This window comes from Acrocarpospora corrugata (assembly GCF_009687845.1).
GTDB lineage: Bacteria > Actinomycetota > Actinomycetes > Streptosporangiales > Streptosporangiaceae > Acrocarpospora > Acrocarpospora corrugata.
Genome location: NZ_BLAD01000094.1, coordinates 1 through 50,403, shown reverse-complemented (window position 1 = coordinate 50,403; position 50,403 = coordinate 1). Strand labels below are relative to the sequence as shown.

The 50,403-nt window shown below is 68.0% G+C and carries 55 protein-coding genes, 1 tRNA gene, 1 pseudogene and 1 riboswitch; of the genes and pseudogenes, 27 read left to right on the top strand and 30 right to left on the bottom strand.

Annotated features, from left to right (window positions below; translation table 11 throughout):
- Both Acor_RS35825 and Acor_RS35820 read right to left on the bottom strand, forming a co-directional pair.
- Positions 1-857: CNNM domain-containing protein (locus Acor_RS35825; protein WP_155341211.1), on the bottom strand; the 857-nt coding region annotated here is incomplete at its 3' end.
- 94 nt (positions 858-951) lie between these two features.
- Positions 952-2,370: a hemolysin family protein gene (locus tag Acor_RS35820; protein ID WP_174876241.1), complete on the bottom strand. Its 1,419-nt coding sequence runs from the start codon at positions 2,368-2,370 to the stop codon at positions 952-954.
- A gap of 289 nt (positions 2,371-2,659) precedes the next feature.
- Here Acor_RS35820 and Acor_RS35815 point away from each other — a divergent pair, with 289 nt between their 5' ends.
- Entirely contained in the window at positions 2,660-3,817 is a 1,158-nt protein-coding gene (locus tag Acor_RS35815; protein ID WP_246239580.1) for an LCP family protein, read from the top strand.
- Between the two features lie 69 nt (positions 3,818-3,886).
- Here Acor_RS35815 and Acor_RS45055 read toward each other — a convergent pair.
- Positions 3,887-4,045 (bottom strand): annotated as a pseudogene (locus Acor_RS45055) (GPP34 family phosphoprotein); the annotation flags it as partial.
- A gap of 150 nt (positions 4,046-4,195) precedes the next feature.
- Positions 4,196-4,798 carry a TenA family protein gene (locus tag Acor_RS35805; protein WP_155341210.1) on the bottom strand — a complete coding sequence of 201 codons (603 nt, stop codon included), beginning with the start codon at positions 4,796-4,798 and terminating at the stop codon, positions 4,196-4,198.
- A gap of 65 nt (positions 4,799-4,863) precedes the next feature.
- Between Acor_RS35805 and Acor_RS35800 the strand changes: the two genes are divergently transcribed.
- Positions 4,864-5,745, top strand: a complete 882-nt coding sequence (locus Acor_RS35800) for an Fpg/Nei family DNA glycosylase (protein WP_155341209.1) — start codon at positions 4,864-4,866, stop codon at positions 5,743-5,745.
- On the opposite strand, the gene Acor_RS35795 is transcribed toward Acor_RS35800, so the two are convergent.
- Entirely contained in the window at positions 5,746-6,120 is a 375-nt protein-coding gene (locus Acor_RS35795; protein ID WP_155341208.1) for a cupin domain-containing protein, read from the bottom strand. It abuts the gene before it with no gap.
- A 105-nt stretch (positions 6,121-6,225) separates the two neighbouring features.
- Here Acor_RS35795 and Acor_RS35790 point away from each other — a divergent pair, with 105 nt between their 5' ends.
- The 4 genes from Acor_RS35790 to Acor_RS35775 all read left to right on the top strand — a co-directional run bounded on the left by Acor_RS35790 (position 6,226) and on the right by Acor_RS35775 (position 8,389).
- The gene (locus Acor_RS35790; RefSeq protein ID WP_155341207.1) at positions 6,226-6,645 is read left to right on the top strand and encodes a MarR family winged helix-turn-helix transcriptional regulator; all 420 of its coding nucleotides are present in this window, start codon (positions 6,226-6,228) and stop codon (positions 6,643-6,645) included.
- 49 nt (positions 6,646-6,694) lie between these two features.
- A complete protein-coding gene (locus tag Acor_RS35785; RefSeq protein WP_155341206.1) occupies positions 6,695-7,018 on the top strand; it encodes a rhodanese-like domain-containing protein in 324 nt (107 codons plus the stop codon).
- A 178-nt stretch (positions 7,019-7,196) separates the two neighbouring features.
- Positions 7,197-7,682: a SigE family RNA polymerase sigma factor gene (locus Acor_RS35780; protein ID WP_218034687.1), complete on the top strand. Its 486-nt coding sequence runs from the start codon at positions 7,197-7,199 to the stop codon at positions 7,680-7,682.
- Positions 7,679-8,389, top strand: a complete 711-nt coding sequence (locus tag Acor_RS35775; RefSeq protein WP_155341204.1) for a hypothetical protein — start codon at positions 7,679-7,681, stop codon at positions 8,387-8,389. The genes Acor_RS35780 and Acor_RS35775 overlap by 4 nt, the downstream gene beginning before the upstream one ends.
- 218 nt (positions 8,390-8,607) lie before the next feature.
- On the opposite strand, the gene Acor_RS35770 is transcribed toward Acor_RS35775, so the two are convergent.
- Positions 8,608-8,769: a hypothetical protein gene (locus tag Acor_RS35770; protein WP_155341203.1), complete on the bottom strand. Its 162-nt coding sequence runs from the start codon at positions 8,767-8,769 to the stop codon at positions 8,608-8,610.
- 432 nt (positions 8,770-9,201) lie between these two features.
- A complete protein-coding gene (locus Acor_RS35765) occupies positions 9,202-10,062 on the bottom strand; it encodes a pentapeptide repeat-containing protein (protein ID WP_170317243.1) in 861 nt (286 codons plus the stop codon).
- Between the two features lie 661 nt (positions 10,063-10,723).
- Positions 10,724-10,834, top strand: a riboswitch (TPP riboswitch).
- Here Acor_RS35765 and Acor_RS35760 point away from each other — a divergent pair.
- A complete protein-coding gene (locus tag Acor_RS35760) occupies positions 10,825-12,249 on the top strand; it encodes a purine-cytosine permease family protein (RefSeq protein WP_155341201.1) in 1,425 nt (474 codons plus the stop codon). It overlaps the preceding riboswitch by 10 nt.
- Positions 12,250-12,298: 49 nt before the next feature.
- Positions 12,299-12,493 (top strand): hypothetical protein, encoded by a 195-nt coding sequence (locus Acor_RS35755; protein WP_155341200.1) that lies wholly within the window; start codon positions 12,299-12,301, stop codon positions 12,491-12,493.
- A gap of 282 nt (positions 12,494-12,775) precedes the next feature.
- On the opposite strand, the gene Acor_RS35750 is transcribed toward Acor_RS35755, so the two are convergent.
- Positions 12,776-13,543, bottom strand: a complete 768-nt coding sequence (locus tag Acor_RS35750; protein WP_155341199.1) for a bestrophin-like domain — start codon at positions 13,541-13,543, stop codon at positions 12,776-12,778.
- A gap of 83 nt (positions 13,544-13,626) precedes the next feature.
- Positions 13,627-14,202, bottom strand: coding sequence for a methylated-DNA--[protein]-cysteine S-methyltransferase (locus tag Acor_RS35745; RefSeq protein ID WP_246239578.1), 576 nt, complete (start codon positions 14,200-14,202; stop codon positions 13,627-13,629).
- A gap of 88 nt (positions 14,203-14,290) precedes the next feature.
- On the opposite strand from Acor_RS35745, the gene Acor_RS35740 reads away from it, so the two are divergent.
- Together Acor_RS35740 and Acor_RS35735 are read left to right on the top strand one after the other, a co-directional pair.
- A complete protein-coding gene (locus Acor_RS35740; RefSeq protein ID WP_155341198.1) occupies positions 14,291-16,201 on the top strand; it encodes a PAS domain S-box protein in 1,911 nt (636 codons plus the stop codon).
- 126 nt (positions 16,202-16,327) lie between these two features.
- The gene (locus Acor_RS35735) at positions 16,328-16,780 is read left to right on the top strand and encodes an ATP-binding protein (RefSeq protein ID WP_246239576.1); all 453 of its coding nucleotides are present in this window, start codon (positions 16,328-16,330) and stop codon (positions 16,778-16,780) included.
- On the opposite strand, the gene yidC is transcribed toward Acor_RS35735, so the two are convergent.
- From yidC to Acor_RS42505, 3 genes are read right to left on the bottom strand one after another with little or no spacing between them, the layout of a single operon-like run.
- On the bottom strand, positions 16,777-17,436 hold the full coding sequence (gene yidC, locus Acor_RS35730) for a membrane protein insertase YidC (protein ID WP_155341197.1): 660 nt from the start codon (positions 17,434-17,436) through the stop codon (positions 16,777-16,779). The two genes, Acor_RS35735 and yidC, sit on opposite strands and share 4 nt — an antisense overlap.
- 42 nt (positions 17,437-17,478) lie before the next feature.
- Entirely contained in the window at positions 17,479-17,712 is a 234-nt protein-coding gene (locus Acor_RS35725; protein ID WP_155341196.1) for a DUF6412 domain-containing protein, read from the bottom strand.
- Positions 17,709-17,876 carry a hypothetical protein gene (locus Acor_RS42505; protein ID WP_170317242.1) on the bottom strand — a complete coding sequence of 56 codons (168 nt, stop codon included), beginning with the start codon at positions 17,874-17,876 and terminating at the stop codon, positions 17,709-17,711. The genes Acor_RS35725 and Acor_RS42505 overlap by 4 nt, the downstream gene beginning before the upstream one ends.
- A gap of 118 nt (positions 17,877-17,994) precedes the next feature.
- Here Acor_RS42505 and Acor_RS35720 point away from each other — a divergent pair, with 118 nt between their 5' ends.
- Positions 17,995-18,696: a response regulator transcription factor gene (locus tag Acor_RS35720; protein WP_246239574.1), complete on the top strand. Its 702-nt coding sequence runs from the start codon at positions 17,995-17,997 to the stop codon at positions 18,694-18,696.
- A complete protein-coding gene (locus Acor_RS35715; RefSeq protein ID WP_155341194.1) occupies positions 18,693-19,802 on the top strand; it encodes a sensor histidine kinase in 1,110 nt (369 codons plus the stop codon). Before Acor_RS35720 ends, Acor_RS35715 begins: the two co-directional genes overlap by 4 nt.
- On the opposite strand, the gene Acor_RS35710 is transcribed toward Acor_RS35715, so the two are convergent.
- Positions 19,803-20,168 (bottom strand): hypothetical protein, encoded by a 366-nt coding sequence (locus Acor_RS35710; RefSeq protein ID WP_155341193.1) that lies wholly within the window; start codon positions 20,166-20,168, stop codon positions 19,803-19,805. It lies immediately after the preceding gene.
- A gap of 183 nt (positions 20,169-20,351) precedes the next feature.
- Here Acor_RS35710 and Acor_RS35705 point away from each other — a divergent pair, with 183 nt between their 5' ends.
- From Acor_RS35705 to serS, 8 genes are all read left to right on the top strand, one after another.
- Complete coding sequence (locus Acor_RS35705) at positions 20,352-20,699, top strand: STAS domain-containing protein (protein ID WP_155341192.1); 348 nt, start codon at positions 20,352-20,354, stop codon at positions 20,697-20,699.
- Positions 20,696-21,457, top strand: coding sequence for a glycosyltransferase family 2 protein (locus Acor_RS35700; RefSeq protein WP_155341191.1), 762 nt, complete (start codon positions 20,696-20,698; stop codon positions 21,455-21,457). The genes Acor_RS35705 and Acor_RS35700 overlap by 4 nt, the downstream gene beginning before the upstream one ends.
- Positions 21,454-22,875, top strand: coding sequence for an MptA/MptB family glycosyltransferase (locus Acor_RS35695; RefSeq protein WP_246239571.1), 1,422 nt, complete (start codon positions 21,454-21,456; stop codon positions 22,873-22,875). Before Acor_RS35700 ends, Acor_RS35695 begins: the two co-directional genes overlap by 4 nt.
- A gap of 2,333 nt (positions 22,876-25,208) precedes the next feature.
- Positions 25,209-26,417: a glycosyltransferase 87 family protein gene (locus tag Acor_RS35690; protein ID WP_155341190.1), complete on the top strand. Its 1,209-nt coding sequence runs from the start codon at positions 25,209-25,211 to the stop codon at positions 26,415-26,417.
- Between the two features lie 22 nt (positions 26,418-26,439).
- On the top strand, positions 26,440-26,886 hold the full coding sequence (locus Acor_RS35685) for a DUF4446 family protein (protein ID WP_246239565.1): 447 nt from the start codon (positions 26,440-26,442) through the stop codon (positions 26,884-26,886).
- Between the two features lie 42 nt (positions 26,887-26,928).
- Entirely contained in the window at positions 26,929-27,849 is a 921-nt protein-coding gene (pheA, locus tag Acor_RS35680) for a prephenate dehydratase (protein WP_155341189.1), read from the top strand.
- 164 nt (positions 27,850-28,013) lie between these two features.
- Entirely contained in the window at positions 28,014-29,618 is a 1,605-nt protein-coding gene (locus Acor_RS35675; RefSeq protein ID WP_155341188.1) for a peroxidase family protein, read from the top strand.
- Positions 29,619-29,800: 182 nt separating this feature from the next.
- Positions 29,801-31,063, top strand: a complete 1,263-nt coding sequence (gene serS, locus Acor_RS35670) for a serine--tRNA ligase (protein ID WP_155341187.1) — start codon at positions 29,801-29,803, stop codon at positions 31,061-31,063.
- A gap of 167 nt (positions 31,064-31,230) precedes the next feature.
- Here serS and Acor_RS35665 read toward each other — a convergent pair whose 3' ends face one another.
- Positions 31,231-31,434, bottom strand: coding sequence for a cold-shock protein (locus Acor_RS35665; RefSeq protein WP_155341186.1), 204 nt, complete (start codon positions 31,432-31,434; stop codon positions 31,231-31,233).
- A gap of 241 nt (positions 31,435-31,675) precedes the next feature.
- Between Acor_RS35665 and Acor_RS35660 the strand changes: the two genes are divergently transcribed.
- On the top strand, positions 31,676-32,506 hold the full coding sequence (locus Acor_RS35660) for an HAD family hydrolase (protein WP_155341185.1): 831 nt from the start codon (positions 31,676-31,678) through the stop codon (positions 32,504-32,506).
- Between the two features lie 32 nt (positions 32,507-32,538).
- On the opposite strand, the gene Acor_RS35655 is transcribed toward Acor_RS35660, so the two are convergent.
- Positions 32,539-33,060 carry a bacterial proteasome activator family protein gene (locus Acor_RS35655; RefSeq protein WP_155341184.1) on the bottom strand — a complete coding sequence of 174 codons (522 nt, stop codon included), beginning with the start codon at positions 33,058-33,060 and terminating at the stop codon, positions 32,539-32,541.
- A 5-nt stretch (positions 33,061-33,065) separates the two neighbouring features.
- Positions 33,066-34,013 (bottom strand): NAD(P)H-quinone oxidoreductase, encoded by a 948-nt coding sequence (locus tag Acor_RS35650; RefSeq protein WP_155341183.1) that lies wholly within the window; start codon positions 34,011-34,013, stop codon positions 33,066-33,068.
- Between the two features lie 115 nt (positions 34,014-34,128).
- On the opposite strand from Acor_RS35650, the gene Acor_RS43655 reads away from it, so the two are divergent.
- A complete protein-coding gene (locus Acor_RS43655; protein ID WP_246239563.1) occupies positions 34,129-36,816 on the top strand; it encodes a MinD/ParA family ATP-binding protein in 2,688 nt (895 codons plus the stop codon).
- A gap of 106 nt (positions 36,817-36,922) precedes the next feature.
- Positions 36,923-37,011: transfer RNA gene (locus Acor_RS35640), tRNA-Ser, on the top strand.
- A 528-nt stretch (positions 37,012-37,539) separates the two neighbouring features.
- On the opposite strand, the gene Acor_RS35635 is transcribed toward Acor_RS35640, so the two are convergent.
- The 9 genes from Acor_RS35635 to Acor_RS35595 all read right to left on the bottom strand — a co-directional run bounded on the left by Acor_RS35635 (position 37,540) and on the right by Acor_RS35595 (position 44,651).
- A complete protein-coding gene (locus Acor_RS35635) occupies positions 37,540-38,394 on the bottom strand; it encodes a hypothetical protein (RefSeq protein ID WP_155341182.1) in 855 nt (284 codons plus the stop codon).
- A gap of 516 nt (positions 38,395-38,910) precedes the next feature.
- Entirely contained in the window at positions 38,911-40,281 is a 1,371-nt protein-coding gene (locus Acor_RS35630) for a tyrosine-type recombinase/integrase (RefSeq protein ID WP_155341181.1), read from the bottom strand.
- On the bottom strand, positions 40,278-40,469 hold the full coding sequence (locus tag Acor_RS35625) for a helix-turn-helix transcriptional regulator (RefSeq protein WP_155341180.1): 192 nt from the start codon (positions 40,467-40,469) through the stop codon (positions 40,278-40,280). Before Acor_RS35625 ends, Acor_RS35630 begins: the two co-directional genes overlap by 4 nt.
- Entirely contained in the window at positions 40,466-40,651 is a 186-nt protein-coding gene (locus Acor_RS35620) for a MerR family transcriptional regulator (protein WP_155341179.1), read from the bottom strand. The genes Acor_RS35625 and Acor_RS35620 overlap by 4 nt, the downstream gene beginning before the upstream one ends.
- Entirely contained in the window at positions 40,648-42,003 is a 1,356-nt protein-coding gene (locus tag Acor_RS35615; protein WP_155341178.1) for a replication initiator, read from the bottom strand. The genes Acor_RS35620 and Acor_RS35615 overlap by 4 nt, the downstream gene beginning before the upstream one ends.
- 95 nt (positions 42,004-42,098) lie before the next feature.
- Positions 42,099-42,239 (bottom strand): hypothetical protein, encoded by a 141-nt coding sequence (locus Acor_RS35610; RefSeq protein WP_155341177.1) that lies wholly within the window; start codon positions 42,237-42,239, stop codon positions 42,099-42,101.
- 20 nt (positions 42,240-42,259) lie between these two features.
- On the bottom strand, positions 42,260-42,919 hold the full coding sequence (locus Acor_RS35605; protein WP_155341176.1) for a DUF2637 domain-containing protein: 660 nt from the start codon (positions 42,917-42,919) through the stop codon (positions 42,260-42,262).
- Positions 42,920-42,991: 72 nt separating this feature from the next.
- A complete protein-coding gene (locus Acor_RS35600) occupies positions 42,992-44,317 on the bottom strand; it encodes an FtsK/SpoIIIE domain-containing protein (RefSeq protein ID WP_246239560.1) in 1,326 nt (441 codons plus the stop codon).
- Entirely contained in the window at positions 44,310-44,651 is a 342-nt protein-coding gene (locus Acor_RS35595; protein WP_155341174.1) for an SCO3933 family regulatory protein, read from the bottom strand. Before Acor_RS35595 ends, Acor_RS35600 begins: the two co-directional genes overlap by 8 nt.
- Positions 44,652-44,759: 108 nt before the next feature.
- Between Acor_RS35595 and Acor_RS35590 the strand changes: the two genes are divergently transcribed.
- Positions 44,760-45,128, top strand: coding sequence for a GntR family transcriptional regulator (locus Acor_RS35590; protein ID WP_155341173.1), 369 nt, complete (start codon positions 44,760-44,762; stop codon positions 45,126-45,128).
- A gap of 177 nt (positions 45,129-45,305) precedes the next feature.
- Here Acor_RS35590 and Acor_RS35585 read toward each other — a convergent pair whose 3' ends face one another.
- Complete coding sequence (locus Acor_RS35585) at positions 45,306-45,521, bottom strand: hypothetical protein (protein ID WP_155341172.1); 216 nt, start codon at positions 45,519-45,521, stop codon at positions 45,306-45,308.
- Positions 45,522-45,675: 154 nt separating this feature from the next.
- On the opposite strand from Acor_RS35585, the gene Acor_RS35580 reads away from it, so the two are divergent.
- Complete coding sequence (locus Acor_RS35580) at positions 45,676-46,416, top strand: DUF5919 domain-containing protein (protein ID WP_155341171.1); 741 nt, start codon at positions 45,676-45,678, stop codon at positions 46,414-46,416.
- Positions 46,417-46,419: 3 nt separating this feature from the next.
- Positions 46,420-46,920, top strand: coding sequence for an NUDIX hydrolase (locus Acor_RS35575; RefSeq protein ID WP_155341170.1), 501 nt, complete (start codon positions 46,420-46,422; stop codon positions 46,918-46,920).
- Here the strand turns inward: Acor_RS35575 and Acor_RS35570 are convergent.
- From Acor_RS35570 to Acor_RS35560, 3 genes are all read right to left on the bottom strand, one after another.
- Positions 46,888-47,460 (bottom strand): HD domain-containing protein, encoded by a 573-nt coding sequence (locus Acor_RS35570; RefSeq protein ID WP_155341169.1) that lies wholly within the window; start codon positions 47,458-47,460, stop codon positions 46,888-46,890. The two genes, Acor_RS35575 and Acor_RS35570, sit on opposite strands and share 33 nt — an antisense overlap.
- 67 nt (positions 47,461-47,527) lie before the next feature.
- Positions 47,528-48,253 carry a GntR family transcriptional regulator gene (locus Acor_RS42495; RefSeq protein WP_170317240.1) on the bottom strand — a complete coding sequence of 242 codons (726 nt, stop codon included), beginning with the start codon at positions 48,251-48,253 and terminating at the stop codon, positions 47,528-47,530.
- Between the two features lie 7 nt (positions 48,254-48,260).
- A complete protein-coding gene (locus Acor_RS35560; protein WP_155341168.1) occupies positions 48,261-48,605 on the bottom strand; it encodes a hypothetical protein in 345 nt (114 codons plus the stop codon).
- A gap of 160 nt (positions 48,606-48,765) precedes the next feature.
- On the opposite strand from Acor_RS35560, the gene Acor_RS35555 reads away from it, so the two are divergent.
- A complete protein-coding gene (locus Acor_RS35555; RefSeq protein WP_155341167.1) occupies positions 48,766-49,491 on the top strand; it encodes an XRE family transcriptional regulator in 726 nt (241 codons plus the stop codon).
- 223 nt (positions 49,492-49,714) lie between these two features.
- On the opposite strand, the gene Acor_RS35550 is transcribed toward Acor_RS35555, so the two are convergent.
- On the bottom strand, positions 49,715-50,403 hold a 689-nt coding region (locus Acor_RS35550; RefSeq protein ID WP_155341166.1), incomplete at its 5' end, for a tetratricopeptide repeat protein.

Below are 50,403 nucleotides of genomic sequence, written 5' to 3'. Positions count from 1 at the left end.
ATTTTGGGGGTGGGGGTGGCTAGGGCTGAGGGGGGTTGGTCGGGGTGGATGAGGGTGTCGCGGATGTGGAGGACGCCCAGGACGGATTGATGGTCCATGACGAGCATGCGGAGTTGGCCGGAGGCGGCGGCGGTTTTGTGTACCTGGTCGGCGGGGGCGTCGGCGGAGACGGTGACGGTCTGGGCGAGGGGGATCATCAGGCGTTCCACGGGCTGGTTCTGGACGCGGAGGGCGCGGGTGAGGAGGTCGTGCTCGTTGCGGTCGAGCATGCCCATCCGGCCGGATTCGGCGACCAGGACGGCGAGCTGGTGCGGGGTCCTGGTGGTGGCGAGCTCGTCGCGGGGGCGTACCCCGAAGAGCCGCAGCAGGCCGTTGGTGAGGCCGTTGAGGCTGGCCAGGATGGGCCGGACCAGCCAGACGAAGCCACGGAACGGGATGGCCAGGGCCAGCGCGGACTGCTCGGGGTGGGTGAGCGCGAGCGACTTGGGCGCCATCTCGCCGACCACCATGTGCAGGAACGTCACGATCATCAACGCGACGACGTAGGACAACACGGTCTGCAGGCCCTCGGGCAGCGCGCCCAGCAGCGGCTCAAGCAGGTGATGGATGGCCGGCTCGGTGACCATGCCCAGCCCCAGCGAGCACAGCGTGATCCCCAGCTGAGCCCCGGCCAGCATCAACGACAACTGCCGGCTCCCACGAACAGCCGCCCGAGCGGCGATCCGCGCCATCCGCCCCCCGGCCACCTCCTCCAGCCGATGCCGCTTAGCCGAGATCACCGCGAACTCCGCGGCCACGAAGAACCCGTTCAGGACCAGCAACACCAGCCCAAGCAAAATCGCGGTCAAGCTGTTCACACTCGCCCCCAACCAGCCGCAACCAGGCCAAGCAGGGCAGCCGCGCGTGCCCGCCGGAGCGGGTTGGTGCGTTTGTGGGGTGTGCTGGGGGCGGTCATGCGGGTCTCCCCTGGAACAGAGCGGAGAAGAGTTCGGGTGCGTAGTCCAGTCCGGAGCCGGTCACCGGTGGGTTTTCCGGGCTTTCCGCCGGGGCGGGGACGCCGAGCGAGAGCCGTACCCACTCGGGGACGCGGCGGTGGACCTTGAGGACGGTGAGGAGGGCCTGCGGGGGCGGGGTTTCCTCTTCGAGGAGGTGGGTTTCCGGGGTGGTGGCCACGGTGACCGAGTCGCCCTGTTCGGCCATCCGGCCGAGGCCGGAGAGGACCAGGCCGCCGATGGTCTCGTAGCCGTCGCCTTCGGGGAGTTCGACGCCGGTGGCGCGTTCGACCTCGTCGATGCGGAGGGTGCCGGGCACGTCCCAGGTGCCGTCGGTGTTGACGACCACGCCCAGCGGCTCGGGGTCGTTCTCGTCGACCAGTTCGCCGACGAGTTCCTCGGCCAGGTCCTCCATGGTGACGATGCCGGCCAGGCCGCCGTACTCGTCGATCACGCAGGCGAAGGTGTCGCCTTCCATGCGTTTGAGCAGCTCGGTGACCGGCAGCGTGTCCGGCACCAGCAGGGGCGCGCGGGTGATGTCGCCGATGGTCGCGTCGGCGGGGGAGGCGAGGTATTCGAGCAGGCCGGCGGTGCCGACCACGTCGTCGCCGCCGTCGTCGACGACGGGGTAGCGGGAGTGGCCGTGTTCGCGTACCGCGTCGAGCAGATCGGAGGCGGGCCGCTGGGCGCGCAGCAGGACGACGCGCGGGCGGGGCACCATCACGTCCCAGGCGGTACGGTCGCCGAATTCGAGGGCGCGCTCCAGCAGTTCGGCGAGGCGCGGCGGCAGTTCGCCGGCGGCGCTGGACTCGGCCACGATGCGGGAGAGTTCCTCGGGGGTGGCGCCGTGTTCCAGCTCTTCGACGGGTTCGATGCCGGCCAGCCGTACCAGCCGGGTGGCGGCGGAGTCGAAGAGGCGGATCAGCGGCCCGGCCACTTTGAGGTAGATCAGGGTGGAGCGGGACAACGCGACGGCGACCTGCTCGGGGCGGGCGATGCCGAGGTTCTTGGGGGCGAGCTCGCCAATGATCATCTGTACGATGGTCGCGATCGCCACGCCGACCGCGACGCTCACGCCGGGCACGGCGCCGGGCGGCAGGCCCAGGTCGGCCAGCGGGGCGCGGAGGACGTCGGCGATCGCGGGCTGGGCGATGAAGCCGACGAGCAGCGTGGTGATGGTGATGCCCAGTTGCGCCCCGGAGAGCATGAACGACAGGCGGCCGGTGACCTCGACGGCGCGGGCCGCGGCGGGGTCGGTCTCGGCGCGTTCGCGGAGCATCGTGCGGTCAGCCGCGACGAAGGCGAATTCCTGGGCGACGAAGAACCCGGTCGCCAGGGTCAGCAGGAGTACAGCTAGGAGGCCGAGGGCGATGCTCATCGCGCTGATCCCGCCTCGCTGGGGCCCGTGCCGAGGCACGGGCAGGTACTCCAGGGGTCCGAATCGGACACGTCGGTCCTTTCAACTAGGGTCTTCCACCGTAACGGCTGAGCGGCCGATGGTGTTTCCGGCTTCGCGGATGTGTACTTTTCCATAGGAAAACCTTGGGGACGGCTCTGCGGTCCTAGCGTGCGACGACGTACCGTCAAGGTAGTGGCGGTTGACGGCAAAGTGGGGGTTCTGGACCGTGGCACACGATGACGACCCGACGCGCGCGATCAGGCGACCGGTGGATTCCCGGTCTGCCGGGCAGCCCGCGTTCCCGGTCCCCCCGCCTCCGCCGCCCACAATGGTGGACAACGAGATCAGATCCGCCCCGACCACCCCGCGCGGCCGCTCCAAGGTCTACGGCAAACCCCGAACCGGCGGCAGCCCGATCCAGCCGATCGCCAGCCCGTCGTACGGCGGCGACGCGCCGAAGGCCCCCCGCAAACCCCGCCGAATCGGTCGCAAGATCCTGATCGGCGTGGCCATCTTCCTGGTCCTGTTACTCATCGCGGGCATAGGCGGATATTTCTGGATCAGCTCGAAGATGAACAACGTCGACGCCTTCACCGACTACGACGGACGCCCCGCGGCCACCCCCGGCACCGACTGGCTCCTGGTCGGCTCCGACAGCCGGGCCGGCCTCTCCGCCGCGGAACGCCGCAAACTGGCCACCGGCAAGGCCGTCGGCAAGCGCACCGACACGATGATGCTCCTGCACGTCCCGGACGGCGACGGCCGCCCCACGCTGGTCAGCCTCCCCCGCGACAGCTACCTGCCGATCAACGGCCACGGCAGCGACAAACTCAACGCCGCGTACGCCTTCGGCGGCCCCAAACTCCTCACCAGAACCGTCGAAGAGGTCACCGGCATCCGCGTCGACCACTACATGGAGATCGGTTTCGGCGGTTTCGTCGGCATCGTCGACGCGATCGGCGGCGTGGAGATCTGCGTCAAGCAGGACATCGAAGACGAGAAAGCCGGCATCGACCTGAAGAAGGGCTGTCAGGTCATGGACGGCGGCACCGCCCTGGGCTTCGTCCGCACCCGCAAGACCGGCGCGATCCCGGACTTCGACCGGACCGAGCGGCAGCGCCAGTTCTTCTCCGCCGTGGTGAAGAAGGCGGCCAGCCCCGGCACCCTGCTCAACCCGTTCGCGTCGGTCCCACTGGCTCTCAGCGCCGCCGAATCGGTCGCGGTCTCCCCCGGTACCGGCGTCTTCGACCTGCTTTCGCTGGGTCTGGCCATGAAGGGCAACCCGCTGACCACCGCGGTCCCGGTCGGCTCGCTGCCCACCATCAACGGCCAGGCCGTCGTCAAGTGGGACAACGCCAAGGCCAACAAGCTCTTCGAGGCGCTGGAGAAGGACCAGCCCGTGCCGAAGGACGTCGTCACCAAGTAGGTCAGGTGGCCGCCGCTGCTGTTCGGAGAGGACTCCGCGCTCGGCCAGCCGGGTCAGCAGGCTCTGGTGCAGCTTGTGGGAGTTGATCCGCTGGATCCACCAGTCGGGCTTGCGCGGTTTCTGCTCGGCGGCGATCCGGGCGAGCACGGCGTCCAGCTCTTCGTCGCCGGTCGGCGCCGGGTTCACCAGGAGCAGCTTCTTGTCGGCTATCTCGATCCGCGCACCGATGGCGAGTTCGGCCAGCAGCGCCCCGGCGAGCGCGATGTCGAGCTCGCCGGCCGTGATCAGCGGGTGCCTTTGTCATCGTGATAGGCCAGTAACAGGACGTCTTCGGCGATAGCACTCATGTCCCGACCCTATGTCGCGGGCCGCCGCCGGTCAGACGTCCCAGAAAGCCAGCTCGTGCGCCATCCCGTCGGTGAACAGGTCGATCGCCCGTGCGGGGTCCGGATCCGCCTCGTCGATCATGACGGCGATCCGCTCGGTGAGCGCCGCGAACCCAGGATCGGCGTAGGTGTCCACCCAAGCCCGATATCTCGGCTCCGCCGGCGGGTTCGCCGCCAGGCGGCTTCCCAGGGTGGAATATCCCCACATGCACGGGTACAGCGCCGCGAGCCCGCTCGCGTAGTCCGCCGCCGACTCAAGCAGGAACGCGGTGTACGCCGTGCACGGGCCCCCCTTCTTGGCTCCCGCCAGGTCGGCCCCGAACTCGGCGGCCAGCGACCGGTGCAGGCGCAACTCGTCGTGGAAAGTGGCGTGCGCCAGATCGACGAGATCCCCGAGATGCTCGTCCGGGGCCTGCCAGGCCAGTCGCGAGAACACCCGGACGTAGTCGAGCAGGAACAGGTAGTCCTGCTCCAGCCAGGCCCGGAACGTCTGCTCCGGCAGGTCGCCACGCCCGATCCCGGCCACGGTGGGATGGGCCAGTTGCGCTTCCAGCAGTGGCAGGCCGATCCTGTGCAATTCACGAGATATCCCCATGACCCACCATCCTGCCGCAGCAGGTTATCCCCAGCCTGTGGATAAAGGGTCGGTACTGTTGTGCTATGCCGGAACTACCCGAGGTGGAGTCGCTCGCCGAGTTCCTCCGCGAGCGCGCTGTCGGCCGTACGATCGCGGCCGTCGAGATCTCCGCTTTCCACGCCCTGAAGACCTTCAATCCGCCGGTTGGCGCGCTCGGCGGACTGACCGTGACCTCGGTGTCCAGGCACGGCAAGTTCATCGACCTGGACTGCGACGGCCTGCACTTCGTCACCCACCTGGCCCGCGCGGGCTGGCTCCGCTGGCGCGAGGACCTCTCGGGCGCGAAACCGGTCCGCCCCGGCGGCAAGAACCCGCTCGCGGTCCGGGTACGGCTCGCGCCCGACGAATCCGGCCTGGCCCCCGGGTTTGACCTCACGGAGGCGGGCACCCAGAAACGCCTAGCCGTCTATGTCGTGAAAAATCCGGATGAGGTGCCTGGGGTGGCCAGTCTTGGGCCTGATCCGCTGGTGGCGGAGTTCACGCCTGAGGCGCTGGCGGAGATTCTGCGCGCCAGCCGTACCCAGATCAAGGGCCTGCTCCGGGATCAGAAGGTGATCGCGGGGATCGGCAACGCGTACTCGGACGAAGTGTTGCACGTCGCCAAGATGTCCCCTTTCAAGATCTCGGCGACGTTCACCGACGCCCAGGTGGCCGATCTGCACGAGGCCATCGTGGGCACGCTCCGGGACGCGGTCGAGCGGGCGCGCGGGCTGGCCGCGAAGGATCTCAAGGCGGAGAAGAAGTCGGGGTTGCGGGTGCATGGCCGTACGGGCGAGAAATGCGAGGTTTGCGGGGACACCATCAGGGAGGTGTCGTTCGCGGACTCGTCCTTGCAGTACTGCCCGACCTGCCAGACCGGTGGCAAGCCGCTGGCCGACCGTCGCCTGTCCAAGCTGCTGAAGTAGCTACTGCGCCCAGGGCGGTGAGATGACCGTGCCGCCGAGCGTGCCCTGGATCCCGGCCGACGTGCACACGGTCGCCTGGGCGGCTGCCGTGTCGGATCCGTTGGCCAGCCAGAACATCGTGTCCACCGGAACGATCAGGGCGTCGCCCGGTCCGGCGGCGTGCTCGACGCCGTCGATGGTGACCAGCAGCCGACCCGCCTGAACGACGAACACCTCTTCCCTGTCGACCGAATGCTCCGGCGAACGCGCGCCCGGCGCGAACTCCAGCGACCAGACCGCGAGCTCCTTCGACCCCCGCGAGGGCACCGCGAGCGAGTGGATCGTGGTCCCGTCCCGCTCGAACACCGGCGCGTCGGCCCGGGTGACTGTGCTCATGCCATCCTCCTATAATGGTCAACCTGATTGACTATCTACCAGAAAAGGTAAACCGCGTTGACCAGTTCGTCAAGACGCCGAGGCGAGATCCCCATCCTGATCGCGATGATCTATCGCGCCATGACCGACGAGCTGCACGAACGCCTGCTGGCCGAAGGCCGCGAACCCCTCCGCCCCGCCCACGGCTACACCTTCCGCCTGCTCGAAGCCCGCGACGACGTGACGACGGTCGCCCTCGCCGACCACCTCGGCATCACCAAACAGGCCGCCTCCAAGATCGCCGCCGAACTGGAGAGCTGGGACTACATCGAACGCCGCCCGCACCCCACCGACGGCCGCGCCCGCGTCCTGGCCCTCACCCCCAAGGGCCTCGCCTATGTCCGTCACGCCGACGAACTCTGGGGCCTCACCGAAGACCGCTGGGCCGCCGTCATCGGCCCCGACCGCCTCGACCAGCTCCACGCCGACATGCACGCCTACGTCACCGCCGCCGGCGGCCGGGCCGCCCTGCGTCCCGTCTGGTAGGCCAGATCTGGTAGGCCAGATTGCCCCGGAGAATCCCTAGGATGGACGCATGACGCTTCACGAGGTCGACGCACAGGCCGTACCCGAGAACGTGCACGTCCTCGACGTCCGCGAGCTGGACGAATGGCGCGCCGGTCACGTCCCCGACGCCCAGCACATCCCCTTGATGGAACTGCAGAACCGCGTCGGCGAGGTCCCCCAGGGCCAGCCCGTCTACGTGATCTGCCGCGTCGGCGGCCGCTCCGCCCAGGCCACCGTCTGGCTCAACCACGTCGGCTGGCAGGCCATCAACATCGGCGGCGGCATGCAATCCTGGGCAGCCGCCGGCAAGCCCATGACCAGCGAAAGCGGCCACCCTCCTTACGTGGCGTAACGACCGGCACCGCCCTGGCCTGCGGGCGGTCTAATCGGTCCGGCGCTCTCCCTATGACCCCGCACGCGTGTCGGTAGCGCGGCAGCGGGGCCGTCCACGCCGACGGGCTCGGCGAGCGTTCACCCTCGCGCGATGTAAGTGAATCGGCCCGCCCGTGCGTGTAGGGGGCGTGGAGCACATGGAGTTCGAGGACTTCTACGAGAGTGCCCGGGACGCGTGCCTGCGCGCCGTCGTGGCCGCCACGGGGGACCGGCATCTGGCCGATGATCTGGTCGCCGAGGCGTTCACCCGGGCCTGGCTGTCCTGGCGCACGGTCGGCCGGCATCCGGCGCCGCGCGCCTGGGTCGTCCGGGTGGCGCTGAACACGCGGGTGAGCTGGTGGCGGCGGCGCCGCCACGAGGTCGCTCTCACCGGCCACGGCGCGGACCAGCCGGCGGAGCCCGGTGAGCCCGACGTGGACCCCGCCCTGCTGGCCGCCCTGCGGCGGCTGCCGAAGCGGCAGCGGGAGGTGGTGGCGCTGCGGGTCTTCCTCGACCTCGACACCGAGGCGACCGCCAAGACCCTCGGGATCGCTCCGGGAACCGTCACCGCGCATCTTTCGCGCGCCGTCGCGGCGCTGCGCGGCGACCTCGCCACAGTCACCAGCCAGGAGGAGAACCGATGAACGACGACGTACTGAACGTGGTGCGCGACTCGATGTCCGGGGTACGGATGGGCACCCCGGCACGCGACGTGATCTCCGCGGGCCGCGCCAGGCGGCGGCGCCGCCTGGCCGCGACCGCCGGCGGCGTGCTCGCCGCGGCGGTCGCCTGGACCCTGACGGTCTACGGCCAGCAGGTCAACGGGCCACCGACCGTACACGTGCAGATGGCGGCCTTCTCCGTCGACTCCAACGCCGACGGCACCGTCACCGTACGGCTCACCAAGCAGGAGTCCCTGGACCCGGCCACGATGGAGAACGCCCTCGCCCAGGCGGGCATCCCCGCCCAGGTCACCGTCAACAAGTGGTGCGACACCGCCGAGGGCAGCGACGAGGAAGGATTCCAGCGCGTCGTCGGCACCGAGACGAGCGACGGCCTGAAGCGGATGGTCATCACCCCCAGCGCGATGCCCGAGGGCACCAAACTGCTGATCGGCATCCGCACCCCCGACTATCAGCCGGACAACCCGAACCCACTCGGCGCGACGATGGGCCTCGTACAGGACGACGCACCGCAGACGTGCACGACCGACATCCCGACCAAGTCGGCCGAGAAGCCGTCCACGGCGGACGATGACGCAGCCAAGGCGGCGAAACTGGCGAAACTGGCCGAGGAGAAGGCCGGCACAGCCGGTGAAACAGGCGACAAGCCGATCGTCAGCGAGCACTGAACTCGGCCGTGGCCCGGTGATCGCCGCGTCTCTCTCCGGCTCGCGAGCCGGCGGATGCGACGAACACCGGGCCACACGCCTTCTTGCAGATCTTGGTCCCGCTACGGTCGCCTCATACCATGAGGTCCACACCAGTTCGTTGCTCACGGTGAACACCAGCGACAGGACCAACGGAACCCCCTGCTGAGAGGCCGCCCGTGCCTACCGAGGTCACACTGTCAGGATGGCGGTTCTTCGTCGAGCCGTTGCCCGCGGGCCTCCTGCGCATCGGCGTTGGGCCCGCGCTGCGGCCCGACAGAATGCAAATCACCGACCTGGACGAGACGGCGCAGCGTCGCGCGGCGGCCATCGCGGTGATGGGACAGCGCCAGCACGCTCACCGGGTCAACTGGGCTCACTGGTCGCGCACCACTTGGGTGTGGGGCCTCCACGCTGGAGATGTAAGCGCGGAGATGGTCAGGTGGGTGCGGAGTCCCCAGGCATTGATCGTCCACCGTCTCGGCCCCCGATTCTGGGTGGCCGAGGCGGCAGGCCGATTCCGCCACCTGGCGATACGCGCCGGTAGCCTCCCCGAAGTCCGAGTCCCAGGGCGCCCTCGGCTGGCCGGCCTGCGGCGCTGGCGAAACGATGAGGCATCAGCCCCGTTAAGTTAGACCACCACGGCAGAATGCCGCCGCGCCGATGCTCCCGGAGGCATGCTCTTGACCGCCTAAACGCTGGTGGCAGGGGTGAAGTCAGTAGTTCGCGGAACTCGGTGACTGCTGGACGCTCATGCTGGTCAAGGGGCACCGCACGGAGGATCATTCGCGCGGTCACCTTATGGTGGGGTTGGTCACGGGTCGGGTCGCTTCCCGAATTTCGTCGGGCGTCATGCCCCGCACATTGGTCAGGTTCGCGCCTGACAGGAGAGCATTGGTCAGGATCGCGCTGGACAGATCCGCGCCGGTCAGATCAGCGTCGGTCAGGTTCGCGCCGGTCAGATCTGCGCCTGACAGGTCCACGCCGGTCAGATCAGCGGCATACAGGTCCGCTCTAGTCAGGTTCGCGCCTGACAGGTCCGCGCGGGTCAGGTTTGCGTCGGTCAGAAACACGTCGGTCAGATCCGCGTTGGCCAGGTCGACATCGGTCAGATCCGCGTTGGCCAGGTTGGCTCCGGTCAGATCCGTGCTGTTCAGGTTCGCGCTGCTCAGGTTCGCGCGAAACAGGTCCGCGTGCGGGAATCGGGTTTGGGAGAAGTCGGCATGATCTTGAGGTTTGGTCGCCGGGGTTGCTGTGGTGAGGGCCGGTGCGATGGTGAGGGCCGCGTATACATCGGTTGGTAGTCGCATGTATTGGGTGGCGTCGGGTTTGCTGGGAGGTTCGGTGGCGCATTGCGGGGGTGGGGGTTGGGGCGTGCAGAGGTCGTGGTTGCGGACGAATGCGGCAAGGAGTTTTTGGATGGTGGGGCGATCGGGTGCCGAGTCGGTGGCGATGCGCTGGAGGGCATAGATGGCTCCGAGCCGGACGTCTACGGCGGAGGAGTCGAGTTGTTCGACGGCTTTGGTGTAGCGGTCGGTGATCTGGGCTTCTTGGGTGGCTGCCAGGGTGCGGGCGGTGTAGATGAGGCCGAAGGCGGTGAAGGCGACGCCGAGCAGGACGCCGACTGAGGTGGTCAGGGCGGTGATGGTGTGCAAGGGGCGTAGGCGGTGGGCGTCCCAAAGTTCCTGGCGTTCTTTGGGGGTGAGGGTCGCGAGTTCGGCCGGGGTGGGTCTGTGGACGGGTGGATGGCGGTGCAGGAGGCGGCCGAGCCAGGTGGCCGCGCGGGGGTGGGTCGGCGTGGTGGCGGGGAGTGGGATATCTGGTGCCGCGGGTGGGTGCCGTGATAAGTGGGCGAATTTGCGGGTGACTCGCCGTGGTGTGTGGGGGCTGGGCATGGTCACGAAGTTAGGAGTGGATGGTTATTTCTCCAAGCGCGACAGCCAGGTCCGCGCGACCGTGACCCGCCTGGGCGTTGCCTACGACCAGGCCAGCGGCCGGCCGGATCGCGCGTGGCTCCCAGGGGAGCCGCCCGGGCCAGTCACGGCCCGCCCGGGCCATTGGCCAGCAAGGAGCGCCGGGCCCCGTCGAGGGTCTTCTCGCTGACGCCCATGTCTGGTTCCACGCTGATCGATCTGAACTCTGACCAGGTGTGATGGGCCGGAAAGTACAGCTACCGCCCCGCACGTAGCTGTACGGCCGTGGACGTCTAAGGACGATAGTTCGAAATCCCCGAACCCTGGACCCGCAGTAGATCTTTGTCCGGCCATGGGGCATCATGGGGGTCGCGCGCTGGGCCGATGCCGGGCGTGTCTTCAACTTCAAACCCGCGGGAGCTCGGGCGTAACCGGGCTGAGAGGGCAACCAGCGTTGCCGACCGCATGAACCTGTCCGGGTAATGCCGGCGTAGGGAGTGTGTGATGGCGCGTGTCGTCGTGGAGTCCGCTGAGGCCCCGCTCACCCTGGATGAGGCGCCGCCGAAGGCGCTGGGGGTGCTCGATCAGGGGGCGCTCTGGGCCAATCTCGGGGTCAGTCTGCTGGGGTTCTCGCTGGCGGGGTCGCTGGTCGATCCGCTGGGGAATCGGCCGTTGAGTTTTGTCGCGGCGTTGACGGCGGCGGTGGTCGGGAGTCTGGTCGGGACGGCCATGGTGGGGCTGGCGGCGGTTCCGGGGACGCAGACGGGGGCGCCGGCGATGGTGCTGCTGCGGGGGCTGTTCGGGGCGAAGCTGTCGTATCTGCCGACGGTGCTGAACATCGTGCAGATGCTCGGGTGGGGGGCGTTCGAGCTCTGGGTGATCGCGCAGGGGGCGCAGGCCATCGCGGGGACGATGGGGATCACGGTGCCGTATGCGGTGTGGGTGATCGTCGGGGGTGTGCTCACCACGGCGTTGACGATCCGGCCGCTGGGGGCGGTGCGGTTGCTGCGGCGGTACGTCACGGTCGGGGTGATCATTTCGATGGTCTACTTCGGGTGGGTGTTCTGGCAGCGTGGGGCCGACCTGGGCAGCGGGTCGTGGGAGGCGTTCGCGCCTTCGGTGGACTACGTGATCGCGCTGTCGGTGTCGTGGGTGCCGCTGGCGGCGGACTTCTCCCGGTTCTCGCGGTCGAGCCGGGCCGCGTTCGCCGGGGTGGTGGGCGGGTACACGATCGCGCAGGTGGCCTGCCTGACGCTCGGGGTCGCGGCGCTGGCGCTGGTCGGGAACGACGCGGACAAGGTGTGGGATCCGTTCGTGGCGGCCTCGTTCGGGGCGGTGTTCTTCGGGATCCTGGTGCTGCGGGAGACCGACCAGTCGTTCGTGAACGTGTATTCGACGACGATGTCGCTGCAGAATCTGCTGCCCCGGGTGGATCGGCGGATCATCTCGGTGGCGACGGGGGCGCTGGTCACGCTGCTGGCGATCTTCGTGAGCGCGGACACCTACGCGGCGTTCCTGGGGATCATCGGGGCGGTCTTCGTGCCGATGTTCGCGGTGCTGGTGGTGGACTATTTCCTGCTCGGCGGGGCGGCGCGGTGGGATGTCTCGGAGCGGGCGCCGTCGCGGTGGCTGATGATTGTGCCGTGGGCGCTGGGCTTCTGCGCCTGGTGGCTGCTCGGCGCGCTGCCGGAGGTGCCGTGGTGGGAGTCGCTGTGGCTGTCGATCCGGAGCGGGCTCGGCTTCACGCCCGCGCCGTGGATGAGCGCCGCGCTCGGTTCGTTCCTGGTCGCGGCGCTGGTCACGCTGCTGATAGGCCGTCGCCGCACCAGATCGGGGCACGGCGACGGGGGGACATCAGCGGATCGACGCGAACGCGACACCGGCGGCGGAAGCGATCACGGTAGCCAGGACAACGAGCACCAGGGGTGACTTCAGCGGATTCCGCCGCTTCAGCGGCGGCTCCGCCAGGTGCCTCCTGATGTACGGCCGCGGCGTGATCGACGGTGACGGCGAGGGCGACGGGCTCGGCGTGACCGAGGCCCGGACCACGGGCACCACCGGCGCGACCGGCCGCGGTCTGACCACCGGCGGCGTGGGCCGGGGCGCGGGCGGCTGGGTCGGATCGGGACTCGGCTCCGGGGCGGGCGGAGTCGGCTCCGGCGCCGTCGGATAGGGCTCGGCTACGGGCTCAGGCTCCGGCTCGGGTTCCGGTTCCGGCGCATACGTGGGCGGCGCTTTGTGCTCATGGTGCGCCGCGGCCGGGCAGGGATAGGTCCCGATCCCGATGCCGACCCGGACGCTGACCAGCAGGTTGACGTCAAGGCAGACCCCGACCTCCACCAGCCCGTGATCGTCGTCGTCCGAAGCGGCTGAGGCGGCCGAGGAGGCCGCCGCGGGCCCGGCCGCAACGCTCAAGCCGACGAGCACACCAGTAAGTAGCACAGGCAGCCGCATCTCAGCCCATCCCGGAGATCCGCTGGAACTCCTGCAGCGCGGCCGAGAACGCGTCCGGCCGCACGGCGAGACCGCCGTCGAAGACGCGGACGATGTCGAAGGTCAGGAACACCCCGACCCCGAGCAAAGCCGCCATCGCCATCAACGGCAGCAGGGTCGCGCCGCGCGGCCGGGCCCCCGCCATGAACGGGAAGAGCAGCACCACCAGGCCGGTCACCACGGTCAGCACCAGGATCCCGGTGGGCGGCGTCGCCTGCGCGTCGGCGGCCCGCTGGCGACGCGCCGAGTTCAGGTTCTGCACCTGTTCGAGCACGGCCGCCTTGGCCTCCTGCGCGTCGGCCCCGGTAGTGTTCAGGCTGGCGACCTGGGTGCGCAGCGTGTTGAGCCGGGTGGAGCCCTCGGGGCTGAGCCGGCCGTTGGCCATCAGCCGCCACTCTTCGTCGATCACGAACCCGACGTAGTCCCGCAGTTCGGTCTGGATCAGACCGGCGGTCGGGAAGGGCAGCGCGCCGGCCGCCCAGTATGCCTCCACGGCCGCCTGGCTCTCCGCGTAGGTGTTCTGCCGGGCCGAGTCCGCCGTCGTCCACGGCACGATGATCGCGATCGCGAAGACCAGCAGGAACAGGGCCGACAGCATTCCCCCGGCGTGGCCCACGGTGGGGCCGCCCGGGTCCCGGTCGTCGGCCCCGCGGTCCAGCTTGCGGAAAAGAAAGGCGGCCAAGGCCACCACGCCGATCGCTGTAGCGATCGCGATAACGCAGGCCACCATGGCCACTCCCGAAACGTCGTCACTTTGCTGACTGCATGCTGTGACATAGCTATCACATTAAGTGACCGACGCATAACCGGGAGCTAACTCAGCACCCCTTCCATCCGAAGAAGATGCTCTTTGGCAGGCGCGCCGCCCGCGTACGAGCCGATCGACCCGGACGAGTCGATGGCCCGATGGCAGGGCACGACCAGGCAGACCGGGTTGGCCGTGATCGCGTTGGCCACCGCGCGCAGCGCCTGCGGCCGCCCGATCCGCACCGCGATCTCCTGGTACGTGGTGACGCTCCCGTACTCCACGGCCCCGATCATCGGCAGCACCGTACGGGCGAACGGCGTCGCCAGGCGCAGGTCGAACGGCACGGTGAAAGCCCGCAACCGCCCGGCGAAGTACGCGTCGAGCTCCCGCCGCACCGGATCCAGCCGCCGCGGATCCGGACCGATGAACCTCCCCACATCCCGATAAATCCGGGCGAACACCGTGTGTTCGGATTCGAAGCTGCACGCCACGACCCCGCGCGACGTCACCGCCAGGACCACTCCTCCGACGGGCGTTTCCGCCGTGCCGAACGCGACATCCGGCGGGGTTTCCCCGACGTAGTTGGGCGCGGTCACGCGAAGCAGGGCTTCGAGGTCCCCCGTGGACACCCCTTGAGACATGGCCCCACTTCCTCTCGCTCTCCCGAGCAGCGTAGCGGAGCGACGAAAAACACCAAGATCACGATAGGAAAGCAGGCACGATGGAGGGATGGAGAGTGATCACAGGGACGAATGGGACACAGAGGACGACGGCCTCGCCAGGGCGGTGGTGGCCGCAGCCGCCAATGCCATCGTCGCCCTGGACCGTGATCTCTCCGTGCTCAGCTGGAACCCGGCCGCCGAGCGCTTGTTCGGCTGGCCCGCCGCGGACCTGCTCGGCCGCCGCGCGCCGCTGGTCCCGAGCGAGCTGATGGCCGAGCACAACGCCGTCCTGGAACGCGTCAGGAACGGCGGCCACGTGTCGCTCAGGACCAAACGTTTCCGCCGTGACGGCCAGCTCATCGACGTCCAGGTCGACACGAGCGCGCTGCGCACCGAGTCCGGCGCGCTATTGGGATATGTCAGCGTCTATCACCTCACCGAGGAGGACGAAGCCGCGCGCAGCCGGGTGGTACGCCGGGCGCGTCTGGTCCGCCGCCTCACCGACGTGGTCGGGGACATCAACGCCGAACTGGACCTGCCGATCGTGCTGGACCGGATCGCCGCCAGCCTCACCGAACTGACCGGCGCGGACGCGGGCGGCTTCGTCCTGATCGAGAAGGACCGGCTCCGCCTGGTCGGTTCGCACCAACTGCCCGACTCGATCCGCGGCGCCACCGCCGACCTCGGTTCGAGCCTGGTCGGCAAACTTCTCCGTACCGGCAAGCCGGTCATGCTGGAGACCGGGCATGAGGGACTCCAGGACCTGATCTGGGCCAAACTCGACGGCCTGCACACGATCGCCGTCGGGGTGGCGGCCGTCGGCGGCCGTCCCTATGGAGCGCTCTACGCCCTGTTCGCCAAGCGCAAACCCGGCCATGTCGAACTCGAACTGCTGGAACTGCTGGCCGGACACGCCGGGATCGCGGTGGCCAACGCCACGGCCTACCAGGACGCGGTACGGCAACGCGCCCACGAACGCGCGGTCTTCGACGCCAGCGCGGACGGCATCGCCGTACTGGACGGAACCGGCGGAGTGATCCAGTGGAACCCGGCCGCCGCCGAGCTCACCGGGTTCCCCGCGGACGAGGTGATCGGCGGCCCGCCCCCGTTCGCGCTGCCGCTGCCCGGCGAGAAGCTGACCATCCAGCTCCCGTCAGGCCGCTGGCTGGACGTGCTCTGCGCCGAGATCGACGAGACCGGCGAGATCGTGGTCGACTTCCGCGACATCACCAGGGCCAAGGAGCTGGAGGAGGCCAAGGACCTGTTCCTGGCCACCACCAGCCACGAGCTGCGCACCCCGATCACGGTGGTGCGCGGTTTCGCCAGCACGCTGGACGCCCGCTGGGACAAGATGTCCGACGCCGAACGCCGCTCCGCCGTGCACACCATCGCGGAACGCGCCAAGGCGCTCGGCCAGCTCATCGACCACCTGCTGCTCGGCTCCCGGGCCGGCGCGGCCGAGCCCGCGGTCCGGGCCGAGGCGTTCGACCTGGCCGAACGGGTGCACGCGGCCACCCTCGGCCTGCCCGTGCTGTCGGACCGGCACCGGGTCGAGGTGACGATCCCGGAGGACCTGCCGGCCGTGCACGGCGACGCGCTGGCCACCGACATCCTGCTCGGCCAGCTGCTGGAGAACGCCTTCAAGTACTCCCCGGACGGCGGCCTGATCCGGGTCGAGGCCTGGTCGGAGGAGGATCGGGTGGTGCTGGTCGTGGACGACGAGGGCATCGGCATCCGCCCGGCCGATCGGGAGCGGGTGTTCGAGCGTTTCGTCCAGGGCGACAGCGGCGACCGCCGCCGGTTCGGCGGGGTCGGCCTCGGGCTCTACATCGTGCGCAGCCTGGCCAGGGCCCAGGGCGGCGAGGTGACCGCGCTGGCCCGCCCCGGCGGCGGGACCAGGATGCGTTTCGTGCTCCGGGTGGACGCCGGGGAGCCCCAATACAGGAGTGGACTCACCGGCGCGGTAACGGACGGGTAACGGTACGTGTGTCCTATCGTCCAATGTTCACAAGCTGTAATGGTCGCTCGGTTTCCGCTGTCAGCTAAGCGGGCATTTCGGTCGTACTGGGGTGCGCAGTCCTCAGGGGTACGGGATTACGGGGAGGTGAGTGCGTCGAGCGCCATCATGTTGCCGTATGCACTGGCGAGTGTCGCCGTCGCGCGACAACGCCTCAGCGCCGATCTGCTCGAATCCGGGGTCTACGCGGGCGCGGTCGACGACACCGTACTGGTCATGAGCGAACTGCTCAGCAACGCGCTCCGGCATGCGCACCCGCTGGCATCAGGGCAGCTCAGAGTCGCTTGGATGTGCACCGAGGGCCATGTGGAGATCTCCGTCAGCGACGGCGGCGCGGCCACCGAGCCGAGGGCCGGCCGGCCGACGCTGTCCTCGCTCGGCGGGCGGGGGCTGGGCATCGTGGAATACCTGGCGGAGCGCTGGGGCGTACGGCACGAGGGGGACTCGACCACCGTGTGGGCGGTGCTGCACGCGCCACAGCCTGCCCGAAACGCGCAGACCCGGACGACCGGAATCTGCGCGTTGCGTGAGGTCGTCTAAGCGGTCCGTAGTGAACGTTCGGCGGTCGTCCAAGCCGTGCTGATCAGCAGATAGATACCCGCGGCGAGCGGGAGGAACCCGGCGGCGATCACGCTTCCGTAAGGGAGCAACTTCAGCACCCCCGACATCGGCACCTCCGGCATGTCCGGAACAAGCCGGGTGGACTGCCAGGCGACCAGCGCCAGCAGCGCGAACAGCGCCACGAAGATCAGCGCGGGCGCGCCGAACACGCCGGAATGCGCGAGCGCGGCGCTGAAATGTTCACCCAGCGGGACGCCGAGCGCGCTCTGCGCCAGTAGCAGATTCGAGTGTCCTGCGATCGTCGCGGAGACGAACAGCCGGTACATGACCAGGAAAAACGGGCTCTGCGCGAGCGCGGAGCCGATCCCCGCGAACGCGGAGGTGCCCGCGCCGGCGTAGAGGGCGTTGAGTTCGCGCTGGAACCGTTTCGGATCCCGGGAGAACCGCTTTCGGAGCTTCGTCACCTCGGGAGCGAGCCGGGCTCTGGCCCGCTGGGCCCGCGCCTGGCGCAGGCCGAGCGGGAGGAGCAGCAGCCGGACGGCGACGGTGAACAGGATGATGGCGAGCAAGCCGCCGGTGTGGCCGGAGAGCGCGTTGAGCAGATCGTGCGCGGGGGATAGGACGAAGTCGAACATGGGGAACCTTTTCGTCAGGGATTGAACATTGACGAAGGGCGCTCAGGCGAGCGCCGGGTTTCCCGATGGGGCCCTGGGTTGGGGGCGTCCGGCGGTGCCCGGGTCGCGAAGCCGCACCACCACGGCCTCGACGCCCACCCCGAGCAGCGCGGACGGAACCCTGGGCGCGCCGGCCAGCCGGCCGAGCGCCCAGGTGAGCAGGAGCAGGCCCACGGCGGCCAGCACGACCACGCCCTCCGGCGTGGCGAGCAGTCCGAGCAGGGCCTGAATGATCATCGCGAGCTCTTGCCCACCAAAGTGATCGTGACGACCACGGCGAGCGCGATGAGCGCGAAGATCAGCAAGAATTTCAGCGTCGCGAACAGGGCGGGGATCAAGAAGCTGACCACCAGCCAGATCGCCAGAAGGATGCCGACGACAGTCAGCGCGGTACGGGCCATGACCACAAAATACGCGCTGCCACCGACAGTCGCGAGAAGATCAGACGTTTCACGTGAATCAATTACGGTGTTCTCACGGCCTCGCGGGGGTAAGGGGCGCGCGCCCTAGTCTGGGATGGTGACTGCCAATCCCGCCGCGCGCATCCTCGTTGTGGACGACGACCCCACCGTGGCCGAGGTGGTCGCCCGCTATCTGGAACGGGACGGCCATGAGGTCGAGTGCGTCGGCGACGGCGCGGAGGCCCTCAGGCGGGCCCTGGCCAACCCGCCCGACCTGCTGGTGCTCGACCTGATGCTGCCGAAGATGGACGGCCTGCAAGTCTGCAGGAAGCTGCGCGAGCGCTGGCCGGTCCCGGTGATCATGCTGACCGCGCTGGGCGAGGAGATCGACCGGGTGGTCGGCCTGGAGACCGGCGCGGACGACTACGTGACCAAACCGTTCAGCCCGCGCGAGCTGGCGCTGCGGGTGCAGTCGGTGCTGCGCCGGGCCCGCGGCGCGCTGGTCCCGACCGGCACCGGCGTGCTCAGGGACGCCGACCTCGTGGTGGACGTGGGCGCCCACGAGGTACGGCTCGGCGGCATCGAGATCACCCTCACCGCCCGCGAGTTCGACCTGCTCGCCTATCTGCTCCGCAACCCGCGCCAGGCGTTCAGCCGTACCGCCCTGCTCGACCAGGTCTGGGGCTGGTCGTTCGGGGACTCCTCCACGGTCACCGTGCACGTCAGGCGGCTCCGCGAGAAGATCGAGGCCGACCCCACCGATCCGCGAAGGATCGTCACGGTCTGGGGTGTCGGCTACCGGTACGAGCCGTTGTCATGATCATTCAGATCCTCGCGGTCAGCGCCGGGCTCGGCCTGGCCATCGCGCTGCTCGGGATCCTGGTGCTGCGGTTGCTGCGGCGCCGGTCGATCGGCGTGATGCTGAGCGTGGTGGCGGTGATCACCGTGCTGGCCACGGTGGCGGGGATCGTGGCGATCACGATGGCGATGGTCATCGACGGGCGGTCGCGGGACATCGTGCTCACCATCATCGCGATCGGGGCGGTGGTCGGCGTCGGCGTCGCGCTGGTCACCGCGCGGCGGCTGGTGGCGGCCAGCAGGGCGCTGGTCACCGCGGTCGAGGAGAGCACCGAGACGGGCGAGTACGTCGCCCCCGGTCTGATCACGCTGCCGGCCGAACTGGAGAAGGTCAGCCAGGCGCTGGGCCAGGCGTACGCGCGGATCAGGAACGGGCGGGAGCGGGAGCGGGCGCTGGAGAGCGCGCGGCGCGAACTGGTCTCCTGGGTCAGCCACGACCTGCGGACGCCGCTGGCGGGCATGCGGGCCATGGTCGAGGCCCTGCAGGACGGCGTGGTCGACGATCCGGCCACCGTCCGCCGCTATCACGGCCAGATCAGGCTGGAGGTGGACCGGCTGGCCGGGATGGTGGACGACCTGTTCGAGCTGTCCAGGATCCACGCGGGCTCGCTCCGGCTGGCCAAGGCCAGGGTGGGTCTAGGCGACGTGGTCGCCGACGTGCTGGCGGGGGTGGAGCCGCTGGCCCGGGGGCGGCGGCTGGCGGCCGAGGTGGAGCCGGTGCTGCCGGTACACGCCGATCCGGGGGCGATCGGGCGGGCACTGCGCAACCTGCTGGTCAACGCGATCCGGCACACACCGTCCGACGGCAGGGTGTCGGTCAGGGCGGTGTCGGACGGGGATACGGTCAGCCTCTCGGTTTCGGACGCCTGCGGCGGCATTCCGGCCGAGGACCTGACCCGGGTCTTCGACGTGGCCTTCCGCGGCGAGAGCGCCAGGACCCCAGGACCTGACGGCGGCGGGCTGGGCCTGGCGATCACGAAGGGCCTGGTCGAGGCGCACAGCGGCACGATCAGCGTGGTAAACGAGGGCCCCGGCTGCCGGTTCGAGATCCGGCTCCCGGTCGCCTGATCAGAACGCGTCCGACATGGCACGAAATGTCGGGCAGGGCCAGCGCCACATGCAGCTGCGGCAGCGCAGAATCGGGTGCGCGGTGTCGCTGGTGATGCCGCCCGCGTCCCTGGGCTGGTGCAGGTCGAGGAGGCGCAGCCCGAGCTCGGCGAAACTCAGCACGTCCTCCCGGGCGCCGGCCAGGAACTCCAGGTCCTCGACGGCCAGTTTCGCCTTGATCGGCACGAAGCCCTCGCGGTTGACCAGCGACCGCAGCACCGCCGTCGACTCCCGCCACGAGGTCGCCTTGTCGGTCCTGACCTGGATGAGCTCCAGCCGTTCCCGCAGCCGTCGCCGCTGCGGATCTTCGGGAAGTTCTGTGTTCATGCGTATACGGGCCCTGGTATCGAACTAGGGCCCTCCCCCCTTCCGGCCAAGCCGGTGTCATAGCGTCAAGCTTCGCGCACTCTACGTTTACGCGGGGCCGAAATCGGGGACAAAGGGCTGACGACTCTTCGGTAATCCCCGGGAAACGTGACCCGGGGCGGGGACGGCGCTAGTGTGCGCGCTGTGGAGCTCAAAGTCTCGACGCGATCCCACGCCGGCCACGCCGTCATGGCTATCGCTGGTGAAATCGACCTATATACCGCGCCTCGCCTGCAGTCGGAGTTCACCCGCCTGCTGGAGGAGACCGGTCCCGACCGGGTGGTCATCGACATGTCCGGAGTCGAGTTCTGCGACTCCACCGGCATGAACGTGCTGCTCTCCGCGCTCAAACGGCTCAAGGAGCGGGGTGGCGTGCTCGAAGTCGCCGCACCGCGCCCGGCGGTCCGCAAGATCCTTCAGGTGACCGGTCTCGACTCGGTCTTCACGGTGCACGAGAGTGTTCCGGCGGAGCTGGCGGAAAAGACCGGATGACCGAGGTGGTCCCTAGTCCGGATACCGCGGTGATCATCTCGGCGCGGGACGAGGGCGAACGGATCGCCGCCACGGTGACCGCCGCCCGCGAGCTGCCCGGAGTGGATCTGGTGCTGGTCGTCGACGACGGCTCGGCCGACCAGACCGGGCGGCTGGCCAGGGCGGCGGGCGCCACCGTGGTCCGGCACAGCCGCAACCGGGGCAAGGCCGCCGCGATGGAGACCGGCGCGGAGGCCGTCCGCCTGCTGGAGGAAGGCCGCGCCCATCCGGACGGCCGGGCCGTCCACCGGCATCTGCTGTTCCTGGACGCCGACCTGGGCGAGACCGCGCTGGCCGCCGCGCCCCTGATCACGCCGGTCCGCGACGGCGAGGTCGACATGACCATCGCCGTGTTCACCAACCGGGTCAGACTGGGCGGGCACGGCATCGTGGTCAAACTCTCGAAAGAGGGCATCAAGCGGGCCACCGGCTGGGACGCCACCCAGCCGCTCAACGGGCAGCGCTGCCTGACCAGGAGCGCGTTCGAGGCCGCCAGGCCGCTGGCGCACGGGTTCGGCGTCGAGACCGGCCTCACCATCGACCTGCTGCGGCGGGGATTCCGGGTGGTCGAGGTCGAGGTCGACATGGCGCACCGGGCCACCGGCACCGACTGGCGGGCCCAGCTGCACCGCGCCAAACAGCTCCGCGACGTCTCCCGGGCTCTGGCCAGCAGGGAACCCACGGTCACCAAGGCGCTGGATTCCCTCAAACCGAAGTGAGAACCTCGATCGGGTGCGTCGCCGGCTCACTGCTGCTGACGATCACCATCGCCTTACTCGGTCCGTCGGCCATGGTGCCAGGACTGCCGGGTTCGGCCGGGCCGCCGTACTGGCTGGGGGTCCAACCGGACGGGCATCTGGTCATCGCGCTGGCCGCCGCCGCTCTCGCGCTCGGCGCGATCGGTCTGCTCACCGGCCTGTACGCGGTGCGCCATGCCCCCGACCCCCGGCTCCTCCTGATCACCGGCGCCACGGTCGTCGCGATCCTGGCCTTCCTCCCTCCCTTCGGCTCCGCCGACCACCTCAACTACGCGGCGTACGGGCATCTGGTCACCCTCGGCTTCGACCCCTATGTGACCGTTCCCGCCGACATCCCGCTCCCCTGGGTCGAGGAATGGACGCGCACTCCCAGCGTCTACGGCCCGCTCGCCACCGGCGCCCAGGCGTTCGCCAGCTGGCTCGGCGGCTCGGTCCGGCTGACCGTCTTCGTCCTGGCGCTGATCAACGCCGCCGCGTTCATCGCGACCGCCCTGCTCCTGCACCACGCCACCCGCGCCGATCCGGTACGGCAACGCCGCGCGGCCCTGCTCTGGACGGTGAACCCGCTGGTGATCTACCAGCTGGCGGGCGGGATACACGTGGACACCCTAGCCATCGTCTTCATGATCGCCGCTCTCGTGGCCGGATCGCGATTCGCGGTACGGCGGGGCGTTCTGCTCGGTCTGGGAATCGCCGTGAAGGTCACCGTGGGGCTGGTGGCGCTTGGCCCGGCGTGGGAGTCTCGCCGGAACCCGCGCATGCTCGCCCTCCTCGCGGGGGTGGCGACGGCGACGGTGGCGGTGGCGTACGTGATCGCGGGACCGCACGCGTTCGACCAGGTTCTCAACGCCAGCAAATCGGTCTCACTGGCGACTCCGTGGAAACTCGTCCAGTACGGACTACAGGGGTTGTTCGGGTCGGGGGCCTATCGGATCTGGATCCAGATCGCCTCGCTGATCCTGCTGGTCGCCCTGGCGTGGGGGCTGGTGCGCAGGCTCGGCCAGGACGCCGTGGCGGTTTCGCTGGCGTTCGTGGTGGCTTGGCTGTTCGCGAGTCCGTACGCGTTGCCCTGGTATGACGGGCTAGCCTTCGCGTTGCTCGCGCTGGTGCCGGCCACGGCTCTGGATGGGTTCATGGCGGTTCGGCTGGCGCTGCTGTCGTTCGCCTACCTGCCGGCCCGGCAGGCGCAGCAGCCGGCCGATCTGGGCTGGCTGGTGGATGTGGTCAGGGCGCGGCTGGTGCCGTGGACGCTGCTGGCGCTGACGGTGGCGCTGGGGGTGTGGGCGTGGCGAGGCGCAGGGCGCGTACCGACGCGGCCAGGGTCAGCGGAACCGCGACCGTCAGCGCCATCGCCGGAATCGCGATCCCCGAGTCGTTGATCAGGAAGCCGACCAGGGCGGCCGTGAGCGCGCCGAACAGGCCGGCGCGGAGGGTGGGGGCGTAGCCGTACGCCAGGCTGAGCGCGGCGGCGCCGACCTTGGACGGGCGGGCCAGGACCAGGTACAGGAAGGCCAGCGCGACCAGGGAGAGCAGGGTCAGCGGGAGGTTGCCGAGGGTGCCCAGCATCGCGCCCAGCTTGCGGCCGATCACCGAGCCGCCTTCGCCTTGGAGGACCTGCTGGACGAAGAAGCCCAGGTGGGTGCGCTGGTCGGGCGGGCGCAGCCAGTCGGCTATCGCGATCGCGACGATCAGTACGGCTCCGGCGGCGCCGATGACGGCCAGTCTGGTGACCGAGACGCGGTGGCCGGTCAGCATCAGCATGAAGACGGCGAAGCCGAGCACGAACGAGGGCACTCCGCCGAAGTCGGCGCCCCAGCGGGGCCAGCCGTCGGCGAAGATCGCCAGCAGGCCGTAGCCGAGGCAGAGGGCGTAGGCCAGGCGGGGGCGGTGGCGTAGCGCGTGGGCGAGGCCGGCCAGGGCGAGGATCGTGCCGGTGGAGTAGACGGCGAAGGCCATGTTGCCGAAGCCGTAGAACCGGCCGCCGGTCACGGGCTCGTAGCCGGTGACCGCGTTGACCTGGAGTTTCGAGCCGGTCATGACGTCGATGAGCAGCGCGAGCGAGGAGACGGCGGCGACGGTGGTGAGCGGGCCGAGCACGCTGCGGCGCCAGGGGCCCGCGAAGGCGAGCGCCGCGATGGCGGCGGCCAGGCCGAGGATGGTGGCGATGAGGGCCGGCATCGGGCGGGTGGCGCTCCACCAGGGGATGAGCTGGGCCAGGAAGGTGGAGATCGGGATCGCGCCGCTGAGGACGGCTACGGCCTGGGTGGCGATCAAGGTGCGGCGGCGGGTTGCGGTGGATTGGCGGCGGCGGCGGAGGACGAGGGCGGCCAGGGCGTAGAAGATCAGTTGGAGGGCGACGAGGGTGAGGAAGAAGGGTTCGCGTACGTCGCGGAGGACCTGGCTGGCGAGGTCGGCGTCGGCTAGTTGGGCGACGGTTTCGGGGGTTGGTGGGGGTTGGCCGTTGTTGGTCCAGGTGCGGCCGACCACGGGTTCGGGGGTGGGGAGGGTGAGGAGGCCGAGGATGGTGGCGGTGGTGTCGGTGATCGTGACGAGGGCGTCTTGGCGGGTGGAGGTGGCGGTGAGGAACGTATGACGGAAAGTCGGGCCTTGGGCGATGGCGACGTGGAGGTGGGCGGCGGTGCTGGCGTCGGCGAGTCCGGCGATTAGGACGGTGGAGCCTGGGGGGACGCGGTCGAGGATTTCGCCGATGGTTCGGTCGGCTGCGACGGCGACGGCTTGGCGGGTTTTCTTGTCAAGGTCGGTGGATATTGCGGGTGTTGAGGCGGTTTGGGCTTGGAGCCAGGCTTGGGGGAACTCGTTGGCTTCTGCGGTGATTAAGGAGTAGGGCGTGAAGTTGGGGAGTTCCGCGGGCGTTGGCGCATATTTCTGGATATTTCCGGATTTATTGGCGGCGGCGAGGGCGGCTCCTGGGCCGATCGCGGCGACCTTTCCTCCGGCGTCCGTAATTGTCTGCGCTAGTAGTCCAATTTCCGCTTTGAAGGAACCGGCCTGCTGGAATGCCAGCAATTCATTCCAGCCGGGAACCTTCGCCGAACCATCCGCTGCGGTGACCGGCGATTCCGGCAGACCGCAATTGTCGGATCCCGCTCGCTGACCGGCGGAAACAGTCAGCCATCCGGCGACGGAACAGGTGATACCGCGCCCTTCCGGCGGAATTGTCCGCGTCGACAAAGACGCCGAACCACCACGCCCGACGAGCTCCCACAAACGCGGCGTCCGCGACTGATCCAGGTCACGCCACTCCAGCCCTGGGACACCGATGAGGACGACTCGGCCACTCGGGGCGACACCGCTGCGGGGAGTCGCCGCATCGGGGGCGGTTCGTCCGCCGGAAGCCCAACCGGCGAAGTCTGTCCGAGCCTGGCCGGTGTGAAATGCGGGAATCGAGCCAGCGTGAGCCGCAGGGGTGGGGGTGGTGTGAGTTGCGGGGATTGAGCCAGCGTGAGCCGCAGGGATCGGGTTGCTGTGAGCTGCGGGGATCGAGCCGGTGGAAGCTGTGGGAGCCGGGCCGGGGTGAGCCGCAGGGGTCGAGCCAGCGAGAGCCGTCGCTTCGGCGGTAGCCGTACCGAGGAAGGAGGCGGTGAGGGCGAGCAGGGTGAGGGCTCGTCTGACCTGGGGTGCTGGCACGGGGGCCTGGTCTCCTCGGGCGGCGGGGGCCGGATGGACAGCGTCCACGGTAGCCTGCCTGGTCGTGAGCACTGGCGAACCGGTAAGGCTGAGCGTGCGGCGGCCCTGGTGGGTTTGGGCGCTGCCGTTGCTGATCATTGTCGTCGCCGCGTGGCCGTTGGTGGCGTACTGGCTGGGCAATTCTGATGATCAGCGCCTGGTCGATCTTGACGTGTATCGGACCGGGGGCTGGGCTCTGCTGGAGGGGCTGCCGGTTTACGACGTGGTCACTCCCGCGCCGCAGTTGCTGCCGTTCACGTATCCGCCGATCGCGGCGATGCTGGCGGTACCGCTGGCGCTGATTTCGTGGGAGACCGCCCAGTGGGTGTGGATCGCCGCGATCATCCTGACCCTCGCCGCCACCGTCTGGTACGCCTTTCGAGACGCCCTTCAGCGCTCACCGCGCGGTGCCCTATTCATCCCGATCGCGTTCGGCCTGGTCACGATCGCCTGCCTCTACCTGATGCCGATCCGGGACCAGATCAGATTCGGCCAGGTGGACCTCTTCCTGGTCGCCCTCTGCCTGCTCGACTGCGTGGTCCGCCGCCCGGCCTGGCCGCGCGGCCTGCTGATCGGCATCGCCACGGCGGTCAAACTCACCCCGGGCGTCTTCCTGATCTATCTGGCCATCGTGGCCTGGCGCGACCCGACCCAGCGCAAGCCCTTCTTCACGGCCGCCGGAACCACGGCCGTCCTCACTCTTTTGCCATTCGCCGTGATTCCAAAGGACGCCGCCGACTTCTGGTTCGACGCCCTGCTCGACTCCGAACGCCTGGGCGCGAACACTGCCACCACAAACCAGTCCATCCGCGGCATGCTCCTGCGCCTGTACTGGCCCGACACCCTCACCACCATCCTCTGGCTTGCCGCGATCGCCTTCATCGGCTGGTACGGCTTCCGCGCCGCCCTCCGCGCCCACCGCGACGGAGACACGCTGACCGCGGTCGCGCTGACTGGTCTGATGGCGGTGCTGCTCTCCCCGGTCGCCTGGATCCACCATCTGGCCTGGATCATCATCGTCATCGGCGCACTCTCCGTCCGCCGTCCACTCCTGGCGGCGGGCGTCTGGGCCTACTACATCCTCCCGATCCCCTGGTGGGGTGCCTACATCAAGTTCTGGGAGATCCCCGTCCTCAGCCCCACCCTCGGGAAAATCGTCCAGAACGCCTTCGGCCTGGGAGCCATTGCGCTCGTCTGGATCCTCGCCCGGCGGAAGAAGTTGGCGAAGACTTGACCGTGCCGTTACTCTCGGTGGCGTGCTGGTTACCGTAATGGTCATTGTCGGGGCCGTCGCCGGGGTCACCGGGGTGGCGATCGGCCTGCTGGCGCTGCGAAACGCGCGGGGCGCGGTCGAGGAGTGCCTCGACGTGCTGGCCCGGCGGGCCGCGGTCGAAGTGGTCGTCGACACGAAGGCGATCCGGGATGTGGCGGTCTACCGCTACGACGCGCTGGAGGAGATGACCGGCCGGCTGTCGTTCTCGGTCGCGCTGATCAACGGGCTGGGCGACGGAATCGTGCTCACCTCGATCAACGGGCGGACCGAGACGCGGACGTATGTCCGCCCGGTGCGGGGCGGTAAGGGCCAGCAGCCGTTATCGCCGGAAGAGGAGCAGGCCGTGCGGGCGGCCCGGCTGGGACTGGGTCCGGAGATCGAAGCCAGTCTCGCGTCAGGGGGTTCCTGGTTACGGCCCAGCAATAGGTAAGTATGCGCATACGCCACTTGCGCGAGTCGCTAACCTGGTCGTATGTCAAAGCTCGCGTACCTGGGCCCCGAGGGCACCTTCTGTGAGGCCGCCCTGCGCATCCTGGCGCCCGACGCTGAGCGCCTGCCGTGCGCCAATGTCGGCGCCGCACTCGACGCCGTGCGCCGGGGCGAGGCCGACGGCGCGGTCGTGCCGCTGGAGAACTCGCTGGAGGGCGCGATCACACAGACCCTCGACGAGTTCGCCTGGGGCGAGCCGCTGCTGATCATCGCCGAAGTGCTGCTGCCGGTCGAGTTCTCGCTGCTGGTCCGGCCCGGGACCGAGATGCGGCAGATCAAGCGGTTGGTGACGCATCCGGCCGCGCACACCCAGTGCCGCAACTTCATCGAGCGCGAGCTGCCCGGGGCCGTGGTGATCCACTCCTCGTCGACCGCCGCCGCGGCGCAGGAGGTGTCCAACCCGGAGTCTCCGTATGACGCGGCGATCAGTCCGGCGATCGCGGGTGAGCTTTACGGTCTCACCGAGGTGGCGTCGGGGGTGGGTGACCGTACGGACACGGTGACCAGGTTCGTGCAGGTTTCGGCGCGTGGGCCGATTCCCGAGCCGACCGGTGCGGATCGCACGTCGATGGTGGCTTTTCTGAAGGATGACCACGCCGGGGCGCTACTGGAAATGCTGAGCGAGTTCGCGGTGCGCGGGATCAACCTGAGCCGGATCGAATCCCGCCCGACCGGCGACGGCATCGGCCGCTATTTCTTCCACTTCGACTGCGAAGGGCACGTCGCGGACGCCCGTGTCGGCGAGGCCCTTTCCGGATTGCATCGTATCTGCGGGGATTTGCGGTTCTTGGGCAGCTACCCCCGAGCCGACCAGATTCCCACCCAGATCCGCCCCGGCACCGGCGACGGCGATTTCTCCGAAGCCGCGGACTGGCTGACAAAAATGCGCGCCGGACAAGTATAGATTTATCGAGTTTTACTCGTTGCCCCGGGCATGGGGTGGACTTGACATGCCGTTGAACATCCTTATCGTCGCCCTGTAAGGCGACGAGAATGGCTGCTGGGATTTCCGGGTTATTGCCTGATTCGTCGCTTTGGTCATCGGCGCGAATTGGGGGAGTGGCTTCGATGCGCAGGCACAAACGCGATGATTTCTATGTGGTCGGCGAGGGCGTGCACGAGGGATCCTCGCTGCGGCGGCCCTCCACCACCGAGGAGGTCCGCCGGTTCCGCTTCTCCCGGCTGGGCCCGGTGGGCCGGGTCGTCGATCCCGAGCTGTGCGCCAAACTGGCCAGGGCGATGACCGCGGCGGAGGCCGTACAGCAGGATGGGCGGATCGGCGCGGGTTTCACCTACCTCGGCCAGTTCGTCGACCACGACTTCACCATGGACCGCACCGCGGCCGCCCTCGGCGAGGACGTCACCATCCCCGAGCTCATCCAGGGCCGCTCCCCGGCCCTCGACCTCGACTCCCTGTACGGCCGCGGCCCCCGCTTCTTCGAACCCGATGGCGTCCGCCTCCGAATGGGCAAGACCGCACCCGCGCCCGGCTTCGACGGCCGGGACGGCTTCGACCTCCCACGCCGCCCTCCCGTACCGGACGAACCGGGCAGCGCCCTCATCCCCGACCACCGCAACGACGAGAACCTCGCGGTCGCCCAGCTGCACCTGACGTTCATCCGGTTCCACAACCGGGTGGTCGGCCTGCTATCCGACGCGGGCGTCCCCGGGGCGTACCTGCTGGAGAAGGCCCGGGAGCTGGTGGTCAAGCACTACCAGTGGATGCTGGTCACCGACCATCTGCCCAGAATCGTCAATCCGGACGTGGTGGACGACGTGTTCATCAACGGGCGGCGGTTCTTCGAAGGGGCATACCAGGGCGCGTTGCCCGGGGACACGCCGACGATGCCGGTCGAGTTCTCCGTCGCCGCCTACCGGCTCGGGCACAGCATGATCCGGTCCAGCTACGAGTGGAACAGCATCTTCAACACCAACGGCGCCGACCCGCGGCGGATCACCGACGCGAGCCTGGACCTGCTGTTCTCCTTCTCCGGCACGAGCGGCTTCCTGACCGCCGAGAACCCGCTGCCCGGCAGCTGGGTGGCCGACTTCCGCCGCCTGTTCGACTTCGGCGAGGCCGGTCGCGACGACCTGGTCGTCCCGCCGCAGGACTTCAACCTGGCCAGACGCATCGACACGGTGCTGGCCGACCCGCTCGCCAACCTGCCGACAGGCTCCTTCGGCGACCCGAACGTGGAAGTCCCCGAGATCGAGCACAACCTGGCGTTCCGCAACCTGATCCGCGCCAACATGCTCAAACTCGCCTCCGGCCAGCAGATGGCCGAACTCTTCGACTTCCACCCGCTCACCGACGAGCAGATCCTGGACGGCAACGGCGGCGTCTCGCTCGACTGCCTCACGCCCGGGGAACGGGACGCCCTGCTGGCCGCCACCCCGCTGTGGTTCTACATCCTGCGCGAGGCCGAACTCAACGACGGCGTCCTCGACGGCGTCGGCGCGCGCATCGTCGCCGAGGTCTTCCACCGCTGCATCGAGGGCAGCCGGCACTCCATCATCCGGGATCCGTCCTGGCGGCCGTCGCTTGGTCCCGACTCGCACACGTTCCGGATGGTCGACCTCCTGCTGTACGCCTTCGAGGGCAACGCCGACCTGCTCGACCCGGTGGACGCGGAACCGGTCGCGACCCTGCGTCGCCGACGGCGGCTCGGGTAGGGGCCTCGGGGTGCGCGTCGCGACTCGGTTGCCCGTGTGCCGTCGCCCACCCCTCGCGAGGGCGTGTCGTTGAAGTCGCGACTCGGCTGCTCGCGCCCCTTGAGGGAGGGCGGTCGCCGACGCCGGGCGCGCGTGTGCATAAGGGGCGCGGGCGGTAGCCGTACCTCGGTAGCCTTTGATTCGTGATTGACCTGCGAACCCTCCGCGATGACCCCGACCGGCTGCGGGCGTCGCAGCGTGCCCGTGGCGAGGACGACTCGATCGTGGACGCGCTGCTCTCGCTCGACGAGCGCCGACGTGCCGCGCTGACCTCGTTCGAGTCGCTGCGCGCCGAGCAGAAGAGCATCGGCAAGTCGGTGCCCAAGGCGTCCGGGGACGAGCGGCAGGCGCTGCTCGATCGGGCCAAGGAACTGGCCGCGCAGGTGAAGGCCGCCGAGGCGGCGTCCGAGCAGCTCGGCGGCGAACTCGACGAACTGGTCATGCAGGTGCCCAACATCGTCGAGGAGGGCGCCCCGCACGGCGGCGAGGACGACTACGTGGTGCTGGAGGAGGTCGGCACGCCGCGCGTGTTCGACTTCACCCCCCGCGACCACCTGGAGCTCGGCGAGCGCCTGGGCGCCATCGACATGGAACGCGGCGCCAAGGTCTCCGGGTCGCGGTTCTTCTTCCTGCGCGGCGTCGGGGCCCGGCTCCAGCTCGGGCTGCTCAACATGGCGATGCAGCAGGCCATCGAGGTCGGTTTCACGCCGATGATCACGCCGGTGCTGGTCAAGCCGGAGTCGATGCGGGGCACCGGGTTCACCATCGCCCACGACAGCGAGATCTACCGGCTGCCCGAGGACGATCTCTACCTGGTCGGCACCTCCGAGGTCCCGCTCGCGGCCTACCACGCGGACGAGATCCTGGACCAGACCTCGCTGCCGTCGCGGTATGCGGGCTGGTCGTCCTGCTTCCGGCGCGAGGCCGGGTCGTACGGGAAGGACACCCGCGGCATCATCCGGGTGCACCAGTTCGACAAGGTGGAGATGTTCTCCTTCTGCCGCCCGGAGGAGTCGACCGAGGAACATCGGCGGCTGCTCGCCTGGGAGAAGGAGATGCTGGACAAGGTCGAGCTGCCGTACCGGGTGATCGACACGGCGGCCGGGGACCTGGGCATGTCCGCGGCCAGGAAGTTCGACTGCGAGGCGTGGATTCCGACGCAGGGGCGGTATCGGGAGCTCACCTCGACGTCCAACTGCACGCAGTTCCAGGCACGCCGCCTGAAAGTCCGCTACCGGGACGATGACGGGCGGCCGCAGCACGTGGCGACGCTGAACGGCACCCTGGCGACCACACGATGGATTGTGGCGATCCTGGAGAACCACCAGCAGGCGGATGGGTCGGTCGTCGTGCCGAAGGCGCTACGGCCGTATGTGGGACTCGACGTGCTGGAACCGCTCAAGTAGGTCTTTGTTACGCCGAAGGCGGGCCCCCTGGTGGGGGACCCGCCTTCAGTGTGTCAGTGGTCTAGAACGAGATTCCGCCATCCGAGGCCCTGTCCTGGCGACCGAGTGGCACAACTCCCCACCCGGTCGCGTCCGACAAAACCCGGAATTATACGAAATATCGGTTTCTAGAGGGCGCGCACCTGCGACGCCTGCGGCCCCTTGGGGCCATCGGTGACCTCGAACTCCACACGCTGACCGTCTTCAAGGTTGCGGTAGCCGTTGCCGGAGATCGCGGAGAAGTGGACGAACACGTCCGGCGCGCCGCCGTCCGGGGCGATGAAGCCGAAGCCCTTTTCAGCGTTGAACCACTTGACGGTTCCCTGAGCCATTAACGCTCTCCCTAAGGAAGTGAATCCTGGGGTACGCACCTCGCGCACCCCGATGTGTCGCACAGCTCCCCGGGTGGCTCATATCAGTCGAACTGGTTTCGCGCTTGCGGGAACAGCTAATACAACGCGATGCCATCTAACACTATGGCGGACCCGGGGTGTTCCATGTCCGGGGGAGAATTCCTCTCCTGACATCCCCATGTACGGCGCGCGCGCATCACAGTGCAAACTGGAACCTGTTATGGCCAGTCCGCATCTCCAGCATCGCCCATCCCGCCTTCCTCGTCTGATCGCAACAGACCTGGACGGCACCGCCCTGCGCTCCGACGGGACCATCTCCCCCCGCACCGCCGCCGCCTTCGCCACCGTCGAGGAGGCCGGCTCCACCCTGGTCTTCGTCACCGGCCGCCCACCTCGCTGGATGCACCTGGTCGCCGGCGTACTCCGCCACCGCGGCCTGGCCATCTGCGCGAACGGCGCACTCGTCTACGACCTGCACACCGAGACCATCGTCGAGTCCCACCTGATCGACCAGCCCACCCTGGCCGAGACGGTACGGCGCCTGCGATTCGAGATACCCGAATTAACGTTCGCGGTGGAGTACGAGGGCGGATTCGCACACGAATCGACGTTTCGATTGGGCCGCTGGGACGCGGACGGCGTCGGCGGCAAGCGCGTCGAGCCGGTCACACTGATCTCTCAGCCGTGCGCGAAATTGCTCGCACTCCATCCATCGATGGGACCAGACGAGCTTTATGCCCGTGTTAAGGCGCTTGTGGGGGATTTGGTAACTGCGACCCATTCGAGCGGGCGGGCCTTGATGGAGATGAGCGCGCACGGCATCACGAAGGCGACCGCATTGGCCAGCCTGGCGACCCGAAACCAGATCAAAGCGGAAGAAGTGGTCGCATTCGGCGACATGCCCAACGATCTTCCCATGCTGACCTGGGCGGGAACCTCGTACGCGGTCGCCAACGCGCACCCCGACGTTCTGGCCGCGGTCGACCACATCACCACGACGAACAACGACGACGGGGTGGCGATGATCCTGGAGGAGCTGTACCGGCTTTAGAGAAGGGCGCCGGATGCCCGGCGCCCTTGGACCTACAGGTAAGGACCCGACGAGCGCTGCCCGTGGTCGTCCTGACCAGGCGTTAGACCGCCCGGCAGGGCGCGGCGCATCTGCTCGAGCTGCGCCCGCGCCGCCATCTGCTGCGCGAACAAAGTGGTCTGGATGCCGTGGAACAGCCCTTCCAGCCACCCCACGAGCTGGGCATGCGCGACCCGCAGCTCCGCCTCGCTCGGCGGTTCGCCCTTCTCGTCATCGGTGAACGGCAGGGAGAGCCGCTCCAGCTCGTCCACGAGTTCCGGCGCGAGCCCGTCCTCCAGCTCCTTGATGGAGCTGGAGTGGATCTCCTTGAGCCGTTTGCGGCTCGGCACGTCCAGGGGCGCCGCGCGAACTTCTTCCAGCAACTGGCGGATCATGCTGCCGATACGCATCACCTTCGCCGGCTGTTCGACCAGGTCGGCGATGGATCGCTCTTCGGGTTGCCCCTTGTCCCCACCGAGCGAAAGTCCCTCAGGACCCACGACCACCACGTGCGGGGTGCTTTCCTCAGCGTTCATAGCTCTCAACTTACTAGCAGGATCTTCCCGACGTGGTCCCCGTCTTCGAGCATGCGATGCGCATCCGCGGCGTGCTCCATCGGGATCCGCGCGTGGATCACCGGCTTGATCGCACCGGCCTGCAACAGCGGCCACACGTTGTCCGCCACACCCCGGCAGATCACCCCTTTCTCATCCACCGGCCGCCCCCGCAGCCCCGCCGCGCTGACCGACGCCCGCTTGCCGAGCAGCTTGCCGAGATCGAGCTCCCCGACCGCCCCGCCCTGCATCCCGATCACCACGAGCCGCCCGCCGGTGTTGAGCGCGTCCACGTTCTGTTTGAGGTATTTCGCACCAATAATGTCGAGAATCACGTCTGCCCTTCGGGTAGAAAAGTCCTCCTCTCGGTAGTTGATTCCTTCATCCGCACCGAGCTCCAGACAGCGCGCGATCTTCTCCGCCGACCCCGCGGTGACGATGACGCGCGAGCCGTACGCCTTCGCGAGTTGGATGGCCATCGTGCCGATGCCGCTCGCGCCGCCGTGGATCAGAAGGGTCTCGCCCTTGCGCAGCCGCGCGGTCATGAAAACGTTGGCCCAGACCGTGCAGGCCACCTCCGGCAGCGAGGCCGCGTCGGCGAGCTCGACCGGCGCGGGCATGATCTGCTGCCACGGCACGGCCACCCGCTCCGCGTACCCGCCGCCGGCCAGTAGCGCGGTCACCTCGTCCCCGACGCGCAGACCGTCCACCCCCGGCCCGAGCTCGGAGATGATCCCGGAACACTCCATGCCCGGAATCTCGGAGGCGCCCTTCGGCGGCGGATAGAACCCCTGCCGCTGCAACAGGTCCGCCCGGTTGACCGCGGAAGCGACCACGTCAACGACCACTTCACCCCGCCCGGGCACCGGATCCGGCACTTCCTGCCAGGTGAGTACATCCGGTCCGCCGGGGGCCGAAATCATGATTGCTCGCATGTCACCTAAAGTAACGGAGCGGCGAACTCGACGGTTGGTCACGTTCGTTGTGTTACGGGGCGCTAACCTTCAAGGTGGTTGCTGCCCCTTTAGCCCATCCCGAGGGGGAAACACGGTGGCAAGACACGATCGTGAGGATCCCCATTCTCTCGAAGACCAGCTGGCCTGGCTTGACGCGATCAAGGAGATGCCCGACGAGGTAGACATTGCGGTAAGCGCTGTCACCGCGTCCTCCTTGGCGGGTTCCGCGCCCGTCGGCCCTGCGCCCGCGCCGCCGGAAGAGGCTTCGCCCTACCCCAAGGACCCGTGGGCCTCGGTCCCATCCGAGCCCGCCTCCGGCCAGCTGTTCCGATCCGGTACGGCCACCGACGACCCGCTGGCTTCGGACGACGACGCCCCCACCAACCCGCCCTCCGGGCCGTTCGGTGTCGGTAGGGGCGCGTTCGCGGAGTCGCCGGTTGATACGGACTCGTACAACGTCGGGGCTTTCGGCGGCTCGGACGGGCGGACGTTCACCGGCGATCAGGATGCCGGCGACGAGCCCGTTCGCGGGTGGCTGGAGCCGGCCCTGCCGGTGGCCGACCCCGAGCCCGGCGAGTCCGAACGTTTCACTGGACCGATCCCGATCGAGCGTTTCGGCGCTGGGCGGGACGAGCATGCCACTGAGCGCTTCGGTGGGAAGTTCGGGACTCGGGACGGCGGATCGGGGCAGGACGGGTCGTTTGGGGGGCAGGAGGGTGCTTACGGCACTCAGGACCGCCCATTCGGGAAGGACAATCCGTTCGGGGTAGAGGACGGGTCGCCTTCGGGGCCGTTCCGGCAGGATGCTTCGTTTGGTACGAAGGACGGGTCGAGCGGGTCGCAGGACAGTTCGTTCGGCCAGAGCGGTGGCTTGCGGTCCAAGGATGGCTCGCAGGACAGCGCGTTCGGCCAGAGCGGTGGCTTCGGGTCCAAAGACGGGTCGCAGGACAGTCCATTTGGGCAGAGCGGTGGCTTCGGCTCGAAGGAAGACAATCCGTTCGGTCAGAGCGGTGGTTTTGGGTCCAAGGATGGATCTCAGGACAGTTCGTTCGGTCAGGGCGGCGGGTTCGGGTCCAAGGACGGGTCGCAGGACAGTTCATTCGGCCAGAGCGGTGCGTTCGGGACGAAGGACGCGCAAGACAGTTTCGATACTGGTCCTTTCAGCACGAAGGACAACCCGTTCGGTGTCCGAGACACGCCGTTCGGGTCCAGGGACAGCTCCTTCGGCGCTGCTGAGTCCCCGTTCGGGACGAAGGACGGCTCCTTCGGCGCGAAGGACGACGCGTTCGGCACCAAGGGCGGCGGTTCGGCCGGAACCCGGAATGACCCCTTTGCCCGCGATGACGCCCTCGGCTCTCGTGATGGCCGCGGAGAGCGCGACCAGCGCGATTCCGGCAACACGGGCAACTTTCCCGACCCGCGTGACCTTCGCGATTCAGGCGGCACCGGCAATTTCCCGGAACCCCGCGACCTCCGCGAAGGCCGCGACCTTCGCGAACCGCGCTCAGGCGACGGCCGCGACAAGCGGGACAACCGTGACACTCGTGACAGGCACGCCGGCCAGGAAGGCCGGGACACCGGCGAACATCGCGACTTACGCGACAGCGGTGCCTTCGGCCTCGCCGGAAACGACGAGAACCGCTTCGGCGGTTCCCTCCGGGAGGATCTCGCCGACCGGCCGGCATTCGACCGGGATCCGGGCGACAAGGACCGGGAGCCGTACCAGGCTCGCCGCCGCCAGGCCGCCGCGCCGCCGAGTTCCGCGTTCGGCACGTCGTCGCGTACCTCGTCATCCCGCTCGGGTGGGAAGCCCAGCGCCGACAGCCTCGATCCGCTCAGCCTGCTCAAGGGCCGGCGCAACGCCCCAGAAAACGGCTGGCGCCGCCTGATCTACAAGGCCTCCGCCGGCATCATCAAGCCCGGCGAATCCTCCGACGTCCGCCGCCGCCGCGACCTGATCGCGCGCGCTCGGACTCCCGTCGCCGCCGGTCACCACCGCGTAGCCGTACTCAGCCTCAAGGGCGGCGTAGGCAAAACCACCACCACAGTCGGCCTGGGCGCCACCCTGGCCCAGGTCCGCGGCGACCGAGTCATCGCCGTTGACGCCAACCCCGACCGTGGAACGCTCTCCGACAAGGTCGAACTCGAGACCTCCGCCACCATCCGCGACCTTCTCAACGAACGCGGCCAGATCCGTCGCTACGTCGACATCCGCGCCTTCACCTCCCAGACCCAGTCACGCCTGGAAATCCTCGGCTCCGACCGCGACCCCTCGGTCTCCGAAGCCTTCTCCGCGTCCGACTACCAAGCGGTCTCCCAGGTCCTGGAAAACTTCTACTCGATCTGCATCACCGACTGCGGCACCGGCCTCCTCCACTCCGCCATGTCCGGCGTCCTGGGCCTGGCCGACCAACTCGTCCTGGTCAGCTCCCCCTCGGTAGACGGCGCCCGAGCCGCCTCGGCCACCCTCGACTGGCTGGAAGCCCACCACTACGCAGACCTGGTCAAAGCAGCCTCAGTCGTCCTGTGCAGCGTCCGCCCCCGCTCCAAGTCCACCGTCGACCTCAACCGCCTGGAAGCCCACTTCGCGGCCCGCTGCCGCGCCGTCATCCGCGTGCCGTACGACCCGCACCTGGAAGAAGGCGCCGAAATCGACCTCGACCGCATGCAGGAAGCCACCCAAACAGCCTTCCTCAAACTGGCCGCCTCAGTCGGCGACGGCTTCGCGGGCCCCCAGTCCTTCACCGAACGCCGCTACTCCGAAATCCCCGACCAGCTCTGACGACCACTCTCTCCCGCTTCGCAACCCCTCAGAAGCGGGAGAGACCGCCTACTCAGTCGCGCCCCCACCCAGCGACCCACTAAAGTGCACTCCAGACGCAACACCAGGAGAGCTCGCCTAGTGGACGATGGCGGCGGTCTTGAAAACCGCTAGGCCGGGTGACCGGTCTCGTGGGTTCGAATCCCACGCTCTCCGCTTAGCTTGGAAAACGTGGTCTGACCTGGCCGGATGAGTGGCGGGTGGGCTAGTGATCATTTCCCGGATATGCAGCCGTGGGCCGTCGTGAGCGGCTCCATGTCGTTGATCACGGGATATTCACGGGATGATCTTGGTGGTGTTTCCCCAGGTCATTAGGTCCGCATACGCATCTCCCTACGATCGCCTTGCGGTGGCTGATGTCCCGCTCAGGCTGGGGGCGATCGGCGGCCCAGGGCTCCGCCCAGGGCCATCGGATACTCCGGCGTGCTGGATGGCGCAGCCTGCTGACGCAGTTGACGGGCGATGTTCATCGGTGGCCCCGGTGCTGAGGTCGAGACCGGGACCGTTGTTACTCCTCAGCCTGGGTCCAGCCAAGCCGCCACCAGGTGATCATGAGACAAGCAGGGATGATCCCCCTACGGGTGCTGGCGCCTGTCGATCTTGCGCCTGTGGTCAACTGCGATTGCTGCTCTTGGGTGATTCGACCGTCCAGTGTTTCTTAGGTCTGGAGACAGGAGGACAGTCCTAGTCCTGACCGCACTCTGGGTAGTTGACGGGATGGCGGTTGGGATGAGGTGAACGAATCATCGAACCTTGATGCTCCCATACGGCCTCGTATGAGATTCGGCCCAAGACCCACTGCTTGGCGATCGATGGCTTGGTGCAGTTCATCGCTGTGAGGGCGAAAGGACGACCGTTGTTATCAACAATCCGATGCTCGGCTTTGCCGCCCACACGGTAGTCGATCCGGATCCGGAAGGTCACTCCCCATTGCGCGGTGATCGCTTTGATGATCACGGTATCTTCGGTGCCATCCGTGAGGGTCAGCGTTTTGTGCTGGAAATACGGTCCGCCGGGCGGTGCGTCATCTTCGAGATCGTCGGCACCGGGCATGCGGGTGATGGGATCGACATCGTCGAAATCGATGACCATCTGCTTTGTCTCTCCGCCGGACTGGTCTCTAACGTTGACCAATGTTCCGGCCCAGGGGGCGGTGCGCAGCACATCGACAGGGCGGATGTTGTCGATGAAAATCTTCTGATTGCGGCGACCCTCAAGCTTGATGGATATGAACTGCTGATCCAGGCTGGCCGCCCCGGTGGCCAGGAAATCTGCATGGATGTCGTGAAGACTCACTCCGCCGGGGGCCATCTCCTCGTAGGAGAATTTTTGCACGAACCGTCGCTGAGGTTCGGTCAGCCCAGTTCCCCGTGGAGTGACCACCTGGAGGGGCCCGGTTTCTGTGACCGAACTTAGCGTCAAGCGAATGGCCTCCTGATCCGGACCTATCGCCCGACGGACGTCATCCTTAGCAGCTGGCACGTCGACCACTTGGCCGCCTGCGCCCTGAAGTACGACGATCCCCAGAGCCACGATCATTGGCGCCAGGATGGCGAGGGACCAGGCACCCGGGCTTCGGATCCACCGTCTCCACCCTTGCAGGTCCGGGGGGCGTTGCCCTTCTGGCCGAGCGCCGGACTTTCGCGCCTTACTGCGTGGTTTGGGCCGATGCATTACTCACCCTCCGGGAATGTCGTATAAGAACATGGCCGTGCCAAATGGCCGCGTCCCGGAACTCCGACCATTTCGCATGGATCTCCCGTAAGGCTTCGGGAGCGGTAGAACAATAGATCAACCAATGTCGGGGCGTTGGGGAATCAACGCAATTGCCCTGGTGTGCCCTGATGGGGTACGGCGGGCTCAGGGGATTGGCCTGGCATGACCGTCAGCCCGATGTTCCTATCGTCGAGCCGAGGGCGAGATAGGCGCTTGTCTGTATAGGGTTACGGCGGACCTTATAGAGGGTGGCATACGCCACACGCCATGACCGACGGTTCTGATATGACGAAGGCCCGCGACCGGATGGAGTCAACGGGGCCTAGTTGGCGTCATCGATCACTCGTCGAGAGCTGAGCCGATACGACGATTGGCTATGTCGGTGCCGCCGTCGATGCACTTCGCGTAGACCTTCAACAGGACATCGACGCTGTGCCCGGCGCGGTCGGCGATGTCGGGTGGGGCCACACCGGCGTTGAGCCAGAGGCTGACGGCGGCGTGCCGGAGATCGTACGGTCGGGCGGCCATCGGAGAGGCGACCTGATCGGGCGTCAGCGCGAAGTTACGTGCCGCTTTCCATGCCTCGCAGTAGGTTCCGATCGAGATGATCCCGCCCCGCAGGGTCCGGAACAGGCGGCCGTCGTCGTTGACGCCGAACTCTTTGATGTGGTCACGCAGGATGGCCACAAGTAGAGGAGGGATGGGGACCGGCCGGCCCTCGTCTTCCGCGCGGTGCTTCAAGCCTCGGTCGTCATGACCGTCGCCGGAGTCGGTCCAGCGCTTGTTGGACTGAGGCTTGGACTTCGCAAGGAGCAGTAGGCCCCATCCCGACTCGGGCAGTTCGCAGTCACTTTCACGGAGGGCAAGGGCCTCGGCCGGGCGCAGGCCGGCGTAGTAGAGACAGGCGAAGAACGCTTTGAGGTGGCGTCCACGCTTGACGAGGCCGACATAGGTGACCGCGTTCAGCAGTTCGCTGGCCTGCCGGGGGTTGACGACGACGCGGCGGTCGACGACCTCACGAACTTTCGGGGGCTTCCACGCCTTGACCTTGTCGATCGGGTTGGACGGCAATTCTTCGAGGTCGACGGCGTATTGCAGGGTGTTGTAGAAGACCGAGCGCTTGCGGGCGATCGTGGTTGCTGCGGCGGCGGTGCCGTCGAGGCGGAGCGTCAGCGCGTCCAAGCCGAGGCGGACCAAGCGCGGCTTGGCCAACTGCTCGATCGGTAGTGAGCGCTTGTCGAGCCAGGTAAGGGCCTCCTTGATCTCCGGCGGTTGGGGCACGTCGCGGGTTGCTGGCGACAGGGCGTACTGACGCAGAGCCGAGCGCATCACCCCCGCGTCGGGCCGGTCGGTCGCGTCCTGGTCGACGAGCGCGGGGATGACCGTGGACAGGGCGTCAGTCATGCTGTCGCGGGTCTTCGCCGCTGCGTGGGGCCACTTCATGTCCACGTACGCGAGAGCGAACGTGTAGAAGTTCGTGGACTTCTTGGCCTGGAGCATCGACAGGGGCAGGCAGGTGCCGACGTCGAAGGCTTCGCCCCGCTTGGCGGCCTGGCGGAGGTCGGACAAGAAGCTTTCGGCCAGGGCCTTGGTGCGAAAGCTCCGGGACTTCTCCTTGCGCCCAACTGCCCAGCGCACCACATAGGACGGTGCCTTACTCGACTGGTTGCGCTTGATCTCCCACAGCTTGACGTCGTACGAGAGGTTCATGACACCTCCCGCAGGGAGTCGAGCCAGGAGGCGAGTTCGCTGCGGTATACGCGGATCTCACCGTTGGGCAGCTTCAGGCCGCGCGGCGCGTGGCCGAGTTCGCGCCAGCGGTAAAACGTCCGGCGGGAGACGCCGCCGAGTTCGTCGAGGATCTGCGGCACGGTGAGGAGTTCGTCGTTTCGCCTCATACGGCGCCCTCCGTGCAGGCCAGGCGGAGGAGGTAGAGGTGAAGGGAGTCGATCGGGATGCGGCGGCCCCCGTCGGTGCGGATGGAATCAACGGCGCCCGAGGCGAGGAGCTCGCCGAGCTTGTCGGGCGGGATCGCCAACGCCTCGGCGGCTTCAGCGACGGTCAGCAAGAGACCAGTCATCGGGCACCGCCCAGGCTGTCGGCAATGAGGGCGTCACCGAGGGAGAGACCGCGTCCGACGTAGCGCCAGGTGGCGACGATCCGAGGGGTGTCCTCTGGGAAGAGCGGGAGTCGGTCGGTGGTGATGTCGTTTCGGCGGGCGTGGGTGGCGCGGCCGGCCCGGATGTCGGTGATGGTTACCGAGTAGTGGCGGGAGCGGGTGGAGAAGTGGCCGCGGAACCCGAGCATGTGTGCCCACTGGATCAGGCGAAGGTCGGCCAGTTCATCGAGGGCGCCGAGGCGCACGCACGCGGCGATGAGTTGGCGGGCGTGCTCACGCACGGGGAGAGCGGCTAGATCGGTAGTCGGCAGAATGCGACAGTCGAGGATGCCGATACTCTCGGCGCCCTTGACGGCATATTTTGCGACGTACCCCGCGACCGCCTGTTCGGTGAGTTCACCATTCAAGGTGATCGGGCGGATATCGAGTTGGTTGCCCCAGCGCAGCACGCGATCCGGATGGTCGCCGTAGGCCGGAACGGTTGCCTGGACGACGCTTGCGGCGTGCTGGAGAGCTAGTCCGAGTAACTCGATGGTCGCCCACGCTGGTGGAGCCGATTGGGGACCGTTCGGGCCATCCAGACGCACGATGGCGTGGAAATGGACGAGACCGCGCCGTTGGTATTCGGCGACCTTGGCGAAGGAGACGACCAGTTGTTCCCTCAGGCCCTTGAGCGTGAGGCCGCAACGTTTGGCAAGATTCCGCCGTAGAGCGTCGGTGAAGCGCTTCCACAGCAGTGGCGCGTAGGCGTTGAACAGAACGGATCCGGAGTAGTCGTAGCAAAGAGCGCACAACGGTTCGCCAAGGAGTTGCTCGTCGGATCCGTGTCGAGCGGTGCAGCTCATGACCTGCCCGTGGGTGCAGATGATCGGGTTCCGGCGGGCGTGGCAGGGGAGCAGCTTTCCGTTCCGGTTCAAACGCGTGTGGACCACGCCGAAGGAAGGCGCGGTGAGCGTGAGGAACAGACAGGGGTGCGAGGTTACCGAGGTGGGGACACCCTTGCCGCCGACGAGGCCGGCGCGGATGAGGTGGTAGGTGTCGGCGCGGTAGATCTCTGCGCAGGCCGGGCAGCGGGAGGCGCGGCGGGTCTTACACGGAAGGCGCAGGACACCGTCTGGTTCCAGGTAGGTGCTGTAGCGGTGCAGCAGTGCGCCAGTCAGGCGGTCGCGGTGCTCGATCTTGCCGCGCAGGTGAATGGGCTGTCGACAGCCGCCGGCACGCCTGATCTGATCGGCCCATCGCTGGTAGCCGGGGTGGTTGAGTCGGGTGATCGTGCCGCTGATCGCGTGCGCATTGGTCGTGATTGTGGGCAAGATAGGTTCCTCCTTTCGCTCGTTCGGGTGAGGGAGGGCCTCCGACCTGGCGTGTGTCTTGGCGGATGTGCGGCCAGGCCGGAGGCGTTGACGGGTCAGCAGTTGCCGAGCCCGTCACAGTGGCGGCAGGTGTCGCCGTAGGAGTCCGAGCCGGTTCCGCCGCAGTGGCAGCACTGCCAGCGCTTGGGCTCGATCTCGGGGAGTTCGTCGACTTCAGTCGGTTCTGAGTTGTTCACGGGTGTCCTCCTTTCTCTGGTCAGGCGGGTTCTGGGTGGGCGCGGATGTCACGGAGGAGGTCGGAGGCGAGTTTGTTGGACACGCCGAGGCGGGTGCGGAGCATGTCGCGGGTGATGGGTTTGCCGTGCCGGGCGTGGTGTTCCTCGGCTACTCGGCGGGCGTAGTCGAGCAGGGAGGACGCCGGGGCCGACCGGTCGTCCTGGCCGTCCTGGACGGTGGGGACGGTGGGGACGAGGACGGGCGCCGGGGACGGGCCGAGGACGGATAGGCCGGTGGTCTCAGCGGTCACGTCCTTAGGTGTCGGGATCAGGTCGGATGCTGAGGACGGTTCGGGCTGTGGGCTGGTGGTGCGGCGTTCGAGTATGGAGACGGCGATCAGGAACGCGCCCGCTGGGGTGGCCGCGGTGAGCCATCCCCAGGGGGTGGGTTCGGCTTGGTGGAGGTTGGCGGCCAGGGACAGGACGATGCCGGCGACCAGGACGAGGGTGGGCCAGGAGATCCAGCCCTGCCGCGTGCGGCGGGTCTTCTTGTCGCGTTGGCGTTCGCGGGCGGCCATGACACAGGTGAGGTCGATGCAGACGGCTACGGCCCAGGCCATCCAGCCGGCTTGGCCGTGTTCGGTGGCGGTGTCGCGGATGTGGGTGAAGGAGCCCGTACCGGCGATGAGCGCCAGGACCAGGACGGGGCTGGCCGGTGTCGATCAGCCAGGCGGACATGGTGCGCATCAGGGGCTACCTCCCTTCGTGATGGGTCAGGCGGGGATCTTGGTTTCGGCGCAGATGTCGGCCCAGTCCGGGGTGAGGTGGGCGTAGGCGTGCGCAGCTTGTTCGGCGGTCTTCTCCGGGATGTAGAAGGAGCGGGCGCGATACCACTGGCCGTCTTGATGGGCGACGATGGCGACTCCGGGCTTCTCGGCGGGGATGGCGCGGGCGGAGTCCAAGGCGGACGGGTCGAGGTCACCGAGGGTCATGGTGGCGGTCTCGGGATCGTTGACCCGGTGGCAGATGCGCCCGGAGCATTGAGCGCGCAGGGCGGTGACGCCAGGGCCGAGTTCGGAGCTGATGCGCTGGCCGGAGCAGAACAGGTAGATGCCGAAGGCGCGGCCGAGTTGGGCGATGCGCAGGAGCGCGGTGGAGATGCGGGCGATCTCGTCTTTCTCGCTCTTGTCGGCCATCAGGTACAGCTCGGCCAGCTCGTCGACCAGGACCACGATGGGGACCGGCCGATCAGCAGGCGGGAGTTGCCAGATGTTGCGGGCGCCGGCGGTCCGGCACTGGCCCATGCGGCCGATCATGAGGGCGATCAGGTCGGCCAGCAGGTCACTGCATTCGCTTCGGGAGGTGGCCAGCGCCGACAGGCGCGGCGTGTACGGGGTGAACTCAACACCGCCCTTGAGGTCGAACCCGACCAGCGCAACCGGTTGAGGCGCAAGACCGACCAGCAGGGCGTTGGCGAGGTTGGACTTTCCCGATTGGGTCGCTCCGGCGTTGATCCAGTGCGGGACGGTGGTGAAGTCGATCAGCCATGCGCCGCCGGTTTCCAGCCGTCCGACCGTGACCTTGAGCAGGTCGGGCGAGGGCGGGATCTGGTCGACTCGGATGAGCGGGTCATGGATGGTGACGTTGAGGCGGATCCGTCCGGGCTTGTCGGAGGAGACCCGGACGGCGTGGACTCCCCAGGAGTGGGCGAGGCGTTCGGCGGCCTCGGAGTAGTCGGCGGGGATCTGGCCTTCCAGGAGGCGGAGGGTGACGCGCCAGCCGTACCGGGTGGGGAGGGGGAGCCACATCCACGGTTTGGTGTCGACGGCGACGCGGCGGAAGGTGCGGCGGACTTTCACGGTGCCGGTGGAGACGAGCGCGGCCGGGGTGATGGTCCACCAGAAGCGCTGGCGTTTCTTGGTGAGGCCGCAGCCGAGGGCGACTTTGCGCCAGCTGGCGCGGATGCCGATTGCGGTGAGCGGGTAGGCCAGGACGTACCAGAACGAGACGGGGTGGAAGTGGCGCCAGGCCCAGAGCCCGGCCGCGACGGCGGCCAGGGCTGCGGGTAAGGCGAGTAGTTCCGGCAGGGTGTCAGGCACGGTCGTCGTCCACCGGCGCGGCATGAGCGGGCTGGAAGGATGCGGCGCGGTAGGAGATGCCCCATCGGCCGGAGGTCTCCCAGACATAACCGATCATGTCGATCGGGGTGACTTCCGATCCGGCGGTGACGCCGGGATCGCCGGAGGTGCCGATCTTGACGAGTTCGATGCGGCCGAAGTCGTCTTCGACCGACAGGACGGTTTCGTAGATGGCCTGGCCGGTCTTGTCGAGCTTGAGCTCTCCGGTGTCGCGGTTGAGGACGCGGGGGTGTGGGGCCTTCACGCAGGTGAAGACGAGCTTGGCCGCATCGACGGGAATCGGAATGGTCCGCATGTCGTAAACCTCCTCTGCTCACATAGCCAACATAGTTAACCTAGTTGGCTTGGCTGTCAATGTGCTCGTGGTTGGCTTGGTTGCTCTCTCGTGGTGAGATGAGGGGCGATGGTCAAGAAGACGGGCCGGCCCGGATACCTTCAGATCGCCGATGAACTGCGGGAGCGGATTCGCGGCGGATTTCTCGCGCCCGGAGAGCCGCTGCCGTCCACCGCCCAGCTGGCCGAGCAGTTCGACGCCTCGTTGTCGGTGGTGAAGATGGCGATGGGGATCTTGCGCAACGAGGGTCTTGTCGTCGGCCAGCAGGGCAAGGGCGTGTTCGTCCGGGAGGACGACCAGCTTGCACAGGATGGGGACCTGCGAGCCGAGGTCACCGCTCTGCGCAATGCCGTACAGGACTTGACCCGACGCCTGGAACAGGTGGAAGCGGTGTTGCATACGCCCGAGCAGGCGCCCGCTCGGAAGGCTCGCGGGTAAGGCGGTCGTCGCGGACATGGCAGCCGGTCACCCAGCGGGCCAGCCCCGCGGAAAGGCCCGGGGCACTCGCCGGGAGGTGACGCCGGTTGTCCTCCCGGCGCATCCCGATCACTACCACGACGTAGCCGACCGCGACAGCGATAGCCAGGATCAGCGCGATGATCAGCGGCAGCCAGGTCATCGAGTCGCTCCCAGCGCGCTCATGCGGTGCGGGTTCCTCGGGGGCCGGCGGGTCTCGCCGCGCCGCCGGTCGGCGCGCAGCCGGGCGTTCTGACGCCGGATCCACCGCTGCCGGGCGGCGCACTTGCGGCAGAACTGCTGCCCGTCGGCCAGGAGCGCCCCGCAGATGCAGGTGGGCGATTCGTCCTGGGGTTGGGCGATCGTGTCTGTCATGATCACTCACTCTCCTTTCGGCCGGTGTTGCTTTGGCTTGGCGCTATCGAGAGTGCGGCGAACAGTAAGGACGAGATCACTGCATGACCGGACGTGTTCAAGACGTCCGGTTTACGATGGCCACGTCCCCCGATGTCCCGAACGGGCAGGTGAGATGGCGAACGAGCGACTGCGCGCGGCGCTGCTGGAGCGCGGGGTGAGCGTCGCGGACCTGGCGGCGGCCATCGAGGTGGACCCCAAGACCGTTGAGCGGTGGATCACCAAAGGCCGGGCGCCGTACCGAAAGCACAGGTACGCGGTCTCCTCCCATCTGGGAATGGAGGAGTCCTACCTGTGGCCCGAAGCCCTCACCCGCGAGCAGGTGGCCTCAGCCTCCGAAAGCGAGATCGTCTCGGTGTATCCGCACCGCTGGACCGTCCCGAGGGACATATGGGGACGTCTGTTCTCGGCGGCCAAGGACGAGATCGGGGTGCTCGTCTACAGCGGCATGTTCCTGGCCGAGGACGCGGGCATGGTCCGGGTTCTCGGCGAACGGGCCGAGGCGGGCGTGCGGGTGCGCATCCTGCTCGGCAACCCCGCCAGCCCGGAGGTCGCCCGGCGCGGCGCCGATGAGGGAATCGACGAGGGCATGGCGGCCAAGGTGAAGAACGCGCTGGTGCTCTACAAGCCGATCCGTGCCCTGGACGCTGTGCAGATCCGGCTGCACAGCACGGTCCTGTACAACTCGATCTACCGGGCCGATGATCAGCTGCTCGTCAACACCCACGTCTACGGCGCTCCGGCCGCCAACGCTCCCGTCCTGCATCTGCGGCGGGTGGCCGGCGGGGACATGGTGACGACCTATGTCGAAAGCTTCGAGCGGGTGTGGTCCCAGGCAATCTCGGTAGAGTCCTGAACTATGGGCCAGCGGATCGACTTCTACGACGACCCGGACGCACCCGCACCCAACAGCCTCGTCCCCTCCGTGAACGTCGTGGTGACCGACGCGGCCGGCGACATCTTGATGATCTGCCGCAGCGACAACGGCAACTGGGCCGTCCCCGGCGGCGCCATCGATCTCGGCGAGTCACTCCCCGCGGCAGCCGTCCGGGAAACCCTGGAGGAGACCGGCATCGAGTGTGAGATCACCGGGCTGGTCGGTACCTACACCGATCCCCGCCACGTGATCCTCTACACCAGCAACGGCGAAGCGCGGCAGGAGTTCTCCATCGTCGTGACCGCAGTCGCCGTGGCCGGCGAGCCGACCCCCAGCAGCGAATCAACCCAGGTCCGCTGGGTGCCGCGTGACCAGGTCGGCGCGCTGAGGATGGATCGTTCGATGCGTCTGCGCATCGGCCACTACCTCGACCAGCAGCAGGCCCGGTATTCAGGCCGGGCAGCCCAGCCCCACGTTGGCTGAAGTGAGCCGGGACTCCACCGCGCGGACCGCCGACAGAATGCACGGCTCGGCCCGGTTGATCGTCCAGGTGACCGCGTCCTCAGGCCCGTACCGGGCGCGGATCTCGGCCAGCCGTTCGGTCACGGTCAGCGGAAGACCGTCCGGGCTGGTGGTCATGTCGCAGAAGGTCAGCGCCTCGACCAGGTCCCCGCGCTGTTTCGGGAACTCGGCGGTGAGAATGTCGAGCAGCCCGCGTTCATCGGCCTCGATCTCGGCGCAGGTGTGATGGGCCACCAGACGGCACAGCAGCTCGTCGGCGCCGTGCACATCCCGCAAGTAGCGGCCCCCGTCGATCGGATGGAATCCGGTGTCGATCAGATCCGGCGCGTACCCGATGTCATGCAGCCACGCCGAGGCGGCCAGAATGTCGGCGTCCTTGCCGAGGATCGGGGCGAGCGCCTCAGCCCGCCGCCCGACCCCCTGCGAGTGCTCCCACCGTCGCGGCAACGGCCGCTCCAACACCTTTTGCGCCAGCTCACGAGCCCATACGAGGTATCCCATGGCGCTCACGATAGACACGCCACCCCACACGCCACCTAGACCGCACACCTGGACGTCCCAGGACGTCCTAACTGTGCACGTCAGGCTGACGTACGAACCACCGGTTGCCGGTGCCGACCGTGATCAGGTCCTCGCGCTGCAACGTCCGCAACGCTGAGCGTGCCGTCGTCCAGGAGACTCCGAACCGGCGCTGTATCGCGGCGTTACTTGGCATGGCCATACCCGGCGCCGGCACGCCCGCGGCGATCTCCTGCCGCAAGGTGCTCGCGACGGCCCGGTACAGGCGCGGCTCGCGGGGTAGCCGATCGCGGCGGGAGTCAGGTCGTTCGGCGACGAATCGCCGCTTACCGTGTCCGATCACGACCACACCCTCGCGCTGCAACAGCTGAACCGCCGAACGAGTCGTGGCCCGCGACACGTTGAACCGGCGCTGCAACGCATCCTCACTCGGCATCGCCGCCCCCGGCGCCAGCACGCCCGTCGTGATCTCCTCCCGCAGCGCTTTCGCCAGAGCCATGTACAGATACGGCTCACGCGTCAGCTGATCGGGTACCCGGACCATCCGTCCCTTGGACGGAATGGTGATCACCAGGCCCTCCGCTTCGACGTCGGCAAGAGCCCGCCGCACCGTGTTTCGCGAGATCCCAAACTCCTCGCACAATGCCCCCTCAGCGGGCAGCAACTCCCCGGGCGCGTACTCGCCGGATGCGATCCGAGCCCGGAGTCGGGCGGCGATTTTGGGGTACACTCGCCAGCTGCTCAGCAAGCCTCGCCCCTGGACGGAATTGCCCATGTCCGGATCAGGAGTGGTAGGCATCGGCGATCTTCCTGAGGTCGACGATCAGGTCCGCCTGTTCCCCGTCGCGCCACCCGGCTTGCGCAGCCGCCTCCACGAAAAGGGCGGCTTTCCGCAGCCGCAGGCATGAGACCCGCTCGTCGGCCTGGTCGCCCCAGTAGAACCACCAGAACGACAAGTGGACGTGGATCCGGCGGGTACGGAACTTGGAGTCGACGACGTCCAGCGCCAGACGCTGGTTCTGGTCGACCAGCAGGACGGTGGTGATGCCTCGGGCCGTCAGTTCTTCGCCTAACGCGGTGAGCTGCCTGCGCTCGTACGCGCGTTGCTGTTCGAGGATCTGATTCATCGGCGGTGGCTTCCCTTTCGATCAGCCAGGGGGTCCGGTACGCCCCTGTGCTGGTCGAGCCTCTGACGGCGGCCGAGACCTTCCCACCACGACTGAGGGACGTCTAGGGACTTCTTGTGTTAGCGTCGCAGCCACAGCCCACGCCCCCGGAGAGGTGCCCGTGAGCGACAACCTGCGCTACGCCCTCAACCGAGCCCGCCTGCAACCCGTCGACCTCGCCGCAGCCCTGGCCGTCGACCCCAAAACCGTCGAACGCTGGCTCAAAGGCCGCATCCCCTACCCCCGCCACCGCTGGGCCATCGCCGAACTCCTCAACCTCGACGAAACCCACCTCTGGCCCCAGATCACCCCACCCCACCAGCACATCTCCGACGAAGTCCTCGCCATCTACCCGCACCGCTGGGCCGTCCCCCACACCGTCTGGCGAAACCTGTTCCAATCCGCCGGCCACGAGATCGGCATCCTCGCCTACAGCAGCCTGTTCCTCGCCGAAGACGCCGGACTCCTCCGCCTCATCGCCCACCAAGCCGACACCGGCACCCGGGTACGCATCCTGCTCGGCAACCCCGAAAGCCCCGAAGTCGCCGCCCGCGGAACCGAAGAACACATCGGCCCCCACACCATGACCGCGAGAATCCGCAACGCCATCACCCTCTACCAGCCCCTACGCGGCCTCACAGGGATCGAGTTCCGGTTCCACCGCACCGTCCTCTACAACTCCATCTACCGCGCCGACGACCAACTCCTCGTCAACGCCCACATCTACGGCACCCCCGCAGCCGACGCCCCCGTCATCCACCTCCGCACCGGCCACCAGGACGGCAGCGCCCACGTCTACCTGGCCAGCTTCGAACGCACCTGGGCAGACGCCGAACCCGGAACATGATCCAAAGAAACTTCTCTGTACTGAATCAAGGCCGGCCCGCCTGCGGCGTCCGGCCCGCGTCGGGCGGTCGCGGGCCGCGCTGCGGCTCTTCGGCCGGTCACGGCCCGCACCGCCCACGCGCCGAGTCGTCCTCCTCGCTGGACTTGATGGGGCCGCCAGGAGCCGACTCACGAGAGGCTCATCAGCTTTCTCAGCTCGCCAGATGTGAACTAACCCGGTGCGATCAGATAAGGGCGAGACGACAGCCAAGGTGCGTTGACAGTCGGTCAATAAATGCGAGATCCGCTGGTTCCCAGTTCCACAGACAAAGAGCGAATTGGCAGAAAGCCCAGGGTGGATCAAATTGCCATTCATGCAGTTGGGCTCGGTGACTGCAGTGCGCGCACTCTCGCCAGAGTGTATTGCCCTCGCCCCAATTATCAGCGAGTTCGGCGATCTTACTCCATGCCCGTGTAGGTAGCCCATCCTTCAGTAAGGGCACTCCGTTTCCGCAGCTCGGACAGATCAGCATGTCAGCTTTCATTGGATAGCAAACAATCCATTTCTGATGTACCATAATCCGACGAGTATTCGCAGGCTGCGAGCCGGCACTCTGCTCCATCGCATATTGGCCATCGGGCAAGTAGGCGCCAGTGGCACTTCTTTCTGTGGTGATTATGCCTTCCGATATAAGCCAGTCCGCCGCGAGTCGGGCTAGGGAACTGGCCTCGGATAAGCCCCCCTCCATACTGGCCACCCACTGATATCGATCTTTATTGGTGGTTTCTTCGCTCCCTATCATTGCTCGAAAGTGACGGAAGGATGGATCGTCGGGGTCGAGGTCGATGGCGGTGGTGAAATCGGCCAGCGCCTCCTCGTACCGCTCCATAGCCAGGTACGTCCGTCCGCGTGAGGCGATCGCCCAGTCGTATC

What these genes read in the sequence shown, in the direction of transcription:
- Acor_RS35665 (WP_155341186.1), bottom strand. Translation starts at nt 31,434, where the DNA reads ATGGCTCAGGGAACCGTCAAGTGGTTCAACGCTGAAAAGGGCTTCGGC.
- Acor_RS35625 (WP_155341180.1), bottom strand. Translation starts at nt 40,469, where the DNA reads ATGAGGCGAAACGACGAACTCCTCACCGTGCCGCAGATCCTCGACGAA.
- yidC (WP_155341197.1), bottom strand. Translation starts at nt 17,436, where the DNA reads ATGTTCGACTTCGTCCTATCCCCCGCGCACGATCTGCTCAACGCGCTC.
- Acor_RS35570 (WP_155341169.1), bottom strand. Translation starts at nt 47,460, where the DNA reads ATGGGATACCTCGTATGGGCTCGTGAGCTGGCGCAAAAGGTGTTGGAG.
- Acor_RS42495 (WP_170317240.1), bottom strand. Translation starts at nt 48,253, where the DNA reads ATGGGCAATTCCGTCCAGGGGCGAGGCTTGCTGAGCAGCTGGCGAGTG.
- Acor_RS35755 (WP_155341200.1), top strand. Translation starts at nt 12,299, where the DNA reads ATGTACGGCCGCGGCGTGATCGACGGTGACGGCGAGGGCGACGGGCTC.
- Acor_RS35595 (WP_155341174.1), bottom strand. Translation starts at nt 44,651, where the DNA reads ATGCGGACCATTCCGATTCCCGTCGATGCGGCCAAGCTCGTCTTCACC.
- Acor_RS35635 (WP_155341182.1), bottom strand. Translation starts at nt 38,394, where the DNA reads ATGATCGTGGCTCTGGGGATCGTCGTACTTCAGGGCGCAGGCGGCCAA.
- Acor_RS35795 (WP_155341208.1), bottom strand. Translation starts at nt 6,120, where the DNA reads ATGAGCACAGTCACCCGGGCCGACGCGCCGGTGTTCGAGCGGGACGGG.
- Acor_RS35585 (WP_155341172.1), bottom strand. Translation starts at nt 45,521, where the DNA reads ATGACAGACACGATCGCCCAACCCCAGGACGAATCGCCCACCTGCATC.
- Acor_RS35700 (WP_155341191.1), top strand. Translation starts at nt 20,696, where the DNA reads ATGACCGAGGTGGTCCCTAGTCCGGATACCGCGGTGATCATCTCGGCG.
- Acor_RS35715 (WP_155341194.1), top strand. Translation starts at nt 18,693, where the DNA reads ATGATCATTCAGATCCTCGCGGTCAGCGCCGGGCTCGGCCTGGCCATC.
- Acor_RS42505 (WP_170317242.1), bottom strand. Translation starts at nt 17,876, where the DNA reads ATGGCCCGTACCGCGCTGACTGTCGTCGGCATCCTTCTGGCGATCTGG.
- Acor_RS35650 (WP_155341183.1), bottom strand. Translation starts at nt 34,013, where the DNA reads ATGCGAGCAATCATGATTTCGGCCCCCGGCGGACCGGATGTACTCACC.
- Acor_RS35780 (WP_218034687.1), top strand. Translation starts at nt 7,197, where the DNA reads ATGGAGTTCGAGGACTTCTACGAGAGTGCCCGGGACGCGTGCCTGCGC.
- Acor_RS35675 (WP_155341188.1), top strand. Translation starts at nt 28,014, where the DNA reads ATGCGCAGGCACAAACGCGATGATTTCTATGTGGTCGGCGAGGGCGTG.
- Acor_RS35740 (WP_155341198.1), top strand. Translation starts at nt 14,291, where the DNA reads ATGGAGAGTGATCACAGGGACGAATGGGACACAGAGGACGACGGCCTC.
- Acor_RS35775 (WP_155341204.1), top strand. Translation starts at nt 7,679, where the DNA reads ATGAACGACGACGTACTGAACGTGGTGCGCGACTCGATGTCCGGGGTA.
- Acor_RS35590 (WP_155341173.1), top strand. Translation starts at nt 44,760, where the DNA reads ATGGTCAAGAAGACGGGCCGGCCCGGATACCTTCAGATCGCCGATGAA.
- Acor_RS35805 (WP_155341210.1), bottom strand. Translation starts at nt 4,798, where the DNA reads ATGGGGATATCTCGTGAATTGCACAGGATCGGCCTGCCACTGCTGGAA.
- Acor_RS35660 (WP_155341185.1), top strand. Translation starts at nt 31,676, where the DNA reads ATGGCCAGTCCGCATCTCCAGCATCGCCCATCCCGCCTTCCTCGTCTG.
- pheA (WP_155341189.1), top strand. Translation starts at nt 26,929, where the DNA reads ATGTCAAAGCTCGCGTACCTGGGCCCCGAGGGCACCTTCTGTGAGGCC.
- Acor_RS35760 (WP_155341201.1), top strand. Translation starts at nt 10,825, where the DNA reads ATGGCGCGTGTCGTCGTGGAGTCCGCTGAGGCCCCGCTCACCCTGGAT.
- Acor_RS35580 (WP_155341171.1), top strand. Translation starts at nt 45,676, where the DNA reads ATGGCGAACGAGCGACTGCGCGCGGCGCTGCTGGAGCGCGGGGTGAGC.
- Acor_RS35725 (WP_155341196.1), bottom strand. Translation starts at nt 17,712, where the DNA reads ATGATCATTCAGGCCCTGCTCGGACTGCTCGCCACGCCGGAGGGCGTG.
- Acor_RS35710 (WP_155341193.1), bottom strand. Translation starts at nt 20,168, where the DNA reads ATGAACACAGAACTTCCCGAAGATCCGCAGCGGCGACGGCTGCGGGAA.
- Acor_RS35630 (WP_155341181.1), bottom strand. Translation starts at nt 40,281, where the DNA reads ATGAACCTCTCGTACGACGTCAAGCTGTGGGAGATCAAGCGCAACCAG.
- Acor_RS35620 (WP_155341179.1), bottom strand. Translation starts at nt 40,651, where the DNA reads ATGACTGGTCTCTTGCTGACCGTCGCTGAAGCCGCCGAGGCGTTGGCG.
- Acor_RS35655 (WP_155341184.1), bottom strand. Translation starts at nt 33,060, where the DNA reads ATGAACGCTGAGGAAAGCACCCCGCACGTGGTGGTCGTGGGTCCTGAG.
- Acor_RS35560 (WP_155341168.1), bottom strand. Translation starts at nt 48,605, where the DNA reads ATGAATCAGATCCTCGAACAGCAACGCGCGTACGAGCGCAGGCAGCTC.
- Acor_RS35790 (WP_155341207.1), top strand. Translation starts at nt 6,226, where the DNA reads ATGATCTATCGCGCCATGACCGACGAGCTGCACGAACGCCTGCTGGCC.
- Acor_RS35745 (WP_246239578.1), bottom strand. Translation starts at nt 14,202, where the DNA reads ATGTCTCAAGGGGTGTCCACGGGGGACCTCGAAGCCCTGCTTCGCGTG.
- Acor_RS35785 (WP_155341206.1), top strand. Translation starts at nt 6,695, where the DNA reads ATGACGCTTCACGAGGTCGACGCACAGGCCGTACCCGAGAACGTGCAC.
- Acor_RS35575 (WP_155341170.1), top strand. Translation starts at nt 46,420, where the DNA reads ATGGGCCAGCGGATCGACTTCTACGACGACCCGGACGCACCCGCACCC.
- Acor_RS35820 (WP_174876241.1), bottom strand. Translation starts at nt 2,370, where the DNA reads ATGAGCATCGCCCTCGGCCTCCTAGCTGTACTCCTGCTGACCCTGGCG.
- Acor_RS35750 (WP_155341199.1), bottom strand. Translation starts at nt 13,543, where the DNA reads ATGGTGGCCTGCGTTATCGCGATCGCTACAGCGATCGGCGTGGTGGCC.
- Acor_RS35800 (WP_155341209.1), top strand. Translation starts at nt 4,864, where the DNA reads ATGCCGGAACTACCCGAGGTGGAGTCGCTCGCCGAGTTCCTCCGCGAG.